The organism is Brevundimonas sp. (genome assembly GCF_041911375.1).
GTDB lineage: Bacteria > Pseudomonadota > Alphaproteobacteria > Caulobacterales > Caulobacteraceae > Brevundimonas.
Genome location: NZ_JAYRPA010000062.1, coordinates 1 through 57,513 on the forward strand (window position 1 = coordinate 1; position 57,513 = coordinate 57,513).

The 57,513-nt window shown below is 68.3% G+C and carries 50 protein-coding genes and 1 pseudogene (1 of these 51 only partly in view); 34 read left to right on the forward strand and 17 right to left on the reverse strand.

What is annotated here, in order from left to right; genetic code table 11:
- Positions 1-261: pseudogene (locus ACE3PU_RS10750) on the forward strand (phage tail tape measure protein); the annotation flags it as partial.
- A gap of 38 nt (positions 262-299) precedes the next feature.
- On the opposite strand, the gene ACE3PU_RS10755 reads toward ACE3PU_RS10750, so the two are convergent.
- A complete protein-coding gene (locus tag ACE3PU_RS10755; RefSeq protein ID WP_374389562.1) occupies positions 300-1,004 on the reverse strand; it encodes a DUF805 domain-containing protein in 705 nt (234 codons plus the stop codon).
- A gap of 93 nt (positions 1,005-1,097) precedes the next feature.
- Between ACE3PU_RS10755 and ACE3PU_RS10760 the strand changes: the two genes are divergently transcribed.
- The 7 genes from ACE3PU_RS10760 (at position 1,098) to ACE3PU_RS10790 (ending at position 7,330) form a co-directional block, all read left to right on the forward strand.
- Entirely contained in the window at positions 1,098-1,715 is a 618-nt protein-coding gene (locus ACE3PU_RS10760; protein ID WP_374389564.1) for a TIGR02217 family protein, read from the forward strand.
- A 1-nt stretch (position 1,716) separates the two neighbouring features.
- Entirely contained in the window at positions 1,717-2,409 is a 693-nt protein-coding gene (locus tag ACE3PU_RS10765; protein ID WP_374389566.1) for a DUF2163 domain-containing protein, read from the forward strand.
- Between the two features lie 18 nt (positions 2,410-2,427).
- Complete coding sequence (locus ACE3PU_RS10770; protein WP_374389568.1) at positions 2,428-2,742, forward strand: hypothetical protein; 315 nt, start codon at positions 2,428-2,430, stop codon at positions 2,740-2,742.
- Between the two features lie 82 nt (positions 2,743-2,824).
- Positions 2,825-3,757: a DnaJ C-terminal domain-containing protein gene (locus ACE3PU_RS10775; protein ID WP_374389569.1), complete on the forward strand. Its 933-nt coding sequence runs from the start codon at positions 2,825-2,827 to the stop codon at positions 3,755-3,757.
- Between the two features lie 45 nt (positions 3,758-3,802).
- On the forward strand, positions 3,803-4,966 hold the full coding sequence (locus ACE3PU_RS10780) for a phosphoserine transaminase (protein ID WP_374389570.1): 1,164 nt from the start codon (positions 3,803-3,805) through the stop codon (positions 4,964-4,966).
- 190 nt (positions 4,967-5,156) lie between these two features.
- Complete coding sequence (locus ACE3PU_RS10785) at positions 5,157-6,452, forward strand: adenylosuccinate synthase (RefSeq protein WP_374389667.1); 1,296 nt, start codon at positions 5,157-5,159, stop codon at positions 6,450-6,452.
- Positions 6,453-6,550: 98 nt separating this feature from the next.
- A complete protein-coding gene (locus ACE3PU_RS10790; RefSeq protein WP_374389571.1) occupies positions 6,551-7,330 on the forward strand; it encodes a two-component system response regulator in 780 nt (259 codons plus the stop codon).
- A 19-nt stretch (positions 7,331-7,349) separates the two neighbouring features.
- On the opposite strand, the gene rpoH is transcribed toward ACE3PU_RS10790, so the two are convergent.
- From rpoH to ACE3PU_RS10810, 4 genes are all read right to left on the reverse strand, one after another.
- Positions 7,350-8,237 (reverse strand): RNA polymerase sigma factor RpoH, encoded by an 888-nt coding sequence (rpoH, locus tag ACE3PU_RS10795; RefSeq protein WP_374389573.1) that lies wholly within the window; start codon positions 8,235-8,237, stop codon positions 7,350-7,352.
- Between the two features lie 248 nt (positions 8,238-8,485).
- Positions 8,486-9,490 carry a ThuA domain-containing protein gene (locus ACE3PU_RS10800; protein WP_374389575.1) on the reverse strand — a complete coding sequence of 335 codons (1,005 nt, stop codon included), beginning with the start codon at positions 9,488-9,490 and terminating at the stop codon, positions 8,486-8,488.
- Positions 9,491-9,494: 4 nt separating this feature from the next.
- On the reverse strand, positions 9,495-9,815 hold the full coding sequence (locus ACE3PU_RS10805; protein ID WP_374389577.1) for a GNAT family N-acetyltransferase: 321 nt from the start codon (positions 9,813-9,815) through the stop codon (positions 9,495-9,497).
- A 10-nt stretch (positions 9,816-9,825) separates the two neighbouring features.
- A complete protein-coding gene (locus ACE3PU_RS10810) occupies positions 9,826-10,833 on the reverse strand; it encodes an RluA family pseudouridine synthase (protein WP_374389579.1) in 1,008 nt (335 codons plus the stop codon).
- 87 nt (positions 10,834-10,920) lie between these two features.
- Here ACE3PU_RS10810 and ACE3PU_RS10815 point away from each other — a divergent pair, with 87 nt between their 5' ends.
- The gene (locus ACE3PU_RS10815; protein WP_374389581.1) at positions 10,921-11,556 is read left to right on the forward strand and encodes a DUF2799 domain-containing protein; all 636 of its coding nucleotides are present in this window, start codon (positions 10,921-10,923) and stop codon (positions 11,554-11,556) included.
- A 7-nt stretch (positions 11,557-11,563) separates the two neighbouring features.
- Here the strand turns inward: ACE3PU_RS10815 and fba are convergent, their stop codons facing one another.
- From fba to gap, 3 genes are all read right to left on the reverse strand, one after another.
- Positions 11,564-12,649 (reverse strand): class II fructose-bisphosphate aldolase, encoded by a 1,086-nt coding sequence (fba, locus tag ACE3PU_RS10820; protein WP_374389583.1) that lies wholly within the window; start codon positions 12,647-12,649, stop codon positions 11,564-11,566.
- Positions 12,650-12,806: 157 nt separating this feature from the next.
- On the reverse strand, positions 12,807-14,003 hold the full coding sequence (pgk, locus tag ACE3PU_RS10825; RefSeq protein WP_374389585.1) for a phosphoglycerate kinase: 1,197 nt from the start codon (positions 14,001-14,003) through the stop codon (positions 12,807-12,809).
- A gap of 153 nt (positions 14,004-14,156) precedes the next feature.
- Positions 14,157-15,164: a type I glyceraldehyde-3-phosphate dehydrogenase gene (gene gap / locus ACE3PU_RS10830; protein ID WP_374389588.1), complete on the reverse strand. Its 1,008-nt coding sequence runs from the start codon at positions 15,162-15,164 to the stop codon at positions 14,157-14,159.
- Positions 15,165-15,398: 234 nt separating this feature from the next.
- Between gap and ACE3PU_RS10835 the strand changes: the two genes are divergently transcribed.
- The 12 genes from ACE3PU_RS10835 to ACE3PU_RS10890 all read left to right on the forward strand — a co-directional run bounded on the left by ACE3PU_RS10835 (position 15,399) and on the right by ACE3PU_RS10890 (position 28,004).
- Positions 15,399-15,548, forward strand: coding sequence for a hypothetical protein (locus ACE3PU_RS10835; protein ID WP_374389590.1), 150 nt, complete (start codon positions 15,399-15,401; stop codon positions 15,546-15,548).
- Between the two features lie 90 nt (positions 15,549-15,638).
- Positions 15,639-17,390: a dihydroxy-acid dehydratase gene (locus ACE3PU_RS10840; protein ID WP_374389592.1), complete on the forward strand. Its 1,752-nt coding sequence runs from the start codon at positions 15,639-15,641 to the stop codon at positions 17,388-17,390.
- Between the two features lie 3 nt (positions 17,391-17,393).
- Positions 17,394-18,407, forward strand: a complete 1,014-nt coding sequence (gene ilvC, locus ACE3PU_RS10845) for a ketol-acid reductoisomerase (protein WP_374389594.1) — start codon at positions 17,394-17,396, stop codon at positions 18,405-18,407.
- Between the two features lie 17 nt (positions 18,408-18,424).
- Positions 18,425-20,137 carry an acetolactate synthase 2 catalytic subunit gene (gene ilvG, locus ACE3PU_RS10850; protein ID WP_374389596.1) on the forward strand — a complete coding sequence of 571 codons (1,713 nt, stop codon included), beginning with the start codon at positions 18,425-18,427 and terminating at the stop codon, positions 20,135-20,137.
- A 1-nt stretch (position 20,138) separates the two neighbouring features.
- Positions 20,139-20,390 carry an ACT domain-containing protein gene (locus tag ACE3PU_RS10855; protein ID WP_374389598.1) on the forward strand — a complete coding sequence of 84 codons (252 nt, stop codon included), beginning with the start codon at positions 20,139-20,141 and terminating at the stop codon, positions 20,388-20,390.
- Positions 20,390-21,649, forward strand: coding sequence for a 2-isopropylmalate synthase (locus tag ACE3PU_RS10860; protein ID WP_374389600.1), 1,260 nt, complete (start codon positions 20,390-20,392; stop codon positions 21,647-21,649). The genes ACE3PU_RS10855 and ACE3PU_RS10860 overlap by 1 nt, the downstream gene beginning before the upstream one ends.
- Entirely contained in the window at positions 21,633-22,592 is a 960-nt protein-coding gene (locus tag ACE3PU_RS10865; protein WP_374389602.1) for a branched-chain amino acid transaminase, read from the forward strand. The genes ACE3PU_RS10860 and ACE3PU_RS10865 overlap by 17 nt, the downstream gene beginning before the upstream one ends.
- Positions 22,585-23,991 carry a 3-isopropylmalate dehydratase large subunit gene (leuC, locus tag ACE3PU_RS10870; RefSeq protein ID WP_374389604.1) on the forward strand — a complete coding sequence of 469 codons (1,407 nt, stop codon included), beginning with the start codon at positions 22,585-22,587 and terminating at the stop codon, positions 23,989-23,991. Before ACE3PU_RS10865 ends, leuC begins: the two co-directional genes overlap by 8 nt.
- A complete protein-coding gene (gene leuD / locus ACE3PU_RS10875; RefSeq protein ID WP_374389606.1) occupies positions 23,984-24,568 on the forward strand; it encodes a 3-isopropylmalate dehydratase small subunit in 585 nt (194 codons plus the stop codon). The genes leuC and leuD overlap by 8 nt, the downstream gene beginning before the upstream one ends.
- Entirely contained in the window at positions 24,568-25,674 is a 1,107-nt protein-coding gene (gene leuB / locus ACE3PU_RS10880; protein ID WP_374389609.1) for a 3-isopropylmalate dehydrogenase, read from the forward strand. Before leuD ends, leuB begins: the two co-directional genes overlap by 1 nt.
- 208 nt (positions 25,675-25,882) lie before the next feature.
- Positions 25,883-27,229: an ammonium transporter gene (locus ACE3PU_RS10885; protein WP_374389611.1), complete on the forward strand. Its 1,347-nt coding sequence runs from the start codon at positions 25,883-25,885 to the stop codon at positions 27,227-27,229.
- An 88-nt stretch (positions 27,230-27,317) separates the two neighbouring features.
- Positions 27,318-28,004 carry a TorF family putative porin gene (locus tag ACE3PU_RS10890; protein ID WP_374389613.1) on the forward strand — a complete coding sequence of 229 codons (687 nt, stop codon included), beginning with the start codon at positions 27,318-27,320 and terminating at the stop codon, positions 28,002-28,004.
- Positions 28,005-28,065: 61 nt separating this feature from the next.
- Here the strand turns inward: ACE3PU_RS10890 and ACE3PU_RS10895 are convergent, their stop codons facing one another.
- Genes ACE3PU_RS10895 through ACE3PU_RS10910 form a run of 4 tightly spaced genes read right to left on the reverse strand, consistent with a single transcriptional unit; the run spans position 28,066 to position 34,986 of the window.
- The gene (locus ACE3PU_RS10895; protein WP_374389616.1) at positions 28,066-30,453 is read right to left on the reverse strand and encodes a glucan 1,4-alpha-glucosidase; all 2,388 of its coding nucleotides are present in this window, start codon (positions 30,451-30,453) and stop codon (positions 28,066-28,068) included.
- 8 nt (positions 30,454-30,461) lie between these two features.
- Positions 30,462-31,400, reverse strand: coding sequence for an alpha/beta hydrolase (locus ACE3PU_RS10900; protein WP_374389618.1), 939 nt, complete (start codon positions 31,398-31,400; stop codon positions 30,462-30,464).
- On the reverse strand, positions 31,397-32,929 hold the full coding sequence (locus ACE3PU_RS10905) for an MFS transporter (RefSeq protein ID WP_374389620.1): 1,533 nt from the start codon (positions 32,927-32,929) through the stop codon (positions 31,397-31,399). The genes ACE3PU_RS10900 and ACE3PU_RS10905 overlap by 4 nt, the downstream gene beginning before the upstream one ends.
- Positions 32,926-34,986 (reverse strand): glycoside hydrolase family 97 protein, encoded by a 2,061-nt coding sequence (locus ACE3PU_RS10910; protein ID WP_374389623.1) that lies wholly within the window; start codon positions 34,984-34,986, stop codon positions 32,926-32,928. The genes ACE3PU_RS10905 and ACE3PU_RS10910 overlap by 4 nt, the downstream gene beginning before the upstream one ends.
- A gap of 106 nt (positions 34,987-35,092) precedes the next feature.
- Here ACE3PU_RS10910 and ACE3PU_RS10915 point away from each other — a divergent pair, with 106 nt between their 5' ends.
- Positions 35,093-36,106, forward strand: a complete 1,014-nt coding sequence (locus ACE3PU_RS10915) for a LacI family DNA-binding transcriptional regulator (protein WP_374389625.1) — start codon at positions 35,093-35,095, stop codon at positions 36,104-36,106.
- 8 nt (positions 36,107-36,114) lie between these two features.
- On the opposite strand, the gene ACE3PU_RS10920 is transcribed toward ACE3PU_RS10915, so the two are convergent.
- Together ACE3PU_RS10920 and ACE3PU_RS10925 are read right to left on the reverse strand one after the other, a co-directional pair.
- Entirely contained in the window at positions 36,115-37,755 is a 1,641-nt protein-coding gene (locus tag ACE3PU_RS10920; RefSeq protein WP_374389628.1) for an alpha-amylase family glycosyl hydrolase, read from the reverse strand.
- Positions 37,752-39,551, reverse strand: a complete 1,800-nt coding sequence (locus ACE3PU_RS10925) for an alpha-amylase family glycosyl hydrolase (RefSeq protein ID WP_374389630.1) — start codon at positions 39,549-39,551, stop codon at positions 37,752-37,754. Before ACE3PU_RS10925 ends, ACE3PU_RS10920 begins: the two co-directional genes overlap by 4 nt.
- A 285-nt stretch (positions 39,552-39,836) precedes the next feature.
- Here ACE3PU_RS10925 and ACE3PU_RS10930 point away from each other — a divergent pair, with 285 nt between their 5' ends.
- Complete coding sequence (locus tag ACE3PU_RS10930) at positions 39,837-42,647, forward strand: TonB-dependent receptor (RefSeq protein WP_374389632.1); 2,811 nt, start codon at positions 39,837-39,839, stop codon at positions 42,645-42,647.
- 185 nt (positions 42,648-42,832) lie between these two features.
- Positions 42,833-44,113: a sugar MFS transporter gene (locus ACE3PU_RS10935; RefSeq protein ID WP_374389634.1), complete on the forward strand. Its 1,281-nt coding sequence runs from the start codon at positions 42,833-42,835 to the stop codon at positions 44,111-44,113.
- A gap of 70 nt (positions 44,114-44,183) precedes the next feature.
- Here the strand turns inward: ACE3PU_RS10935 and ACE3PU_RS10940 are convergent, their stop codons facing one another.
- Positions 44,184-44,753, reverse strand: a complete 570-nt coding sequence (locus ACE3PU_RS10940; protein WP_374389636.1) for a TetR family transcriptional regulator — start codon at positions 44,751-44,753, stop codon at positions 44,184-44,186.
- 170 nt (positions 44,754-44,923) lie between these two features.
- Here ACE3PU_RS10940 and ACE3PU_RS10945 point away from each other — a divergent pair, with 170 nt between their 5' ends.
- From ACE3PU_RS10945 to ACE3PU_RS10955, 3 genes are read left to right on the forward strand one after another with little or no spacing between them, the layout of a single operon-like run.
- Positions 44,924-46,132 carry an efflux RND transporter periplasmic adaptor subunit gene (locus tag ACE3PU_RS10945; protein WP_374389638.1) on the forward strand — a complete coding sequence of 403 codons (1,209 nt, stop codon included), beginning with the start codon at positions 44,924-44,926 and terminating at the stop codon, positions 46,130-46,132.
- Positions 46,133-46,135: 3 nt separating this feature from the next.
- Positions 46,136-49,399 carry an efflux RND transporter permease subunit gene (locus ACE3PU_RS10950; RefSeq protein ID WP_374389640.1) on the forward strand — a complete coding sequence of 1,088 codons (3,264 nt, stop codon included), beginning with the start codon at positions 46,136-46,138 and terminating at the stop codon, positions 49,397-49,399.
- The gene (locus tag ACE3PU_RS10955) at positions 49,396-50,829 is read left to right on the forward strand and encodes an efflux transporter outer membrane subunit (RefSeq protein ID WP_374389642.1); all 1,434 of its coding nucleotides are present in this window, start codon (positions 49,396-49,398) and stop codon (positions 50,827-50,829) included. The genes ACE3PU_RS10950 and ACE3PU_RS10955 overlap by 4 nt, the downstream gene beginning before the upstream one ends.
- A 16-nt stretch (positions 50,830-50,845) precedes the next feature.
- Here ACE3PU_RS10955 and ACE3PU_RS10960 read toward each other — a convergent pair whose 3' ends face one another.
- Positions 50,846-51,619, reverse strand: coding sequence for an enoyl-CoA hydratase (locus tag ACE3PU_RS10960; RefSeq protein ID WP_374389644.1), 774 nt, complete (start codon positions 51,617-51,619; stop codon positions 50,846-50,848).
- Positions 51,616-52,662 (reverse strand): MBL fold metallo-hydrolase, encoded by a 1,047-nt coding sequence (locus ACE3PU_RS10965; protein WP_374389646.1) that lies wholly within the window; start codon positions 52,660-52,662, stop codon positions 51,616-51,618. Before ACE3PU_RS10965 ends, ACE3PU_RS10960 begins: the two co-directional genes overlap by 4 nt.
- 90 nt (positions 52,663-52,752) lie before the next feature.
- Here ACE3PU_RS10965 and ACE3PU_RS10970 point away from each other — a divergent pair, with 90 nt between their 5' ends.
- From ACE3PU_RS10970 to ACE3PU_RS11000, 7 genes are all read left to right on the forward strand, one after another.
- On the forward strand, positions 52,753-53,724 hold the full coding sequence (locus tag ACE3PU_RS10970; RefSeq protein WP_374389649.1) for a hypothetical protein: 972 nt from the start codon (positions 52,753-52,755) through the stop codon (positions 53,722-53,724).
- A 99-nt stretch (positions 53,725-53,823) separates the two neighbouring features.
- Positions 53,824-54,609, forward strand: coding sequence for an exodeoxyribonuclease III (gene xth / locus ACE3PU_RS10975; protein ID WP_374389651.1), 786 nt, complete (start codon positions 53,824-53,826; stop codon positions 54,607-54,609).
- A 4-nt stretch (positions 54,610-54,613) separates the two neighbouring features.
- A complete protein-coding gene (locus tag ACE3PU_RS10980) occupies positions 54,614-55,129 on the forward strand; it encodes a hypothetical protein (RefSeq protein ID WP_374389653.1) in 516 nt (171 codons plus the stop codon).
- A gap of 86 nt (positions 55,130-55,215) precedes the next feature.
- Positions 55,216-56,118 carry a cobalamin biosynthesis protein CbiG gene (locus ACE3PU_RS10985; RefSeq protein ID WP_374389655.1) on the forward strand — a complete coding sequence of 301 codons (903 nt, stop codon included), beginning with the start codon at positions 55,216-55,218 and terminating at the stop codon, positions 56,116-56,118.
- A gap of 68 nt (positions 56,119-56,186) precedes the next feature.
- Complete coding sequence (locus ACE3PU_RS10990; RefSeq protein WP_374389657.1) at positions 56,187-56,681, forward strand: GNAT family N-acetyltransferase; 495 nt, start codon at positions 56,187-56,189, stop codon at positions 56,679-56,681.
- A gap of 51 nt (positions 56,682-56,732) precedes the next feature.
- The gene (locus tag ACE3PU_RS10995) at positions 56,733-57,278 is read left to right on the forward strand and encodes a DUF1285 domain-containing protein (RefSeq protein WP_374389669.1); all 546 of its coding nucleotides are present in this window, start codon (positions 56,733-56,735) and stop codon (positions 57,276-57,278) included.
- A protein-coding gene (locus tag ACE3PU_RS11000; protein ID WP_374389659.1) for a CoA pyrophosphatase crosses the window boundary here: on the forward strand, positions 57,275-57,513 show its start. 424 nt of this gene lie beyond the right edge of the window; the window shows 239 of its 663 coding nt (coding positions 1-239); it begins with the start codon at positions 57,275-57,277; its stop codon lies off the right edge, out of view. Before ACE3PU_RS10995 ends, ACE3PU_RS11000 begins: the two co-directional genes overlap by 4 nt.

The following is a 57,513-nucleotide window of genomic DNA, read 5'->3' on the forward strand; positions in this document are numbered from 1 at the left end:
GCGGTGCAGGCCGCGCTGGGCGCGTTCGGCGGGGCGCGGGCGGATGGCGGGCCGGTGCTGGCTGGCGGCGCCTACCTGGTCGGCGAGCGCGGGCCCGAGGTGTTCCGGCCGGCGACAGGCGGATCGGTCGAGCCGGCGGTCGGCGGCGGGGTGACGGTGAACGTCACCGTGGACGGCGGGGCGCCGGCGCTGCTGCGGTCCGAAGCGCAGATCGCCCAGATGCTGGCGCGGGCGGTCAGCCTGGGCGCGCGACGGATATGATGGATCCTCTCCCGCGATGCGGGAGAGGATCCGGTCGGTCAGACGCCCTTCGGGTTCGGGCCGAAGCGGTTGTCGCCGGGCTGGCTGTCGGTCAGGCCCATCCAGAGCAGGAAGGCCAGCGGCAGCAGCGCGGCCAGGGCGAAGGCGCCGAAGCCGGGCGCCAGCATGGCGAAGACGGCGGCGGGATTGGACTCGGCGTATTCGGCCGTCATGCCGCCGGCGATCGCGCCGCCCGCGACCATGAAGAAGCCGATCATCAGCAGGACGAAGGACCCCACCCAGGGAATGGCCACCAGCCAGCCGGTGTGGCCCATGTCATGCAGACGCTTCACCGAAATGGCCAGGTTCGGCCAGATCAGCAGGAAGCCGAGCAGATTGATGAGCGGGATCCAGCCGATGACGACATTGACGCCGAGCAGGATCAGCCAGGCGATCCAGAAATGCGAACGGCGGGTGCGGCCTTCGAACGACAGCATCAGCTTCTGCCAGTCGAAGCCGGCGATCTGGGCGTTGTCGTAGGGCGCGTTGACGCCGCCGGCGACGCCGACGGTCGAGGCGGCGCCGGCCAGCACCAGGATCTGGGTCGCCTGGTCGCCTTCGGGCACGAAGTCGACGCGGACGCCGGGCGCGGGGGTGACCGGCGACTGGAGCGCCGTGCTGGAGAAGCCGTAGCGGGCGCCGTCGTCGCCGCTGATCAGGCCGGTTCCGGCCGTGTTGTCGTAGCTGAGAACTTCACCGCGCACTGAGTTCGCCCCTGTTGAACGGCCCCTCCGGCCGTGCGGCGAGCATGGACGAGCGCGGATCGGCGAACAAGTGAAACAGGGGAAAGGTTGGGCATGGCCTTCCATGAGGTGCGGCTGCCGGCGCGGCTGGCGTTCGGCTCGACCGGCGGGGTCGAGCGACGGACGGAGATTGCGACCCTGGCGTCGGGATACGAGCGCCGCTCGACGCCGTGGGCGATGGGGCGCAGGCGCTATCTGATCGGCGCGAACCTGAGGTCGCTGGACGACATGGCCGAACTGACCGCCTTCTTCGAGGCGCGGCGAGGGCGGCTGTACGGGTTCCGGTTCAAGGACTTCGCCGACCACAAGTCGTGTGCGCCCGGCGGAGCCGTGGACGCCCTGGACCAGGTGCTGGGCGTCGGCACGGGCGTGCGACGGACCTTCCCGCTGATCAAGCTGTATGGCGATGTCGCCCGGCCGATCGCCAAGCCGGTCGAAGGGACGGTGCGGGTGGCGGTGGCGGGCGTGGAACTGGGCCCCGAGGCCTTTGCGGTGGAGACGACAACCGGGGTGGTGACGCTGGAGACGGCGCCGGCGTCGGGCCAAGCGGTGACGGCGGGGTTTCAGTTCGACACGCCGGTGCGGTTCGACAGCGACCGGATCGAGGCGACGCTGGAGACCTTCGAGGCGGGGCGGATGGCGGCCATTCCGCTGATCGAGGTTCGGGTCTGAGATGCGCGACATTCCAGACGAACTGGTCGCCCGCATCGAGAGCGGGGCGGCGACGCTGTGCCATGTGTGGCGGCTGACGCGGGCGGACGGGGTGGTGACGGGATTCACCGACCATGACCGCGACCTGACGGTGGAAGGCCTGACGTGCCGGGCGGCGAGCGGCTGGACGGCGGGGGCCGAGGAGGCCTCCGTCGGGCTGGCGGCGGGGTCGATGACGGCGGCCGGAGTGCTGGACGACGCGGTCCTGAGCGAGGCGGACATCGCGGCGGGTCTTTACGACCAGGCGTCGGTCGAACTGTGGCGGGTGGACTGGAGCCAACCGGAGCTGAGGGTGCGGCTGTGGGCCGGGCGGCTGGCGCGGATTCAGCGCGAGGCTTTCTCGTCGCGCTATGGCCCTTCGGGTTGCTTGAGCGCAGGGCGGTTCACGGCCGACCTGGAAGGGCCGCTGGCGCAGTTGGAGCGGGTGGTCGGGCGCACCTACGGGCGGATGTGCGACGCGCGGCTGGGCGACGGGCGCTGTGGCGTGAACCGGGCGCTGTTTCCGGGCGCGGCCTGCGACAAGCGGTGGGAGACCTGCGTGGGGACGTTCGGAAACGGGGCGAACTTTCGAGGCTTTCCGGACGTGCCGGGCGACGACTTTCTGACCGCCTATCCGGCGACGGGCGGGCGGAACGACGGCGGGAGCCGGCGATGAGGGGGGAGGGAGAGGGCCATGTGGTGGTCGCCGCGGCCCGTGAGTGGCTGGGGACGCCCTATCGGCATCAGGCGCGCGCGGCGGTTCGGCGACAGCTGGGAAAGCGAGGCGGTCGGCGATGCGGCGCGCTGGCGCATCGACATCCTGCGCGCCGGCGTCGTGGTCCGGTCGTTGGAGACGACGCAGCTGTGGGCGGCCTATCCGGCGGCGATGCGCGCGGAGGACTTCGGCGAAGGACCGGGGAGCGACGCGCCGGGCGCCGGCCGTATGCGGGTGGCGCAGTGGGGCGAGGCGTTCGGCTGGGGCGTTGCGGCGGAAATCGCCCTGCCGTGAAGATTATGCCGGCGCCCGCCCTTTGCGGGGCGCGGCGCATGGATTAACTGAAGCTGCGGATTTTCATGGAGCAGCAGACGACGTGGCGAGCGATCCCTACAAGGAACTGGGCGTTTCGAGAGGGGCGAGCGCGGACGAGATCAAGAAGGCTTTCCGCAAGCTGGCCAAGGAGCTCCATCCCGACAAGAACCCCGGCGACAAGATCACCGAGGACAAGTTCAAGCGGGTCACCGCCGCATTCGACATCCTGGGCGACGCCGAGAAGAAGGCCAAGTACGACGCCGGCCAGATCGACGCCGACGGCAACGAACAGTTCCGCGGCGGTTTCGGCGGCGGCCGGCCCGGCGGCAATCCCTTTGGTCAGGGCGGCCCGGGCGGGGGCTTCAGCCATACCGGCGGACCCGGCGGGCGGGCCAACTTCGAAGGCATCGATCTGGACGACCTGTTCGGCATGTTCGGCGGGACCGGTCGCCAGCGCGGCGCGCGGGACTTCACCGCGCGCGGACAGGATGTGAAGGCCACGCTGGAGATCAGTCTGGAGGACGCGATCGCGGGCGCGACACGGCGCATCCAGTTCTCGGACGGGCGCACGCTGGACGTGACCATCCCCAAGGGCGCCGCCGACGGACAGGTGATCCGCCTGCGCGGCCAGGGCGCGCCGGGACGCGGGGCGGAGAACGGCGACGCGCTGATCGAGCTGAAGATCGAGCCGCACCCCATCTATCGCCGCGAGGGCGCGGATTTGACGATGGACCTGCCGGTGTCGGTTCCCGACGCGGTGCTGGGCGGCAAGGTGCGCGTGCCGACGCCCGAGGGCGTGGTGCAGATGACGGTGCCGAAGGGGTCGAACTCGGGCCAGGTGCTGCGGCTGAAGGGGCGGGGGGCGTTCGCGGGCGGCAAGCGCGGCGACCTGCTGGCCAAGCTGGTCGTCACGCTGCCGGATGCGCATGACGACACGCTGGTGAAGTTCGCCGAGGACTGGCGGGCCAAGCGGCCCTATGCGCCGGGGCGGTGACCGCGCTGAAGCCGCGCGAAGCGCGATAGCGCCAGGAGGAATGCAGTGACGCAGAAGCCGGATGTGAAGCCTGAGCGGCCTTGGTTTTCGGCAGGCCCGACGGCCAAGCGGCCGGGCTACAGCCTGGCGGGTCTGCCGCATGATCTGCTCGGCCGAGGCATCCGCGCCCCCGAGGTGGTGGAGCGGTTCGCGCACGGGCTGCGGCTGACGCGGGCGGTGCTGGAAGTCCCCGACAGCCATGTGATGCTCTATACGCCGGGGTCCGACACCGGCGCGGTCGAGGCGGCGCTGTGGGGGATGCTGGGGCAGCGGCCGGTGCAGGTGGTCGCCTATGAGAACTTCGGCCTGACGTGGCTGGCGGATGTGAAGGAGCACCTGGGGCTGGAGCCCGAGGCCCTGACCGCGCCTTGGGGCGCGCTGCCCGACCTGACCAAGGCGGACTGGTCCAAGGACGTGGTGTTTCCCTGGAACGGCACGACCTCGGGCGTGCGCATGCCGGACGCCGACTGGATCGCCGACGACCGCGAGGGGCTGGCGATCTGCGACGCCACCTCGGCGGCTTTCGCCATGCCGCTGCCGTTCGACAAGCTGGATGTGGTGACCTTCAGCTTCCAGAAGGCGCTGGGCGGCGAGGCGGGGATCGGCGTGATGGTGCTGTCGCCGCGCGCGGTGGAGCGGCTGGACAGCTATCGGCCCGAGCGGGCCGTGCCGAAGGTGCTGCGGCTGACCGACGGCAAGGGCCGGTTCGACCGGGCGCTGGCCGACGGCGTAGCGATCAACACCTTCTCGATCCTGACCATCGAGGACTGGATCGACGCGCTGGGCTGGGCGCGGGACGTAGGCGGGTTGGCGGAGCTGATCCGGCGGACGGACGCCAACTATGCGGCGCTGGCCGAATGGGTTGAGCGCACCGACTGGATCGACTTCCTGCCCGAGCGGCCGGAGATTCGGTCGACGACCTCGGTGTGCCTGAAGTTCGTCGATCCGCGGGTGACGGGCCTGGAAGAGAAGGCGCAGAAGGCCTTCGTGACGCGGTTCAAGGCCCTGCTGGAAGGCGAGGCGGCGGTGTTCGATATGGAGCCGCATCGCAACGCGCCGCCCGGCCTGAGGCTGTGGTGCGGCTGCACCGTGGAGACGGCCGACGTCGTGGCCGCCACGCCGTGGCTGGAGTGGGCGTTCGAGGCGGCGCTTCAATCCTCCCCCGCGTAGCGCAGCGGAAGGGGGCGCCCCAAGGGGGAGGGGGCGGAACCCGGTCCGGCTTGTCGGACAGGTTCCGTGGATTCCGTTGCAGCGGCGGAGTCGCGGGCCCCTCCCTCGCGTTCCGGGGTGAGGATTAGAGGGACGACACCGGACGATTCCCCGGCTATAGGCTGCGCCCGCATTCAGCGGAGACATGGCTTTGGCGAACGTGGCGGTGGTCGGCGCCCAGTGGGGCGACGAGGGCAAGGGCAAGATCGTGGACTGGCTGTCCAACCGCGCCGACATGGTCGTGCGGTTCCAGGGCGGTCACAACGCGGGCCATACGCTGGTCGTGGACGGCAAGGTCTACAAGCTGGCGCTGCTGCCGTCGGGCGTGGTGCAGGGCAAGCCTTCGATCATCGGCAACGGCGTGGTGGTCGATCCGTGGCACCTGGTCGGGGAGATCGAGAAGATCCAGGCCCAGGGCGTCGAGATCAGCCCCGAAATCCTGACCATCGCGGACAACGCCTGTCTGATCCTGCCGATCCATCCGGCGCTGGACGTGGCGCGGGAAGCCGCCGCCAGCGCGCCGGGCGCCAAGATCGGCACGACCGGCCGGGGCATCGGCCCGGCCTATGAGGACAAGGTGGGGCGCCGGGCGATCCGCGTCTGCGACCTGGCCAACGAAGACGATCTGAAGGTCAAGATCGACCGGCTGCGTTCGCACCACGATCCGCTGCGCGCGGGCCTGGGCCTGGAGCCGATCGACCCGGAGGCGCTGCTGGCGTCGCTGATGGAGATCGCGCCGAAAATCCTGCCCTATGTGAAGCCGGCGTGGCGCGTGCTGGACCAGGCGCAGAAGGACGGCAAGCGCGTGCTGTTCGAGGGGGCGCAGGGCGCGTTTCTGGACGTGGATCACGGCACCTATCCCTATGTGACCAGCTCTAACACCGTGGCCGGGCAGGCGGCGGCGGGGTCGGGCATCGGGCCGCGCGGCGTCGGCTATGTGCTGGGCATCGTGAAGGCCTATACGACCCGGGTGGGCGAGGGCCCGTTCGCGTGCGAACTGAACGACGCCGTGGGCGAGCATCTGGCCACGGTCGGACGCGAGGTCGGCGTGAACACGGGGCGCGCGCGCCGTTGCGGCTGGTTCGATGCGGTGCTGGTGCGCCAGTCGGTGGCGATCAACGGGATCGACGGCATCGCCCTGACCAAGCTGGACGTGCTGGACGGGCTGGAGACGCTGAAGATCTGCGTCGGCTATCGGGTGAACGGCGAGGTGCTGGACTATCTGCCGAGCAGCCTGAAGGATCAGGCGGCGGCCGAGCCGGTGTTCGAGGAGCTGGAAGGCTGGAGCGAGAGCACCGGCGGCGTGCGCAGCTTCAAGGACATCAACGCCAACGCCATCAAATACGTGCGGCGGATCGAGGAGCTGATCGGGGCGCCCGTGGCCCTGCTGTCGACCAGCCCGGAGCGGGACGACACCATCCTGATGCGGGACCCCTTCCAGGGCTGACGTTCGGCGGCGGCGTTCAACCGGCTTTAACGGTGTCGCGGTTAAGGATAACGCCCTAGCCAGGGAGCCTGACCGTGTTCACCGCCGACTCCAGAACCTTGAGTCGTATCGCGCCCGTCGTGCGGCGCGTCGTGATCGTCGATCCGAACCCCTCGGCGGCGCGCCTGCTGACGGACATCGTCAAGGGGTTCGGCGCGCGCGAGGTCTATGTCGAAGCCGGCGAGGACCTGGCCATGGAGCTGATCCGCGACGTCGAGCCGGGCCTGATCTTCACCGAGCAGTCGGGACAGGCGCTGAGCGGCGAAAGCCTGGCGCGCAAGGTGCGGCGATCGCACATGAGCTGCCGCACGGCGCCGATCATCATGGTGACCGCCGAAGCCACGGCCGCCACCATTCGCGGCGCACGGGACGCGGGCGTCCACGAGTTTCTGAGGAAGCCGTTCACGACCGGGGACCTGTTCAAGCGGGTCGAGAACGTGGCCCTGAAGCCGCGGCCCTGGGTCGAGGCCGTGGGCTATGTCGGGCCGGACCGGCGGCGCTTCAACTCGGGCGAATACAGCGGCGCGCGCAAGCGCCGCGGCGATGCGAACGCGGGCAGCGTGGTGGACGTACGCGATCAGGCGACGCGCATCCTGGTCGCGGCCATGGCCCAGTTCGATCAGGATCCGATGCAGGCCGTCCGCGCCATCCGCCAGCAGGCCGAAACGCTGAAGGGACTGGCTGTCCGGACCGCGGACGCCAAGCTGGCGATCGCGGCGGCGGCGCTGGAGGGGTATCTGGCGTCGGGCGCGCCCAGCAAGGCGGGCCTGGCCCAGCCGATCGGCGCGATCCTTTCGCTGAATCCGCAGGCCCAGGCGCCGCAGGCCCGCACGGGGTGACCCGCGCGGGCGGAGGCCGTCAGGCGTTGACCAGGTTCCGCTCTTCGGCGGCGGCGCGCATGGCCTTCTGAAGCTTCTCGAAGGCGCGGACCTCGATCTGGCGCACGCGCTCGCGCGAGACGCCGTACTGACCCGCAAGCTCTTCGAGCGTCACCGGATCATCCTTGAGGCGGCGTTCCGTGAGAATGTGCTTCTCGCGATCCGTCAGCTCCTGCATGGCTTCCTGAAGCAGGCCCATGCGCAGCGACTTCTCTTCGGAATCGGCCAGAGCCGTTTCCTGCGACACGGCGGTGTCGTCGGCCAGCCAGTCCTGCCATTCGCTTTCGCCGTCGGCGCGCAGCGGCGCGTTCAGCGAGGCGTCGCCGCCCAGGCGGCGGTTCATGTCGGTGACCTCCTGTTCCGACACGCCCAGCTTGGTGGCGATGGCGGAGAGGTGCTCGGGATGCAGGTCGCCTTCCTCGAAGGCCGAGATCTGGCTCTTGGCCTTGCGCAGGTTGAAGAACAGCTTCTTCTGCGCCGCCGTGGTGCCCATCTTCACGAGCGACCAGCTGCGCAGGATGTATTCCTGGATCGAGGCGCGGATCCACCACATGGCGTAGGTCGCCAGGCGGAAGCCCTTGTCCGGATCGAACTTCTTGACGGCCTGCATGAGGCCGACGTTGCCTTCGGAAATCACTTCGCCGATCGGCAGGCCGTAGCCGCGATAGCCCATGGCGATCTTGGCCACCAAACGCAGGTGGGAGGTGACGAGACGGTGGGCGGCCTCGGGATCCTGATGCTCGGACCAGCGCTTGGCGAGCATGAACTCCTCGTCCTTGGTCAGCATCGGAAACTTGCGGATTTCCGTCAGGTAGCGCGACAGGCCCTGTTCGGGCGACATGATCGCGAGCGTGTTGTTGGCAGCCATATACAGGTCCCTCCGACCGTCTTGAACGAGCGGGCTCTTCGTCATCGGCCACGATCGTGCGCCGACGTCTCACCCCTCAACCGGTCAAGTAGCGATGGGTTGCCGCCGTTTTTAGAGGCGGATCGTCACACGAAAGCGTGACCGTTGCCCGGGCGCCACTCGCGCCGATCGACATCTGATATAGAACAAAGTCAGTTGCTATTCAAGACCCGGGCGCAGGACCGCCGGGGGATGAAGGCCGATTGAGCCTAACGGAAGGCGGCGCGGAGGCGCGAGACGGCCTGGTCCCAGGCGGCCGGGTCGCCGTCGTGTTTTTCCGGATGAAGCCGCTGAAGGTTGCGGATGGCGGCGGCCGTCGCCGCCGGATCGGCCGGCGAGACCTCAGACGAAAGCCCTTCGACGGCGGCGAAGGCGGCCAGGGCGGCGGCGTCCTGCACCGTGGGGTTCGGCGCGGCGGGCGCTTCCGTCCGGCCGCCCGTCCAGCGGATGGCCTCGACGATCTGGCGACGGAAGCGTGGGTCGTTCCAGGTCGAGGGCGTGTGGCCCAGGTTGGTGTAGAACAGCCGGCCCTGGCCCACCTGGCGCACCCAGGTCACCGGAACCGGGTAGGGCCGGCGCAGAGGACCGGCGGCCATGTCGAGCGCCTGAAGGACGCGGACCCGCCCAGGTTCGAAGCCCGAGTACTGGTAGATTTCCTCGGCGTAGTCGGTCTCGTCCGGCCACATGGCGGCGAGGGGGTGGGCGGGCTCCAGGTTGGCCAGACGGATCGGCGTCCCTTGGGTCCAGGGATGGCCGTCGAACAGCCCGCCGACCAGATCGACATAGGCCTGCTGTCCGCCTTCGAAGTCGAGGGCGGTGTCCGCGGCGCTGTGAACGCCGACGAAGCCGCCGCGACCGCTTTCGATCCAGTCGACGACCGCCGCCCAGGTCTGGCGGTCGATCGGCAGGGCGCCGGTGGTCGAGAAGACCAGGACATCCAGCTCGGCGAGGCGGGCCGGCGTGATGTCGCGGGCGTCCTGGGTCAGTTCGACGGTGAAGGCGCCGCTGTCGCGGGCCATGGCCTGCAGCGCCAGTTCCGACGGCGCCAGACCGGAGCCGGCGGGTGCGCCGGTCGGCCGTCGCACCGTTTCATGGACGAAGCCGACCGACTGGCTGAGGTAGAGGACGCGCAGGGGGCGATCCTGCGCCTGCGCCTGCGCCGCGCCCGCGATCAGTCCGAAGGCGAGCAGAAGGCCGAGCAGCCGACAGAGCATGAATCTAGAGTCCCAGGATGCCGCGATAGGTCGGATGAACCACGTCGGCGTGCTCCGGATGCTTCTGAAAATAGGCGGCGAAGAAGGGGCAGACGGGCAGGATCAGGAGGTCGCGCCCCCGGGCGTCCGCGATGACGTGCTTGGCCAGGCGGCTGGCGATGCCGCGTCCCTCGAGCCGCTGGGGCACCAGGGTCTCGGTGATCATCAGGTTCGGCGGAGACAGGTTGTAGGTGACGACGGCGAGATCGCCCTCGACCGGCAGTTCGTACTGATGCCGGTCGGCGTTGTCGCAGATGTCCGGCTCGCGGCTTTCGGGATCGGTCATCGACAGCTCCTCAGAGGTCGGCCAGAAGTCGTTCCAGACGCATCATATCAGGGGGCTGCGCGGTTTCGAAGCGCAGCGGCCGGCCGGTCACCGGATGGACGAAGCCGAGGACGGCGGCGTGTAGGGCCTGGCGCGTCAGGCCCGCTTCGACGATGGCCGCGCGGACCGGGGCGGCGGGACTGCCGGAGCCATAGGTCGCGTCGCCGAGGATGGGCGACCCCCTGGACGACAGATGCACGCGGATCTGGTGGGTGCGGCCAGTGTGAAGCGTGCAGGCGACGCGGGCGGCCAGGGGGGCGGCGCGGGCCCGGGCGGGTTCGCCATAGGTCGCCTGGACCACATAGTCGGTGACGGCCTCACGCCCGCCCGCACGCAGGACGGCCATTTTCTTGCGATCGCCTGAGGAGCGTCCGATACGGGTCTCGATCCGGCCCTTCGAGGGCGTCGGCGCGCCGCGTGTCAGGGCGATATAGGTGCGTTCTATGTCGTGGGTGGCGAACAGGGCCGACAGGCCCGCGTGAGCGCGGTCCGTCTTGGCGGCGACCATGACGCCGGACGTGTCCTTGTCCAGGCGATGGACGATGCCGGGGCGGGCGACGCCGCCGATGCCCGACAGCGATGCGCCGCAATGGGCCAGCAAAGCGTTGACCAGGGTGCCGGTCTCCGACCCCGGCGCCGGGTGGGCGGCCATGCCGGCGGGCTTGTCGATGACGATGAGGTCGGCGTCCTCATGGAGGACGGTCAGGGGTATGGCCTCGGGCTGGGGATCGGCTGGAGCGACGGGGGGCAAGGCGACGGCGTAGAGGCCGGGCTGGGCCTTGGCCGACCCGCCGCTCAGGACGACGCCGTCGCGACTGACGGCGCCGTCGGCCAGCAGGGCCTGGAGGCGGGCGCGCGACAGGGCGGGGAAGGCGTCGGCCAGAGCCTTGTCGAGCCGAACGCCGGATGCGTCGATGCGGGCTTCCAGCACCTCGGCGGGCGCGTCTTCGTCGTCTTCGATGGGATCAGGGGCGGGCACGGGCCTTCCCTAGCACGACACGCGGCTTGCGCGAGGCCAACACGCCGTTCGATAGTGGGCGAGGGGCTTGGGGCGCGGGGAAGTCGCATGAAACGCATGATGATCGCGGGCGGGGTCGCCATCGCGGCGGCCCTGCTGGGCGGTTGCAGCACCATGACCAAGGACCAGTGCCTGGCCGGGGCGTGGGGTGAAAAGGGCTATGCCGACGGGACGGCGGGCTATCCGATGACGCGGCTGGACGACCACGCCCGCGCCTGCGCCAGATACCAGGTCACGCCCAATCCGGCCGCCTATGGGTCGGCGCGCGAGGACGGGCTGAGGCGCTACTGCACGCTTGAGCGCGGCTGGTCCGAGGGGCGGGCGGGCAATACCTACTATGGCGTGTGCCGGGTTGAGGAAGAGGCGGTCTTCCTGCCCGCCTATCGCGACGGGCTGCGTCTAAATGCGGCGGAGACGGCGGTCGCCGCCGCGGAGAGCGCGCTGAACGGCGCCCGGTCCCGCATCGACGACCGAGAGGACAAGCTGGAGGCCAAGGAAAGCGAACTGCGGAGCGAGGGCCTGAGCGACGCAGACAGGCAGCGAATCCGCGATCGCATCCAGGAGGTGCGGGGCGAAATCCGCGACGCGCGTCGGGCCGCCCGCGAGGCGCGCGACGCCTTGGATCGGGCCGAATGGGACCTTTACCGGGTGCGGCGCGAGATGATCGGCCGCTACCCGGTCTGAGGCCGGATCAGGCCGCCTTGACGGCCGCGCCGCGGAAGGACGGATCCAGATCGCCCGAGGCGTAGCGCTTGGCCATCTGGGCGGTGGAGAGCGGACGGATCTTGGACGCCTGGCCCTCGCAGCCGAACTGCTGATAGCGCTCCATGCAGAGCTTCTTCATGGCCTCCTTGGCCGGCTTCAGATAGGCGCGGGGATCGAACTCGCCCGGCTTCTCGGCCAGGACCTTCCGGATGGCGCCGGTGATGGCCATGCGGTTGTCGGTGTCGATGTTGACCTTGCGCACGCCGTGCTTGATGCCGCGCTGGATTTCCTCGACCGGCACGCCCCAGGTCTGGGGCATCTGGCCGCCGTACTGGTTGATGATGTCCTGAAGGTCCTGCGGCACGGACGAGCTGCCGTGCATCACCAGGTGGGTGTTGGGCAGGCGGCGGTGGATCTCCTCGATCACGTTCATGGCCAGGATTTCGCCGTCCGGCTTCTTGGTGAACTTGTAGGCGCCGTGGCTGGTGCCCATGGCGATGGCCAGGGCGTCGACCTTGGTGGCGGCGACGAACTCGACCGCCTGATCCGGGTCGGTCAGCAGCTGCGAGTGATCCAGCTTGCCCTCGAAGCCGTGGCCGTCCTCGGCCTCGCCCATGCCGGTCTCCAGCGAGCCCAGCACGCCCAGTTCGCCCTCGACCGAGACGCCGCAGGCGTGGGCCATCTCGACCACGCGGCGCGTGACATCGAGGTTGTATTCGTAAGAGGCGGGGGTCTTGGCGTCCTCTTCCAGCGAGCCGTCCATCATCACCGAGGTGAAGCCGTACTGGATGGCGGTGGCGCAGGTCGCCGGGCCGTTGCCGTGGTCCTGGTGCATGCACACCGGGATGTGCGGATAGAGCTCGGCCAGGGCGTCGATCAGCTTGGCCAGGACGATGTCGTTGGCGTAGTTGCGGGCCCCCCGCGAGGCCTGGATGATGACCGGGGCGTTGACCTCGTGGGCCGCCTCCATGATCGCCAGGCCCTGCTCCATGTTGTTGATGTTGTAGGCCGGCAGGCCGTAGTCGTTCTCCGCCGCATGGTCGAGCAGCTGTCGCAGCGTGATGCGCGCCATTGGGTAATCTCCTGAGCCGAATAGTCTTTTTTGTTGGCCGAATCTTAGCGCCGACCACGCCCCAAGTCACGCAGTGTTACAGCCTGACCGGGACGCGATCCTTATTGGCCGGCAGGGCGGCTCGAGTTGCGCGGGGATGCGAAAATCCCTGGCTGCGTCAGGCGCGCAACGCCTCGACGCCGGGCAGGGGCTTGCCCTCCATCCATTCCAGGAAGGCGCCGCCGGCGGTGGAGACGAAGGTCATGTCGTCCGAGACGCCGGCGTGGTTCAGGGCCGAAACCGTGTCGCCGCCGCCGGCGACGGCGATCAGGGCGCCCGACTTGGCCAGGTCGGCGGCGGCCCGGGCGGCCTTGACGGTGGCGGCGTCAAAAGGCGGGACCTCGAACACGCCCAGCGGGCCGTTCCAGATCAGGGTCTTGGAAAGGGCCATGGCCTTGATCAGCTTTTCGACGGTGAGCGGGCCGGCGTCGAGAATCTTCTCCTCGTCGCCGATCGGCTCTCGCGCCAGGACGGTGCGGGTTTCGGCGCCAGGCTTGACCTCGGTCGCCACCACCACGTCGATCGGCAACAGGATTTCGCAGCCCTTGGCCTCGGCTTCCGCCAGGATGTCGCGGGCCGTGTCAGCCATGTCCTTCTCGGCCAGCGAGCCGCCGATATCGACGCCCTGGGCATAGAGGAAGGTGTTGGCCATGCCGCCGCCGATGGCCAGGCGGTCCAGCTGGCCGACCAGGTTCTTCAGCAGGTCCAGCTTGGTCGAAACCTTGGAGCCGCCGACGATGCCCAGCACGGGCTTCTGCGGATTGCCCAGGGCGGCGTCGAGCGCGTCGAGCTCGCGCCGCATGGATTCGCCCGCGTAGGCGGGGATGTTGCGGGCGATCCCTTCCGTCGAGGCGTGGGCGCGGTGGGCGGCCGAGAAGGCGTCGTTGACATAGAGGTCGCCGAGATCGGCCAGCTTTATGGCGAAGACCGGGTCGTTGGCCTCTTCCGCGGCGTGGAAGCGCACGTTCTCAAGCAGGACCACGCCGCCGGCGTCCAGGTCGCGGATGGCGTCGACGGCGTCCGGGCCGATGCAGTCGTCGGCGAAACGGACGGGCGCGCCCAGCAGGTCTTCCAGCGGCTGGACCACGGGCTTCAGGCTCATCGACGGGACGCGCTGGCCCTTGGGACGGTCGAAATGGGCCAGCAGGGCGACCTTGGCGCCGGCGTCGCGCAGACGCTGGATCGTCGGCAGCGCGACCCGCAGGCGGGTGTCGTCGGTGACCTTGCCGCCCTCCATCGGGACGTTGAAGTCCACGCGGACCAGGGCCGTCTTGCCGGCGAGGTCTTTGGCGTCGTCGAGGGTGCGGAAGGTCATGGTCATTCTCCTGCCGCTCATCCCGGCGAAAGCCGGGACCCAGTCCTTTCGCGAGGCGAGACGACTGGGATCATGAGCGGTGCGTAACGGGCAGATCGGCGCGCCCAAAGCGCTGCGTCCCGACTTTCGCCGGGACGAGCGGAAATGAGCGCCTTACAGGAACTTCGCCATCACCAGGGCCGTGTCGGCCATGCGGGTCGCGAAGCCCCATTCGTTGTCGTACCAGCTCAGCACGCGGGCCAGCTTGCCGTCGACGACCTGGGTCTGGGGCAGGGCGGCCGTGGACGAGGCGGCGATGTGGTTCATGTCGTGCGACACGACGGGATCGGTGGTGGTGAACAGGACGCCCTTCATCGGACCGTCGGCGGCGGCCTGGAGCGCGGCGTTGATCTCCTCCGCCGTCGTTTCGCGGCTGCTGACCACCTTCAGGTCGATGACCGAGACGTTCGGGGTCGGGACGCGGATCGACGAGCCGTCCAGCTTGCCCTTCAGTTCCGGCAGGACCAGGCCCAGGGCCTTGGCGGCGCCGGTCGAGGTCGGGATCATCGACAGGGCGGCGGCGCGGGCGCGGTACAGATCCTTGTGCATCGTATCCAGCGTCGGCTGGTCGCCGGTGTAGGAGTGGATGGTGGTCATGTAGCCGCGCTCGATGCCGAGCAGGTCGTTCAGCACCTTGGCCACCGGCGCCAGGGCGTTGGTGGTGCACGAGCCGTTGGACACGACGATGTCGTCGGCGGTCAGGGTCTCGTGATTGACCTTGTAGACGATGGTCTTGTCGGCGCCGTCGGCGGGGGCCGAGACCAGGACGCGCTTGGCGCCGGCCTTCAGGTGGGCGCTGGCCTTGTCCTTGGCGGTGAAGATGCCGGTGCACTCCAGCGCGATGTCGACGTTCAGATCCTTGTGCGGCAGGTTCGCGGGATCACGCTCGGCCGTGACCTTGATCTTGCCCAGGCCCACGTCGATCCAGTCGTCGCCGCTCTCGACCGTGCCGGGGAAGCGGCCGTGAACCGAATCGTAGCGCAGCAGGTGGGCGTTGGTGGCGACCGGCCCCAGGTCGTTGATCGCCACCACCTCGATGTCGCGACGGCCGTGCTCGACAATGGAGCGAAGGACGAGGCGGCCGATGCGGCCGAAACCATTGATGGCGACGCGAACGGTCATGGGTGGGGCTCCTCTGAACGGTTTGTTGTTTGGGCGTTTCAATGAGCCGGGGCGCGGCGCGTTTCAACCCCGGCGCCGCAAGATCGCTCGTTCGACTGTTACGCCCTCGCCTCGTCAGGCAAGAAACACCCTTTCTGCGGCTGCAAAATCGCTGTCGCGCAAAATTCTTGCGATGGCGGGTTGCTTCACACGGGGGGCTATGGTTTCTTGCCCTTCGAACAAGGGAGCCAGCCAGTGGCCACGATGATGCGCGACATGAAGGGACGCACCGCTGAAGCGGTCGCGGTCGCTCGCGCGCCGATCGGCTGGGAAGCCCCGGTTTTCCTCATTACGCTCGTACTTCTTGGCCTGCTTACGCAAGCGGCGTGGATGCACGCGACCTGACCTAGACACACCCAGGATCGCCTCGCACCACCCCGCTCCCGAAAGGAAGCGGGGTTTTTCGTGCTTGGCGGTTCGAAACGAACCGGACCGATGACGCAAGATTCTACCTCTCAGCCCCCCAGGCCGAACGCGCGCAGCGCGGCGGTGACGGCGGGTCCGAACCGGGCCGCCGCCCGGTCGTACCTGCGCGCCGCCGGCATGCAGGACGCCGACTTCGACAAGCCGATGATCGGCATCGTCAACACCTGGTCGACGGTCACGCCGTGCAACATGCACCTGGACCGGCTGGCCAGGGACGTGCGCGCCGGGATCGTGGCGGCCGGGGGCTATCCGGTCGATTTCAACACCATCGTCGTGACCGACGGCATCTCCATGGGCACCGAGGGCATGAAGGCCTCGCTGATCAGCCGCGAGGTCGTCGCCGACTCGATCGAGCTGGCGATCGAGGGGCACCAACTGGACGGGGTGGTCTGCATCGTCGGCTGCGACAAGACGATCCCGGCGGCGGCCATGGCCCTGGCGCGAATGGATATTCCGGGCCTGGTCTACTACGGCGGCACCATCATGCCGGGCGTCATGCCCGTTTCTGGGGGGACCAAGGAGGTCTCGGTCCAGGAAGTGTTCGAGGCGATCGGCGCACACTCGGCCGGAACGCTGGACGATGCGGGGCTGAAGGCGGTCGAGAGCGCCGTCTGTCCCGGCGCCGGCGCCTGCGGCGGCCAGTTCACCGCCAACACCATGGCCATGGCCCTGTCGGTCATGGGGATCAGCCCGATGGGCGCCAATGACGTGCCCGCCGTCGATCCGAATAAGGCCGCCGAGGGCGAGCGCTGCGGCCGGCTGATCGTCGAGCGGGTCTTCGCCGGCGACACGGCGCGCAAGTACATCACCCGCGCCAGCCTGAAGAACGCGGCCGTCGCCGTTTCGGCCTCGGGCGGATCGACGAATGCGGTCATGCACCTGACGGCCATCGCGGCCGAGGCCGGGATCGAGTTCGGGGTCGAGGACTGCCACCAGGCCTGCGTCGAGGCGCCGGTCATCTGCGACCTGAAGCCGGGCGGGCGGTTCCTGGCCTCGCACCTGTTCGCCGCCGGCGGCACGCGTCTGGTCACCCAGCGGATGGCCCAGGCCGGCAAGATCGTGAACACCCCGACCGTCAGCGGTCGCAGCCTGTTCGCCGAGGCGGCAGAGGCCGAGGAGACGCCGGGTCAGGTGGTGGTGACGACCTTCGACGCCCCGGTCATGGCGCGCGGCAGCTTCGCCGTCATCTATGGCGACGTGGCTCCCGAGGGCGCGGTGATCAAGCTGACCGGTCACAAGGTCGACAAGTTCGAGGGACCGGCCTGCGTCTTCGACAGCGAGGAAGACGCCTTCCACGCCGTGCAGGACGGCTCGGTCGGCGAGGGCGACGTCATCATCATCCGCTACGAAGGGCCCAAGGGCGGCCCCGGCATGCGCGAGATGCTGCAGGTCACCGCCGCCCTGAAGGGCCGCAAGGTCGAGAACGTCGCCCTGATCACGGACGGCCGGTTCTCGGGCGCCAGCTATGGCTTCGTCGCCGGCCACGTCTCGCCGGAAGCCGCCGTCGGCGGCCCGATCGCCCTCATTCGCGATGGTGACCGCATCACCATCGACGTCACCAACCGCCGCATCGACGTCAACGTCGATCTGGCGACGCGCCGGGCGGGCTTTACGCCCCACGTAGTCCGTCCGGCGCGAGGTGTCTTCGCCAAGTACCGCGCCTCGGTCGCCTCGGCCGCCCAGGGCGCCGTCACCATTCCCAACCCGCCGCCGGCCCAGGTTCCGGCGTCTCACAAATCCGCTGCTGCTCAGGACGCCTGACCCATGGCCATCACCATCTACACCAACGAAGACATCCGCCCGGGCGCCATCGCGGGCCAGCGCATCGCCATCATCGGCTATGGCTCGCAGGGCCGCGCCCATGCGCAGAACCTGAAGGACAGCGGTCATGACGTCGTCGTCGGCGTTCGCCACGGCGGCACGGGCTGGAAACACGCCACCTCCGACGGCGTGCCGACCGCCGAGCCGGCCGAGGCGGTGAAGGGCGCCGACATCATCGCCATCCTGACCCCGGACATGATCCAGGGCGAAGTCTATCGGGAGGTCATAGAACCCAACGCCAAGTCCGGCTCGGCCCTGCTGTTCGCCCACGGCTTCTCGATCATCTATGGGCGCATCACCCCGCGCGACGACATGGACGTGATCCTGGTTGCGCCCAAGGGGCCGGGCGACCTGGTCCGTCGCGAGTTTCAGCGCGGCCGCGGCGTGCCCAGCCTGTTCGCCATTGAGAAGGACGCCACCGGCAAGGCGCGCGACCGGGCCATGGGCTACGCCAAGGGCAATGGCGGCGCGACCGGCGGCCTGCTGGAAACCACCTTCCGCGAAGAGACCGAGACGGATCTGTTCGGCGAACAGGCGGTGCTGTGCGGCGGGGCCAAGGAACTGGTCATGCAGGGTTTCAACACCCTGGTCGAGGCCGGCTACCAGCCCGAGATCGCCTATTTCGAATGCCTGCACGAGCTGAAGCTGATCGTGGACCTGTTCTACGAAGGCGGCATCTCGAAGATGCACCACTTCATCTCGGAAACGGCCAAATACGGCGCCGTCGCCAGCGGACCCCGCGTGGTCAACGAAGAGACCAAGGCCCGCATGAAGACCGTCCTGGACGAGATCCAGGACGGCACCTTTGCCCGCAACTGGATCGCCGAGAACGACGCCGGCAAGCCGCAGTACGAGGCCTGGCTGAAGGCGGACCGCGAGAGCCAGATCGAACAGGTCGGCGCCCGCCTGCGCGAGCGGATGGCGTGGCTGAACACGCCCAAATCCGAAGCGGCCTGAGCCCAAGCGAACGACGGATGACCCCGATGACCGCCGCCGCCTTCAAATCCTCAGCCGAGGCCGCCCCCCAGTCGGGGGCGCAGCTGCTGGTCTCCACCCTGGAGCGGCTGGGCGTGGAGGTGGTGTTCGGCTATCCGGGCGGGGCCATCATGCCGGTCTATGACGCCCTGGCCGGGTCGAAGCTGAGGCACATCCTGGTTCGCCACGAACAGGGCGCCGCCTTCGCGGCCGACGCCTATGCGCGGATGAGCGGCCGGGTGGCCGTGTGCCTGGCGACGTCGGGGCCCGGCGCCACCAACCTGATCACCGGCATCGCCAATGCGATGATGGATTCGGTGCCGATGGTCTGCATCACCGGCAACGTCCCGCAGGGCGTGATGGGCACCGACGCCTTTCAGGAGATCGACATCCTGGGCGTCACCCTGCCGATCGTGAAGCATTCGATCCTGGTGCGGGATGCGGCGGACGTCCCGGCCGCGGTCGAGGAAGCCTTTCACATCGCCGCCTCGGGCCGGCCGGGCCCGGTGCTGGTCGATCTGCCCAAGGACGTGCAGTTCGCCACGACCACCGCCGACTACGGCTTCCCCATCCCCAATGAGACGACCCCGGTCGATCACGACGCGATCGCGGCGGCCGAGGCGGCGATCCGTCAGGCCAGAAAGCCGCTGGTCTATATCGGCGGCGGGGTGAAGATCGGCGGCGCGACCCAGGCCGTGCGGGACTTCGTGCGCGCCACCAACATTCCGCAGGTCTCGACCCTGAACGCCCTGGGCACGGTCCCGACCGACGCGCCGGGCATGCTGGGCATGCTGGGCATGCACGGCACGCGGGCCGCCAACGAGGCGGTGCAGGACAGCGACCTGCTGATCGTCGTCGGCGCGCGGTTCGACGACCGCGCGACCGGCAAGCTGGCCGAATTCGCGCCGAACGCCCGCATCGTCCACTTCGACATCGACGCCTCCGAGGTCGGCAAGCTGCGCGCCGCCAATGTGGCCGTCGTCGGCGAGCTGAAGGCGGGGGTCGAGGCGTTGACCCAGCGCCTGCGCGCGGGTCCGGCGTTGAACATCCAGCCCTGGACGGTCGACTGCGCCCGCGCCGCGGCGGCCGGCGCCCATCGCTACGACGCGCCGGGCGAGGGGGTCTATGCGCCGGCCCTGCTGAAGGAGATTTCCGAGGCGGCCGGCGACGCCTTCGTGGCGGCCTGCGACGTGGGCCAGCACCAGATGTGGGCCGCCCAGCACTGCCGCTTCGCACGACCGGAGGCGCACATCACCTCGGGCGGACTGGGGGCCATGGGCTTCGGCCTGCCGGCCGGCATCGGCGCCAAGATGGCCCGTCCCGAGGCGACCGTCGTCACCATCGCCGGCGACGGCGGCTTCATGATGAACATCCAGGAGCTGGCGACGCTGAAGCGTTACGGCATCCCGCTGAAGATCGTGCTGATCGACAACTCCTCCCTGGGCCTGGTGCGCCAGTGGCAGGAGCTGTTCTTCGCCGAGAACTATTCCGAGATCGACCTGTCCGACAATCCGGACTTCGTGAAGGTGGCCGAAGCCTTCGGCGTCGAGGCCTTCCGCATCGATCGCCGCGACCAGGTGTCGGACGGCGTCCAGCGCCTGCTCGCCGCCGACGGCCCCTGCCTGGCCCATGTGGTCATCGATCCCCGAGACAATGTCTGGCCGCTGGTTCCGCCGGGCAAGAGCAACGCTGAAATGATGGAGGGCTCCTGAGATGAGCGACACGATCCACATCCAGATCGACCGTGCGGACGGCTCGCTTCAGCGTCTCATCGGCCTGGTCGAGCGCCGCGGCTTTCACATCGACGGGATCAACATGGCCGACGAGGGGGCGTTCCGTCGCATCGCCCTGACCGTGCGCGGCCGCGACGCGGGCCGCTGCATGGACAATCTGGGCCGCCAGATCGACCGGCTGTTCGGGATGCGCCGCATCAGCAACGACATTATTCAGTCCGAGGCCGCGTGATGAGCCCCGAAACCATTCGAGTACCTGGCGTATCGCGCACCGAACAGATCGCCGCCGATCCGAACCGAGTCATCATCTTCGACACGACGATGCGGGATGGAGAGCAGGCGCCTGGCTTTTCCATGTCCGCCCAGGCCAAGGTGAAGATGGCCCAGGTCCTGCGGGACCTGGGCGTCGACGTCATCGAGGCCGGCTTCGCCGCCGCCTCGCCGGGGGATGAGGACTGCATCCGCCGGGTCGCGGGCGAGGTCGAGGGGCCGGTCTTCTGCTCCCTGTCGCGCGCCAACGAAAAGGACATCGACGCCAGCTTCCGCGCCCTGTCGCCGGCGCCGAAGTCGCATCGTCGCTGCCACACCTTCATCGGCACCAGCCCGATCCACCGCACCGCCAAGCTGAAGATGTCGACCAACGAGGTTCTGGCCACGGCCGTCCGCTCGGTCGAATACGCGCGCACCCTGTTCGACGACGTCGAGTTCTCGGCCGAGGACGCCTTCCGCACCGAGCCGGAGTTCCTGGCCGATGTGCTGGAAGCCGCCGCCGAAGCGGGTGCCCGAACGCTGAACGTGCCCGACACGGTCGGCTATGCGACGCCGGAAGAGGTGCGCGAGCGCTATCGCTATCTGGCGGCGCGCATTCACAAGCGCCATCCGCACGTGATCTTCTCGGCCCACTGCCACGACGATCTGGGCATGGCGGTCGCCAACTCCCTGGCCGCGATCGAAGGCGGGGCGCGCCAGGTCGAGGGGGCGGTCAACGGCATCGGCGAACGGGCGGGCAACGCCTCGATCGAAGAGGTCGTCATGGCCCTGAAAGTCCGCCAGGACCGCTATGGCGTCACCACCGGCGCCGACAGCCGCCACCTGGTCCGCGCCTCCAAGATTCTGTGCGAGATCACCGAGACGGTCATCGCCCGCAACAAGTCGGTGGTCGGGATCAACGCCTTCGCCCACGAGGCCGGCATCCACCAGCACGGCATGCTGGCCGACAGCCGCACCTACGAGATCATGCGGCCCCAGGACGTAGGGTTCGAGGGCAGCTGGTTCGTGCTGGGCAAGCATTCCGGCCGTCACGCCATCGCCAAGCGCGCCGAGACCATCGGCCGACCGGTGGAGGGCGAGCGCTTGGCCGCGGTGGTGGCCGGCTTCAAGCAACGCGCCGACCAGATCGGCGAGATCAACGATGCGGAACTGATCGCCATCATCGACCGGGTCGACGGCGTCCCCGTGCAACAGGAAGAAGTCTATGCAGCCGCTGGCTGAGAATATCTGGATCAATGGCGAAATGACGCCGTGGGCCGACGCGAAGATCCACGTCATGAGCCACGCGCTCCACTACGGCACCTCGGTGTTCGAAGGGATCCGCGTCTATGACACGCCGAACGGCCCGTGCGGCTTCCGCCTGCGCGAACATGTGCGCCGCCTGTTCGACAGCGCCCGCATTTATCATATCCAGCTGCCCTACACCGAGGACGAGCTGGTCGACGCCTGCCACGCGGTGGTGCGGTCTGAAGGCCTGCGTTCAGCCTATATCCGGCCCATCGCCTTTCTGGGCCAGTGCGGCATGGGCGTGACCCCGGCGCCCCAGAACATGAACGTCGACATCGCCATCGCCGCCTTCCCGTGGGGAGCGTATCTGGGCGAGGAGGCGCTGGAGAAGGGCGTGGACGCCTGCGTGTCCAGCTGGAATCGCACGGCGCCGAACACCACGCCGTCGGCGGCCAAGGCGGGCGGCAACTATCTGTCGTCCTATCTGATCGGGCGCGAGGCGCGCGTGGGAGGCTTCGGCGAGGGCATCGCCCTGGGCGTCGACGGCCGTCTGTCGGAAGGCGCGGGCGAGAACCTGTTCGTGGTCAAGGACGGCAAGGTGATGACCCCGCCGGCCGCCAACTCCATCCTGATGGGCATCACCCGCGACAGCGTCATCAAGCTGGCCAAGGCGCAGGGCTATGAAGTCGTCGAGCAGGCCATGCCGCGCGAGGCGCTGTATCTGGCCGACGAGATCTTCATGACCGGAACCGCCGCCGAAATCACGCCGGTGCGCTCGGTGGATGGGATCACGACCCGCGCCGCAGGACCGGGGCCGGTGACCAAGGCGGTCAATGCGGCCTTCCGCGGCCTGTTCACCGGCGAGACGCCGGATGCGTTCGGCTGGCTGGAGCCGATCGGCGCGGCGGTGGAGAAACGGGCGCCTGAGTATGCCTAAGACCCTGTTCGACAAGGTTTGGGACGCCCACGTCGTTCGGCCGGAGACGGCAGACACGCCGGGGGTGCTGTATATCGACCTGCACCTGGTCCACGAGGTCACCAGCCCGCAGGCCTTCAGCGAGATCGAGGCGCGCGGGCTGAAAGTCCGCCGTCCCGACCGCACCTACGCCACCCTGGACCATTCCACCCCGACCCTGCCGGCCGGGCCGGACGGGACCAAACCCTATGTCACCGCCCAGGCCGAGGCCCAGGTGCATACGCTGGAGCGCAACTGCGCCGCCCACGGCGTGCCGCTGGCGGGCTGGGGCTCCGACGACCGGGGCGTGGTCCATGTCATGGGGCCGGAACTGGGTCTGACCCAGCCGGGCATGACGGTGGTGTGCGGCGACAGCCATACGGCGACGCATGGGGCCTTCGGGGCCCTGGCCTTCGGCATCGGCACCTCCGAGGTCGGTCATGTGCTGGCGACCCAGTGCCTGTTGCAGCGCAAGGCCAAGGCCATGCGGGTGACGGTGAACGGGCGGCTGCAGCCGGGCGTGTCCGGCAAGGACGTCGCCCTGGCGGTCATCGCCGCCATCGGCTTCGGCGGCGGCACCGGATACGTCATCGAATACGCCGGCGAGGCGGTGCGGTCGCTGGACATGGAAGGGCGGATGACCCTGTGCAACATGTCCATCGAGGCGGGCGCGCGCGCGGGCATGATCGCGCCGGACCAGACCACCATAGACTGGCTGCGCGGGCGCAAGCACGCCCCGGCCGACTATGAGGCGGCGGCGGCCGAATGGCTGAAGCTGCGCAGCGATCCAGGCGCCGTCTTCGACAAGGAGGTCGTGCTGGAGGGCGCCGACATTCGTCCCATGGCGACCTGGGGCACGACCCCGGACGCCGGGGCGCCGATCGGTTCGCCCGTGCCGCAGCCCCAGTCCGAATCCGATCGCAAGGCCATCGCGTATATGGGCTTCACCGCAGGCGAGGCGACGACGACCCAGCCGGTGGACGTGGTCTTCATCGGCTCCTGCACCAACGGACGCCTGCCCGATCTGCGCGCGGCCGCCGAGGTGCTGCGCGGGCGCAAGATCAAGCCGGGCCTGCGGATGCTGGTCGTGCCGGGTTCCGAGGCCGTGCGGCGCGACGCCGAGGCGGAAGGCCTGGATCAGGTCTTCATCGCCGCCGGGGCCGAGTGGCGCATCCCGGGCTGTTCCATGTGCATCGCCATGAACGGGGATGTCGTCGCGCCGGGGCAACTGGCCGTCTCTACGTCGAACCGCAACTTCGAGGGACGCCAGGGCAAGGACGCCCGCACCATCCTGGCCAGCCCGGCCACGGCGGCGGCGACGGCGGTGGCGGGCGTGCTGACCGATCCGCGCATCTATCTGGGCGAGGTGGAGCATGCCTGAACCGTTCCAGGTCCTGACCTCGAAGACGGTCACGCTGAGCCAGGCCAACATCGACACCGACCAGATCATCCCGGCGCGCTTCCTGACGACGACGACGCGCGAAGGGCTGGGCAGGGCCGCCTTCTATGACTGGCGTTACGAGGCGGACGGTTCGGAAAAGCCCGAGGCGATCCTGAACCGCATCGATCCCACCGAGCACCGCATCCTGCTGGCGGGCAAGAACTTCGCCTGCGGTTCGTCGCGCGAGCATGCGCCCTGGGCGCTGTACGACTATGGCTTCCGGGCGGTCATCTCGACCGAGATCGCTGACATTTTTACATCGAACGCGCTGAAAAACGGCCTGCTGCCCATCGTCGTCAGCCAGGACGTTTGGGACGATCTGGCGTCACAGCCGGACCAGCCGGTTACGATCGACCTCCAGGCCAACGAGATCCGGCGGGGCAATGCCCACCCCGTGCCGTTCGGGGTCGAATCCTTCGCCCGACAATGCCTGCTGGACGGGGTGGACACCCTGGGCTGGCTGCAATCAAACATCCCCGAGATCGAAGCCTACGAGCGATCGAGAGAGACCGCCTGATGACCCACGTCGCCCCCAAGACCTACAACATCGTCCTGCTGCCCGGCGACGGGGTCGGGCCGGAGGTGACGCGCGCGGCGCGCGACGTCCTGTCGGTCATCGGCGACTTCTATGGCCACACCTTCAGCTTCACCGAGCACCTGATCGGCGGGGCGGCCATCGACGAGACGGGCGATCCCCTGCCGGAAGCGACGCGCGCGGCCTGCATCGCGGCCGACGCCGTACTGCTGGGCGCGGTTGGCGGACCCAAGTGGGACGGCGGCAAGGCGCGGCCTGAGCAGGGGCTGCTGGCGATCCGCAAGGCCATGGGCCTGTTCGCCAATCTGCGCCCGTTGCAGGTGTCGCCCGTGCTGGCGCACCGTTCGCCGCTCAAGAAGGAGATCGTCGAGGGCGTCGACCTGATCGTCTTCCGCGAACTGACCGGCGGCGTCTATTTCGGCGAGAAGACCCGCACCGCCGACCGCGCCACCGACCTGTGCGAATACACCGTGCCCGAGATCGAGCGCGTGACCCGCGCCGCCTTCCAGACCGCCCGACAGCGCCGCGGCAAGGTCACCTCGGTCGACAAGGCGAACGTCATGGAGACGAGCCGTCTGTGGCGCGAAGTCGTGACCCGCATCCACGCCGAGGAGTTCCCGGAGATCGCGCTGGAGCACGCGCTGGTCGACTCCATGGCCATGCACCTGATCAGGAAGCCGCGCGACTATGACGTCATCCTGACCGAAAACATGTTCGGCGACATCCTGTCGGACGAGATCTCGGTGCTGGGCGGATCGATCGGCCTCTTGCCATCGGCCTCGCTGGGCACGGAAGGACCGGGCCTGTTCGAGCCGATCCATGGCTCGGCGCCGGACATCGCGGGTCAGGACCTGGCCAATCCGGTGGGGACCATCCTTTCGGCGGCCCTGCTGTTGCGTCACAGCCTGAAGCTGGAGGACGAGGCCGATTCCATCGAGGCCGCTGTCGCCGCCGTCCTGGCCGCCGGCGCCGTTACGGCGGACCTTGGCGGGGCGCTGGGCACGCGCGCCGCGACCGAAGCCGTCATCGATGCGATCCGCGCCATCCACTGGGCCGCGGCGCATCGGGTGCAGATGCACTGGGCCTGAACGGCGCCCGAATTTCCTGTCAGGGAACAGCGTTCCTTGTAGTAGAAATGAAGCGCCTGCCCGCCTCTTAGGCAATGATCGTGCGTCGACTTCCTTTTGATCTGTGACCGTTGCAAGAAAGTTGCACCGTTAACGGCCAAGCCTCTTGCGCGTTTCGCAAATGCGGTAAAAGTTCGCGTCTGCGAGATTGCATAGGGGGTACTAGCTTATGTCGCAGGTCGGAAACCGACTCCTTGGGGCCGCGGGGCTCCTTCTTCCCACGCTCTGTCTCTTCGGCGCGGGCGCCGCTGCGGCGCAGGACGCCGCGCCGGCCCTGCTGGCGCATCAGGCGGCGCTTGAATTGGACGGCGCCGGTACGGCCTGGCTCGGCACTTCGACCGCGCTCGTGCTGCTGATGACCCTGCCTGGCCTGGCGCTGTTCTACGGCGGCATGGTGCGCCGCAAGAACGTCATCGCCACCATCACCCAGTCGGTCGGCGTCTTCGCCGTGGTGTCGCTGGTGTGGTTCATCGCTGGCTACAGCCTGGCGTTCGGGGCCAATCCGTCAGAGGGCCTTCAGCCCTTCGTCGGCAGCCTGGACATGCTGTTCCTGAACAATGTGTCGCTGCAGACGGCCAACGGCCTGCTGCCGGGGATCCCGGAGTTCCTGTTCATCGCGTTCCAGATGACCTTCGCCATCATCACCCCGGCGCTGGTCACCGGCGCCTTCGCCGAGCGGATGAAGTATTCGGCGCTGCTGCTTTTCACCGCGCTTTGGTCGCTGCTGGTCTATGCGCCGATCTGCCACTGGGTGTGGGGCGGCGGATTCCTGGGTTCGGCCGGTGTGCTGGACTTCGCCGGCGGCGCGGTCGTGCACGTCAACTCGGGCGTCGCGGGTCTGGTCTGCGCCATCTTCCTGGGCCGTCGCAAGGGTTATGGCGTCGAGCCGATCCTGGCGCACAACCCGGTCCTGACCATGATCGGCGCCAGCCTGCTGCTGGTGGGCTGGATCGGGTTCAACGCGGGTTCCGCCGGGGCCGCCAACGACCTGATGGGCGTGGCGCTGCTGAACACCGTCCTGGCCGCCGCCGCGGGCGCCCTGACCTGGAAGATCGTCGAATACATCGAGAAGAAGAAGGTCTCGCTGATCGGCATGCTGTCGGGCGTGGTGGCCGGCCTGGTCGCCATCACCCCGGCCGCCGGCTTCGTCGATCCCAAGGGGGCGGTGATCATCGGCCTGATCGCCGGGCCGGTCTGCTACGCCGCCTCGGTGTGGATCAAGAAGCTGCTCCGCTACGACGACTCGCTGGACGCCTTCGGCATCCACGGGGCGGGCGGTCTGATCGGCGCCCTGCTGACCGGCGTGTTCGCCACGACCGCGATCAACAGCCTGTCGGAAGGCGCCAACGTCGGCGCCCAGGCGCTCGGCCTGGTCTGGACCATCGTCTACAGCGCCGTCGGCACCCTGGTGATCCTGTTCATCTGCAAGTTCACCACCGGACTGCGGGTCAGCGAGGCGGAGGAGACCGCCGGCCTCGACACCTCGCTGCACGGCGAGGCGCTGGAAACCGTCTGACCGAATGGTCCGATCGGGACGCGGCTCTCCCCGCGTCCCGGTCGCCGGGGCTCTCTTTCGAAATCAAACATAACAAGGGGATGCTGTAATGAGAGTGTTTCAAATGGCCGCTCTGGCGGTCGCCGCGAGCCTGGTCGCCCTGGCCGCGCCGGCTTCGGCCCAAACCGATGTGGATGTCGCCTTCAACGTCGGCGTTGTGAGCGACTATGTGTTCCGGGGCGTCAGCCAGACCGACGAGGAGCCGGCCATCCAGGGCGGAATCGACATCACCGCCGGCAGCTTCTACGCGGGCGTCTGGGGTTCGAACGTGGACTTCTTCGACGACACCGACGCCGAGGTCGACTTCTACGGCGGCTTCCGGGGCGAGGCGGTAGGTTTCGCCCTGGACGCCGGGGTGATCTTCTACGCCTACGTCAACGAACCGAACTTCGCCGACTACAACTATACCGAGTTCAAGCTGGCGGCGTCACGCGCCGTGGGCCCGGCCAGCATCGGGGCGGCCGTCTATTACTCGCCGGACTTCTTCGGCGTCGACGAGGCCGCGACCTATTACGAAGTCAACGGCAGCTTCGCCCCGATGGACAAGCTGACGGTCTCGGGCGCCGTGGGCCAGCAGACGCTGGACGTGTCGGACGACTACGTGACCTGGAACATCGGCGCGACCTACGCCCTGCTGGACAATGTCGCGATCGACGTCCGCTATCACGACACCGACGTGGACGGCTTTGCGGCCTATGAAGACCGCATCGTCGGCGGCCTCAAGTTCGTCTTCTGACGCCGCCTCTTCCAATCCAAAAGGGAAAGGCCCCGGAGATCGCTCTCCGGGGCCTTTTTGGTCAGCGGGCGTAGCGGCTTTCGACCGGATCGTACCGGTCCCACACCTTGCCGTCGGCCAGCGAGCGCAACAGCTTCAGATACTCCGCATGGGTCCACGCCAGGGGCGTGGCCGAGTCAGTGTTCTGGCCCAGGGCGTAGTCGTTTTCCGTGGGGTCGCCCACGCCGTCCCACACCTGCTCGGCCAGCATCAGGCCGTCATTCGCGAACCGTTCCATGCCGCGCACATAGGTCTGGCGGATGGCGTCGATATCGGCCGGGGAAGGTGCGCCGTTCACGCTGACGCGGGCCAGTTCATAGTGCCCGCGCTCGCCGGTGAAGAAGGGCCAGACGCGCCCGCGCTGGCCGGGGCTCATTTCGCCGCCGACGCCGTAGTTGGCGCCCGTCTGCCAGTCCTCGCCATAGCCGTCGACGCCGTAGCGACGCCAGCCCGGCGTCTTGTCGCCTTCGGGGCCGAAGTCGTAGCGGACGCGATACAGGTCCTCGAGGCCTTGGTCGTCATAGACAGGCAGGGTGGCGACGATGTGCGGATCGTCGGCCTTCCTGACGCCATAGCGGACCAGTTCCAGGAAGCCGCCGTCGACGACGCGGTCCTCGGGCGGCGCGATCTGGCCGTTGGCGGCGCCGATGGCGGCCTTGTCGTTCGGGTTCTCGTTCTGGGTGATGCGGATGAAATAGCGCCCGTCGTCAAAGTCGCCGTTGGTGGTGAACATCCGCGCTTCGATCTTGCCGGCGTAGTCGTCGGCGGCGGCCTGGTAGCGGTTCGCATCTGCGGCGTCGCCCGCGGCCCGCGCCATCTCGGCCGCGACCGTCAGACCCGCGACCACCGCGGCGGTGGTCGATGGCGAATAGCCCTGCTGTTCTTCCCAGCGCTCCTGCTGGGTGAAGGGCGGCTTGATCTCGGCGTCGTTCCACAACAGGCCGACCTTGCCGCCGTCGACCAGGAAGTCGGCCGCCGGCTTCAGCATCGACCGGAAGTGCTCGGCCATCTCGGCGTCCGTCAGCCAGCCCAGCTTCCACAGGCGATAGCCCAGCATGATCGGCATGGCCGTCTGGTCCAGCTGGACCGCGACCCATTCCAGTTCGCCGTCGACGTGGGTCTTCTGCAGGAACCAGCCGCCGACGCCGGTGTTGCCGGGCGTATTCGCGCCGACCTGCACCTGCGGCAGATAGTTGAAGGCCGCCAGCGGCGTTTCCTTGTCGCCCAGCGCCGCCAGGGCCATGGCCACCTGGTAGAAGTCGCGCGGCCAGACGGCCTTGTAGCCGGTCGAGGACTTGGAGGCGTCGACCGTGTCGCCCCACGGGTTCGACAGGGAGGCGATCAGGGCGCCGGCGTGGGTGCGGTCTTCCTGCACCTTCAGCATCAGCGCCGAGGCGTAGGCCAGCTTGCCGCCGTCCGTCGCCTGCTGCGCGATGCGCGGCAGTTCGGTCAGCGAGGCCATGTAGTCGCGCCAGCCGACGTGGTCGCCCTCGCCGACGAAGCGGGCCAGCACCGCGTCCAGTCCGGTCTGGAATGAACCGTCGGCGGCGGCCTGCGCCGCCTCGGCGGTGTCGCCGAAGCCGATGACGAAGTCGCGGCTCAGGCTTTGACCCATGCGCAGGGTCGGCAGGGCGCCCGTCATCATGGTGTTGCCCGCCGTGTCGCCGGTGGAGGCGTAGGACCAGTCCAGCTTGCCGTCCTTCAGGTCGGTGAGGCCGTCGGAAGCGCCGACGAAGCCGACGCTGGCGGCGGCGAAGGCTTCGCTCGGCTTCAGGACCAGATGGGTGTCGCCCTCCCAGGCGTGGAAGGCTTCGGCCGTCACCTGGCCGCTGTCATCGACGCCGGTGTTGGCGATGTGCGGCTCAAGCAGCAGATAGGGCGTGACTTCGCCGCTGAGCGCCTTGATCTCGACACGCAGGACCAGGGCGTTGCGATCCGGGTCGCTGTAGATGCGCTTGACGATCTCGTAGCGCCCGGACTTGTCGCGGGTGGTGACCTTGTAGGCCGGGGCCAGGGGGCGGCCCTCGGCGTCGGTGTCGATGTATTCGGTGCGGGCCGTGGTGTCGTCGCCTTCAAGCGACACGCCTTCCGGCGTGACCAGGGCGAAGCGCAGGGCCTTGATCTGCGCCTCGTGGATCAGGCCGTACATGGTCTCGGTCAGAACGCCGTCGGCGATCGAGTACCAGACCCTGGACACCGCGCCCGTCGGGCCGCCGTCGCGGTACTGGCCATCGACATAGGCTTCGTAGGACGAGCCGGCGCCGGTCTTGGCGGCGCTGGACCAGGTCGGCAGGTCGCCGGGCGCGCCCGGCGCTACGGCATTGGGAGCGGCGCCGGATTGGGCCGCGGCGGCGGAGGCGAGAGCCAGTCCGGCGGCGCCGGCCAGGCAGAAGGTCTTGAGATTACGCATGCAGGTCCTCACGAGGTTTGCGTGGGGCGGGGGGAAAGAAGAAAGGTCAGCGGCACGTCCAGCCGGCTGTTCCACGAGGCTTCATTGTGCTGGGCGCCCGGGAAGAGCAGGCTCTGGAAGCGGCCGGGGCCGTAGCCGGCGTCGCGGAAGACGCCGTCGATCCGCGTCTGGAACGCGCCGTAGAACTGATCCAGCGTCTCGTCGCCGCGATCGAAGTAGAAGCGGTGCGCGCCGACGGGCGGCAGGCCGGCGGCGATCACATCGCTCCATGCGGTGACCAGCCGCTCGCGCCAGTCGTCCAATCGGGGACCGGGCTCCAGCCCTTCGATCTTCAACGGCCAGTGGGTCGACAGGCAAGCGGCGGCGGAGAAGACGTCGGGGCGCTTCATGACCGCCTGCAACGAGATCAGCCCGCCCATGCTGGAGCCGCTGATCGTCGTGTCCTGCGGGCCGGTCAGGGTGCGATAGGTCCGGTCGACGAAGGGTTTCAACTCTTCGGTCAGGAAGCGCAGATAGCCGTCCGATAGCGGAGGGCCGCCGTAGATGGCTTGGACCTCGTCGCGCATGTCGGCGGGCAGGGCGGCGATCAGGTCGCTGGGCAGGTATTCGCGGCGGCGCAGATCGGTGTTCCAGACGCCGACGACGATGGGGGCGCGAACCTGGCCGCCGGCGATCAGCCGGTCCAGATGCTCGTCCACGCCCCATTCGCCGAAGTTGGCGGTCGAGGCGTCGAACAGGTTCTGGCCATCGTGCATGTAGAGCACGGGATAGCGAGCGTCCGACGTGTCATAGCCGGGCGGCAGCCAGACCGAGACGTTGCGCGGCTTGGCGTATTCGGACGCCATCGCCTCATGGAGCACCAGCCGACCTGCGGTCGGCGTCTCGGCCCGCGCCGCGCCGGCGAAGGGCAGGGCGGCGGTCAGGGCCAGAAGGGTGCGGCGGTTCACGCCCGGTGCTCCTTGACCAGAAGGGCGCTGATCGCGGCCAGCACGAAGGAGGCGGCGCCCAGCACGAGGGCCCAGATGGCCTGGCCGTCGAACAGGCTGCGCAGGATCAGGCCCAGGACGGTGGCGGCCAGCAGCTGGGGCACGACGATGAAGATGTTGAAGACGCCCATGTAGACGCCCATTTTCCGGCCCGGCACCGCCGCCGACAGGATGGCGTAGGGCATGGAGACGATCGACGCCCAGGCGAAGCCGACACCGATCATCGGCAGCCACAGCAGGCCCGGATCGCGAATGGCGAAGACGCCGAACAGGCCCGCCGCGCCCAGCAGCAGCATGACCGCGTGGGTCGCCTTGCGGCCGATCCGCTTCGCCAGCACCGGCAGGGCGAAGGCGGCCACGGCCGCGACGCCGTTATAGACTCCCATCAGCACCCCGACCCAGTCGGCGCCCTCGGCATAGGCGGCCGAGGTGGTGTCGGTCGTGCCGTAGTGAACGCTGGTCACGGCGGCGGTGGCGTAGATCCACAGGGAGAAGAGGGCGAACCAGCTGAAGAACTGAACCACCGCCAGGCCGCGCATCGTCGCGGGCATGCGGAAGATGTCGTTCAGGATCTCGGTGGCCGCGTTGACCATGCCGCGTCGCTGCATCATGCCGACGGCGATCATCAGCAGACCGAAGCCGGCGACGAAGCCCGCCAGGATCAGCAGCTCCTTTTCCAGATCCAGGGCGCCGATCAGGACGAAGCCCAGCAGGCCGACGATGGCGCAGACCAAGCCGGAGCCCAGCCAGCCCTGCACGGACCGGGCGGGCGGTTCGGGCGCGTCATCGACGACGGCGGCCGCGCCCAGCCGGGCGCGTTCGAAGGCGGCGATCTGTTCGGGGGTGTATTCCTTGGTGCTCAGTACGGTCCACAGCACGGCGGTGAACAGGCCGATCGCCCCGACGTAGAAGGCGATCTTGACCGACAGCGGGACGACGCCGGCCTCGGCTGTCGAGGCGACATCGAAGACGTTGGACAGCAGCCACGGCAGGACCGAGGCGAAGACTGCGCCGGCCCCGATGAAGAAGCTCTGCATCGCATAGCCGGCGGTGCGCTGCTCCTCGGGCAGGTTGTCGCCGACGAAGGCGCGGAACGGCTCCATCGTGATGTTGATCGACGCGTCCATGATCCACAGCATGGCCGCGGCGAACCACAGGCTGGGGCTGTTGGGCATGGCGATCAGCGCCAGGGTGGTCAGGATCGCCCCGACCAGGAAATAGGGGCGGCGACGCCCGAACCGCGTCCAGGTGCGGTCGCTGAAATGGCCGATGATCGGCTGGACCAGGAGGCCCGTCAGCGGCGCCGCGATCCACAGGATGGCCAGGCTGTCGACCTCGGCGCCCAGGGTCTGGAAGATACGGCTGGTGTTGGCGTTCTGAAGGCCGAAGCCGATCTGAATGCCGAAGAAGCCGACGCACATGTTCCAGATCGCCAGGCCGGACAGGCGCGGGCGGTGGGCGTGGATCAGTTCAGGGGTCGCGCTGCTCATCTGCGGGCGCGTCCGATCGGCACGAAGCGGATGGCCTGACCGCCGCCTGGCGCGAGCGCCAGGGTCAGGACGTCGGCCGAGGTGACTTCGCGTTGTTCGATGACGATGTCCTCGCGTTTGCCCTTGTAGTCGGCGTCCGGACCGTCACGATAGATTTCGGCCCGGTAGCGACGACCGGCGTCAAGGAAGTTCAGCGGCGCGGACAGGACGCGCGGGTGCTCGTCGGTGACGGCGCCCAGCGCCCAGATGTCGCCGCCTCGTTCCTTGCGGGCGGTGACGACATAGTCGCCCAACTCGGCGGCCAAGGTTCGGCTCTCCTCCCAGTCGACCGGCACGTCCTTGATGAACTGGAACGGGCCGGGATTGGCCTCGTAGTTGACCAGCAGGTCGGCGGCCATCTGGATCGGGCTGTAGATGACGACGTAGTAGGCCAGCTGCTTGGCCCAGGTCGTCTGGATGCCCTGCGGGCTGCGCGTCTCCATGCCGAAGATGCCGGGCGTATAGTCCATCGGCCCGGCCAGCAGGCGGGTGAAGACCAGGTTCGGCACATGATCCGGCGGGTTCGACGGACTGCCCCAGGCCGAATACTCCATGCCGCGCTGCCCCTCGCGGCTGATGATGTTCGGATAGGTGCGGCGCAGGCCCGTGTCCTTGAACGGCTCGTGGGCGTTGATCGCCACCTTGTGACGGGCGCCGGCCTCCACGACCTTCATGTGGTGCTGAGCCATGGCCTGGCTCTCGTGCCAGGCCATCACCATCTGGCCGTCCGGCCCCGCGACGCGGGCGCCTTGCGCGTCCGCGACGTAGCCGGTCTTCACCGAATGGACGCCGAGGCGTTCATACAGCGCCATGGCCGGCTCGAGCTGCTGCTCGTAGTGGAAGGCGTTGCCGCCGGTCTCGTGGTGGCCGATCAGTTGCACGCCCTTGGACCGGGCGTAGCGGGTGACGCGCTCCAGGTCGAAATCGGGATAGGCCTCGGTGAAGCTGAAGTCCGAGCCGTTGGCGAACCACTGGCCGTCCCAGCCCTTGTTCCACCCCTCGACCAGCACGCCGCCGAAGCCGTGTTCGGCCGCGAAGTCGATGTGCTTGAGGGTGTTCTCGGTGGTGGCGCCGTGCTTGGGACCGGAGCCCCAGGTCTTCAGCTCCAGGTGCATCTCCCACCAGACGCCGACGTACTTCATCGGCTTGAACCAGCTGACGTCGCCCAGCTTGTTGGGCTCGTTCAGGTTCAGGATCAGGCTGGAATCGATCAGCCCCGCCGCACTGTCCGAGATCTGCAGCGTGCGCCACGGCGTGTTGAACGGGGCCTGCCGGATCACGGCCGCGTTGGTCAGGCCCGGCGTCAGCTGGGCGCGGAAGTTCGTACCCTCGGAGCGGCGCAGGTTCATGCCGGCGTAGTCGACGCAGGCGGCCTCGTGGATCGAGACGTGCAGGCCGGACCGACCCTTGACCGTCATCGGGGTCTGGGCGCTGCCGACCGCGTCGATCGGCGTGCGGCTGTAGAGGTATTCTTCGCGGTTCCACTCCCAGGCCGGGCACCACAGGGCTTCGCCGTTTTCGGCCAGGTTGAACTCGGTGATCTCCGAGCCGATGCGGACGGTCTTCAGCGCCGGCTGGTCCGGGAACTCGTAGCGGAAGCCCAGGCCGTCGTCATACAGGCGGAAGACCACGTCCACGCGGCGCTGCAGTCCGCCGGTCTCGGCGTAGGCCACGCGCCATTCGTTGTAGTGGTTGCGGATCAGGCGACGCTCGCCCCAGGGCTGTTCCCAGGTCTCGTCGACGGTCACGGGCTGACCCGCCGTGATGGCCAGGCCGCGCTCGATGGCAGGGGCGTCGGTCAGCAGGAAACCCAGCTTTGACGGCGCGACGACCGGCCGGCCCTGACGCGTCACCGAATACATCGGTCGCCCGTCGTTGTCGGTGAAGGCCTCCACCGTCAGCGTCCCGCCAGGGGAGGTGGCGCGGGCATGGGCCGGGGCAGTCTGCGCCCTGCCGTGAGTGGCCCCGAACGCCAGGACGGACGCCCCGCCTAGGGCCAGAAAGGTTCTGCGCTTCATCATCGGAACTCCGTTACGCCGCCTCTTGCCAACCGCCGCGAACGGTGGCTGAAATATTTGCAGAAAAATTTGCAGCGCCGAAACGCTGTCCTAAGGATCCGCGACCTTGAGCCGCAAGACGACCCGCCTGGAAGACATCGCCCGCCTGGCCGGCGTGTCCATCGCCACAGCTTCCAGGGCGCTGAACGACAACCCGGCGGTCAATGACCGCACCAAGCAACTGATCTGGAAGCTGGCGAAGGAGCACGACTACCCTTTCCGCCGCCACATGCCCGCCGGACCGATCGGGGCGCAGGGCACTATCGCCCTGGTCACGCCGCGTCCCCAGGGCCGCGAAGGACGCATATCCGACCCCTTCTTCCTGGAGCTTCTGGCCGGGGTGGGCGAGGCGGCGCGCGAGCGGGGCTGCGACCTGCTGATGAGCCACATCTCGCCCGCCAACTATGAGGATCTGTCGGCGGCGCTGAACACCAGCCGGGCGGACGGGGTGATCTTCCTGGGTCAGTCCAGCCTGCATTCGGCCTTCAACCGGCTGGTGGATGCGGACCATCGCTTCGTCGTCTGGGGCGCCGAACTGCCGGAACAGGACTACTGCTCCATCGGCTCCGACAACATCTCGGGAGGCCGGCGCGCGACGCTGCACCTGGCGCGACTGGGCCGCAAGCGCATCGTCTTTCTGGGCGACCTGGACCCGCCCGAGGCGATGCAACGGCATCGGGGCTATCTGGACGCCATGGGCCAGGCCGGGCTGTCGGTCGACGCCGACCTGATCGCGCCGGCCCACTTCGAAGTTGAGTCCGCCGAGGCATCCGTCGACGCCCTGATCCGGCGCGGCCTCGACTTCGACGGCGTGGTCGCCGCCTCCGACCAGATCGCCCTGGGCGCCGTGCGCGCCCTGCTGCACGCGGGCATCGATGTGCCGGGACAGGTTTCGGTGATCGGCTTCGACAACGTGCCCTTCAGCCGCTACTCGCGCCCGGCCCTTACCACCATCGCCCAGGACACCATGAAGGCCGGCCGGCTGATGGTCTCCAAGCTGCTGGATCACGGGGGCGCGACCGCAGGCCGTTCCGAACGCGTTCCGACCGAGCTGATCGTTCGCGAGACCTGCGGCGGCTGATCCGGTCATCAGACCGCGAACAACAGGCCGGCCAGAGGCTTCAGGCTCGATCCGTCGGCCTCGCTCCAGTTGACCGCCTCGATCCGGCGCGCGTGGCTGGGCGGCGTCCAGTCTATGGGCTCGTGGCTCAGGTTGAACACGCAGAGCAGGCGCTCGCCGTCTGCGCCCCGCTCGAACCGCTTGAACACCAGAAGGTCCTGCGGTCCCTCTATCAGCTCCAGCCCGCCCAGCTGCAACGCCGGATGCGTCTTGCGCAGGCCGATCAGGCGGCGGGCGACGTGCAGGGTGGCCTTGGGATCGGCCTCTTGCGCATCGACGGCCAGCTTCAGGTGGCGCGGGTCGACCGGCAGCCAGGGCTCGACGCTGGAGAAGCCGGCGTTGGGCGCCGAAGCGGTCCAGGGGATCGGCGTGCGCGCGCCGTCGCGGCCCAGGGTCTGGGGCCAGTTGGCGATGGCCTCGGGATCGACCAGCCGTTCGAACGGCACATGGGCCTGGGGCAGGCCCAGCTCCTCGCCCTGATAGACGAAGACGTTGCCGCGCAAGCACATCAGCAGCAGCAGGGCCATCTCGGCGAAGGCCTTTTCGTCGCGGCCCTGGGCCCAGCGCGACACGGCGCGCGGCGCGTCGTGGTTCGAGAAGGTCCAGGACGGCCAACCCTCGCCCTGCTGATCCGGCCACATGTTGTCGCCCACGCCGATCAGTTCGCTGCGAAGCGTGTCGGCGTACAGATAGAGAAAGCCATAGGCGGAATGCAGCCGGTCGCTTCCGGCGGTGTATTCCTTCATCTCGCGGTCGGCGTGATCGCCGCCGACCTCCGCCACGGTGAAGCGGCCTTCATAGCTGTCGGTCAGGGCCCGGATGCGGTTCAGGAAGCCGATGATCTCGGGCTGGCTCTGGTTGTAGATCTTGTCCTGGAAGTCGAAGGGGCGGGTGCGCTTCTTGCCGTCGTTGATCGGCGGATTGTCGGTCAGCTTCGGATCGTGGATGGCGAAGTTGATGGCGTCGAGGCGGAAGCCGTCCACGCCGCGATCCAGCCAGAAGCGGGCGGCGGCGATCAGGGCGTCCTGGACCTCGGGATTGCGCACGTTCAACTGCGGCTGCGAGGCCAGGAAGTTGTGCATGTAGTACTGGCCGCGCCGTGCGTCCCACGTCCAGGCCGGCCCGCCGAAGACCGACTGCCAGTTCGACGGCGGCGAGCCGTCCGGCTTGGCGTCGGCCCACACGTACCAGTCGGCGTGCTTGGCGGTCTTGGACGCGCGGCTGTCGGTGAACCAGGGGTGTTCGTCCGACGTATGCGAGAACACCTGATCAATGACGACCTTCAGGCCCAACGCATGGGCGCGGGCGATCAGGGCGTCGAAATCGGCCAGTGTCCCGAAGATCGGATCGACGTCGCAATAGTCCGAGACGTCATAGCCGAAGTCCTTCATCGGCGACTTGAAGAAGGGCGACAGCCAGACGCCGTCTACGCCCAAGGACGCGACGTGGTCCAGACGGTCGGCGATGCCCCTCAGGTCGCCGACGCCGTCGTCGTTCGAGTCCGCGAAGCTGCGCGGATAGATCTGGTACAGGACCGCGCCGCGCCACCATTCGTGCGCGAGTGCAGGCGCGGCGTCAGCCGTGGATAGGTCGAGGGGCTGGGCGGTCACGGGGCGCTCTTGCAGACGAGATAATCGAGGGGAGGGACGCTGACGGCGACGCTCGCGGGGGCCGACGACTCGGCAGCGCAGTCGCCGCGCAGAGCCTGCCACCGAAGGGAGGTCGGCTCCACCTCTACCTGCGCCGTAACGGGCGCGGTCGAGCTGTTGAACAGGATCAGGATTTCGGAGCCGTCGTCGCCCATTCGCGACATGGCGAACAGACCGGGCTCGTCGCCATAGGCCCGCACGACCTGGCGGCCGCGTCGCAGGGCCGGCTCGGCGGCGCGTATGCGCGCCATCTCGGCGATGGCCTGATACAGCGGCGCCTCGGTGGAATAGGCGGGCTGACGACCGCCGATGGGCGTGGTGTCGCGATAGACCGGCGTCTGGCTGTCCCACATGTCCTGGCGCGAGTTGCCGTATCCGCCGGCGCCGGCGAAGCCCTGTTCGTCGCCGTAATAGAGGGTCGGCACGCCCCGGCTGAACATCATCAGCGCATGGGCCAGTTTGATCCGTTCCAGCAGTTCGGCGTCGTCGGCCTCCGGATGGGCCTGCTTCACGAAGAAGCCGATACGGCCCATGTCGTGGTTGCCCAGGAAGGTCGGCAGGATGGCGGCGGTGTCGGCGCCGTTCGCATAAAGAGCGTCGGCGTCGAACAGCTTGGCCAGGGCGTCGCCGCCCGTCTTCCCGGCGGCGAAGTCGGTCGCCTGCTTCTGGAAGGGGAAGTCCAGTACGGCGGGATAGTCGTCGACCCGCGTGAACCGGGCCGTCACGGCCGGATCGGGATCGTAGACCTCGCCGAAGATGTGGAAGTTCGGAATGCCCTTGGCCTCGGCCCGCTGGATCATGGCGGGGATGAAGGCCTGCCAGAACTCGGGGTTCACGTGGCGGGCGGTGTCGATCCGGAAACCGTCGACGCCATATTTGTCGATCCAGCCGCCGAAGACCTCGATCATGCCCTGAACGACCACGGGGTCCTCGGTCAGCAGATCGTCCAGTCCGGCGAAATCGCCGTCCAGACCGCTCTCGCCCGCAAAGGTGCTCTCGCCCCGGTTATGATAGTGGATCGGATCGTTCAGCCAGGCCGGAACCTTGGCGTTCTCCTCACCGGCCGGAACGTAGGGGGTGTAGGCGTAGTCCGGGCGGGTCAGGCGCGAGAAGTCGCGGCCGTCGAAGCCTTCATTGATCGGCGCCCCGTCCACGCCGCCCCGGCGGGTGTAGGGATAGTCGGCGCGGCTGCGATAGGCGCAGCGGCCTTCGGGGCACTCGCGATACTGGATGACGTCGGCCGTGTGGTTGGCGACGATGTCGAGATAGACCTTCATGCCGCGCGCATGGGCCGCGTCGACCAGGGCGCGCATCGTGGCCTCGTCGCCGAAATGCGGATCGACCGCGGTGAAGTCGGTGATCCAGTAGCCGTGGTGCGCCGCGCCGGTGTAGTCACCGTGGCTCTGAACCGGCTTGTTCTTGAACACCGGCGCCAGCCAGACGGCGGTCGCGCCCAGGCCCTGGATATAGTCCAGCCGCTGGGTCAGGCCGGCCAGATCGCCTCCGTGGTAGAAGTCAGTGTGCGAAGGGTCGAAGCCGCTGGTCAGGCGCTCGGGCGCATAGCCGCCGTGGTCGTTGGAGGGATCGCCGTTGGCGAAACGGTCGGGCAGCAGGAAGTAGATCACCTCGTCCTGCGGCGGACGCTGGCGCAGGGCCGCGACAGGGTCGCCAGCCGGCTGGGCCTGGGTCGCGGTCGCGCCGCAGACGGTCGCCAGAGCCGCAAGCGCACATAGCCCGGTGTTCAGTCGATTGAGCATCGTTTCCTCATTGCCTGGTCAGTGCAAAGCCTTCCAAGTCGATTTGCAAGATTTTGCAGTCCTGCCGCCGCCTGTCAACGCGCGCAAAAAATGCTGCATTGCACGCGTCGCGTGGCAATGCGTCGCAACATCCGACCAAAGCTGGGCATGAGCGCCCTTGCGATCGTGCCGAATTTGCACTGACAAGATTACCAGCTTGCAATCTGTCATCGGATTTGCATATTTTTGCGACGGCTTCCGGTCGCGACATTCAGAATCGCGACCAGCCCTCAGGGAGGATGATCCATGTCTCAACGTCTCAACCGGCGTGCGCGCCTGCTGTCGGGCGCCGCTTTCGGCGCCGTGGCCCTGATGGCCGTCAGCAGCGCCCAGGCCCAAACCGCCGACGCCGCCGTCCAGGCCGCCGAAGCCCAGCCTGCTGACGCGCAACCCACCGAAGTCGGTGAAATCGTCGTCACCGGCATCCGTCGCGCCATCGAGGCGTCGATCTCGGCCAAGGCCAACAACACCTCGATCGTCGAGGTGATCTCCGCGGAAGACATCGGCAAGCTGCCGGACGTCTCCATCGCCGAATCCCTGGCCCGCCTGCCGGGCGTGACCTCGCAGCGCCTCGACGGCCGCAGCCAGGCCATCTCGATCCGCGGCCTGGGTCCGGACTTCACCACCGCCCTGCTGAACGGCCGCGAACTGGTCACCACCGGCGACAACCGCGGCGTCGAGTTCGACCAGTTCCCGTCGGAACTGCTGGGCAGCGTCGTCGTCTACAAGACCCCGGACGCGGCGCTGGTCGGCCAGGGCCTGGCCGGCACCGTCGATCTGCGCACCGTTCGGCCGCTGGCCTACGGCCGTCAGGCGATGGCGGTGAACTATCGTCACGAGTGGAACGACATCGGCGCCCTGAACTCGGGCACGACCGACAGCGGCGACCGCTACACCCTGTCCTACATCGACCAGTTCGCGGACGACACCATCGGCGTCGCCCTGGGCTACGCCCACATGAGCTCGCCCTACCAGTCCGAGCGCTTCAACAGCTGGGGCTATCCGACCTACAGCGACGGCAACCTGATCACCGGCGGCGTCAAGCCGTACGTCATGTCGTCGGAACTGGAGCGCGACGGCTACATGGGCGTGCTGGAATGGCGTCCGAACGACCGCTTCCACTCGACGATCGACGCCTTCTACTCGGAGTTCAAGAACACCCAGGTCCTGCGCGGCATCGAATTCCCGCTGGCGTGGGGCGGATCGGCTGGCGACTGCACCATCAACGTGCCTTCCGCCGTTTGCCGTCCGGCGCCGTCGCTGCGCCCCGGCTATACCGTCGAGGACGGCCTGATCGTCGCCGGCACCTGGGACAACATCAAGGGCGTGGTCCGCAACGACCTGAACAAGCGCGACAGCAACATCACGGCCATCGGCTGGAACACCGAGTTCGTCGCCAATGACGACTGGACCCTGGGTCTGGACGTCAACTACTCCAAGGTCGAACGCGAAGACCTGATCCTCGAGACCAACGCCGGCACCGGCCGCAACATCAACGGCGCCCTGGACACCCTGGGCTTCGAGCTGACCGACGACGGCGTGACGCGCTTCACCAGCCAGCTGAACTACGCCGATCCGAACCTGATCTTCCTGACCAGCCCGCAGGGCTGGGGCGGCGACGTGATCCCGGAAGGCCAGGCCGGTTACATGAACACCCCGTCCATCGAGGACGAGATCAAGGCGGTTCGCCTGACCGCGCGCCGCGAGCTGCACCAGAGCCCGTTCGGCTCGATCGACTTCGGCATCAACTATTCGGAGCGCACCAAGAGCTTCGTCAACGACCAGTACTACCTGGGCGTCCCCGGCGGCGGCGACCTGGCCGTGCCGGCGGAGTTCCTGCTGGAGCCGACCGACCTGGGCTATCTCGGCATTTCCCAAGTGCTGAGCTACGACGCCCTGGCGCTGGCCAACAGCGGCGCGCTGAACCTGATCCGCAACCCGAACGCCGACGTTGCGGCCGGCAACTGGGACGTGACCGAGAAGGTTTCGACCGCCTACATCCGCGCCAACATCGACCACACCCTGTTTGGCCTGCCGCTGACCGGCAACGTCGGCATGCAGTTCGTCTACACCGACCAGCAGGGCCGCGGCTTCGAGGCCCAGCAGATCAGCGCCGGCGTCGCTGCGATCGAAGAGATCACGGGCGGCAAGGAGTACCTGGAAATCCTGCCCAGCTCGAACTTCATCCTGGAAGTCGGCGACGACATGTTCGCGCGCTTCGCGCTGTCGCGCACCCTGGCGCGTCCGCGGATGGACGACATGCGCGCCGGCCGGAACTTCTCGTTCAATCCCGGCAACAACAACGAGAACGCCACGCCCGAGCAGAACTCGCCCTGGGGTGGCGGCGGCGGCAATCCCGAGCTGATGCCGTACATCGCCAATGTGGCCGACCTGTCGTTCGAGAAGTATTTCGCCAACCGTCGCGGCTATGTCTCGCTGGCGGGCTTCTATCGCGACCTGGAAAGCTACGTTTACACGTACAACCGCATCTTCGACTTCAGCGGCTATCCGACCGGCGGCGTGACGCCCGTGATCAACCAGGGCATCATCTCGACCCCTGAGAACGGCAACGGCGGCTGGATCCGCGGCGTCGAATTCTCGCTGTCGGCGCCCTTCGAGATGTTCCATCCCGCTCTGGAAGGTTTCGGCGGCTTCTTCAGCGCGTCGCAGACGGAAAGCGAGGTCCAGCCGGATCCCGCCAACCCGCCCACGCCCATGCCGGGCCTGTCGGAAACCGTCGTCAACGGCACGCTCTATTACGAGCGCTTCGGCTTCCAGTCGCGGATTTCGGCCCGCTATCGCTCGGACTACCTGGGCGAAGTGGCCGGCTTCGGCAACGGCCGCACCCTGCGCTCGGTCGCGGCGGAAACCGTCGTCGACGCCCAGATCGGCTACGAGTTCCAGTCGGGTCCGCTGGAAGGCCTGTCGGTTCTGGCCCAGGTCAACAACCTGACGGACGAGCCTTTCAAGACCTTCGAGAACGGCGATGAGCGCCGGACCATCGACTACCAGTCCTACGGCCGCACCTTCGCGGTCGGCGTGAACTACCGGTTCTGATCCTCCCATCTGAGCCAACTGGGCCGCTCCGGAAACGGAGCGGCCTTTTTTCTTGTTCGCAAAAAGTTTGGTTACAGCGACAGGATTTCGGCTGGACGCCTTCGCCGCGATGTCGGAACCAGTCTTTCGCAGAACCGCGCACGCCAGCGCGGCGCAAATCCATTCTCACTGGGGGAGCCATATACATGACCGCATCCGACGCCGACCGCCCGAAGGGGGCAGGTCTGGCCTTCGCCTATGTCACCACCCTGTTCTTCGCGTGGGGTTTCGCCACTTCGCTGATCGACCCGCTGATCGCGGCGGTGAAGCGGGTGTTCGACCTGAACAACGCCGAGGCGTTCCTGACCACCTTCGCCTGGTTCATCGCCTATGGCCTGATGTCGCTGCCGGCGGCCTCGGTGCTGGGCAAGCTGGGCTACAGCCGGTCGATCATCGGCGCCTTGATCGTGATGGTGGCCGGCTGCCTGATCGTGCCGGCGGCGACGGCGGCGGACTGGTATCCCGGCGTGCTGGTGGCCCTGTTCGTGATCGCCTCGGGCGTCACCCTGCTGCAGGTCGCGGCCAATCCGCTGGTGGCGGAACTGGGCACGCGCAAGGGTTCGCACACGCGGCTGAACCTGTCCCAGGCCTTCAACTCGCTGGGCACGACGATCGGGCCGTGGCTTGGATCTCACGTCCTGCTGACCGGCGGCGTCTTCGCGGCGGGCGCGGTGGTGACGGCGGCGACCCGCACCCAGTCGCTGCGCAGCATCGACATGGCCTTCCTGGGCATGGGCGCCTTCTTCGCCCTGATCGCCGTCTTCATCTTCACCGCACGCAAGAAGATCAACGCCGCGGCCCCGGCGGCCACCCAGGCGGTGTCCCCGCTGAAGGCGCTGTCGTCGCCGTGGGCCGTGTTCGGCGCCCTGGCCATCTTCCTCTACGTCGGGTCGGAAGTGGCCATCGGCGGCATGCTGACCAACTTCCTGGAAAGCCCTGACGTCCTGAACGCCCCGATCGAGACGGCCGGCAAGATGGTGGCCCTGTACTGGGGCGGGGCCATGGTCGGCCGCTTCATCGGCTCGGCCGTGCTGACGCGAGTGCCGGCGGGGATCGTTCTGGCGGTCTGCACCGTGGCTGCGGCGCTGCTGTGCCTGGTGGTCAGCCAGGTCGGCGGACCGACGGCGGCTTATGCCGCCCTGTCGATCGGCCTGTTCAACTCGATCATGTTCCCGACCATCTTCACCCTGACGCTGGAGCGTTCGACCGCGCCGACCTCGGCGACCTCGGGCCTGCTGGTGTTCGGCATCATCGGCGGCGCCCTGCTGCCGCAGGTGGCCGCGCGGATCGCCGATGCGGCGGGCGCGTTGCAGCCGGCCTTCATCGTGCCGCTGCTGGGCTACGTCGGCCTGACGGTCTTCGCCATCGCCGCCGCCCGCACCAAGGTGCGCGACGCCGACGTGGTCAAGGCGCCGTCGCCGCACTGACGTCCACCGTCAGGAAAGCACAAGGGGCGCGGCTCGAAAGCCGCGCCCCTTTTCTAGTTGCGTCACCGTTTCAGTTGTCGATCAGGGCCTGAAGGATCCCCGCCAGGCGGTCGCGCATCCGCTCGCATTCCGCGGGCTCGAGATCGAAACTGCCGCCGCCCAGTTCGCGGCTGATCGACATGCCCATGATGAACCCCGCCAGCAGGCGGGCGCGAACGGTGGCGTCCGGGCCGCCCAGCCAATCCTGAAGCGGACCGAAGAATTGCGCGGAACAGATGGTCTGCACCATCTCCGAGGCGCGGTTCGAGCCGATGGAGCGCAGCATGATCGACATGCCCTTCAGCTTCTCGGCCTTCTTGGGCTCGAACACGACCTCGTGCGCCACCCGTTTGCCGAACTCGGCCTTGTCGCCCTGCATCAGGGCGCTGCCGTCGCCGCAGCTTTCGAGCGCCGCGAGGAACAGATCGTCCTTGGAGCCGAAATAGCGGCTGATCAGGGCGGCGTCGACGCCGACATCCCGGGCGATGTCGCGCATGCCGACATCGTCATAGCTCTCCGCAGCGAACCGTTCGCGCGCGGCGTCGAGAATGGCCGTGCGTGTCGCTGCGGCGTTTCTCGGGCGGGGACCGGGGCACAACAAGGGGGCGAAACTCCTGGGAACAATAACCGTAAATCACATATGGCTTTGTCAACGCCTGTTGACAAGCGTCGCGGCCCTGACCATTAAGTCACCACGCGTTGACACGGCCGACTCCCCATCGGCCGGTGTCCGCACGACAGGGATTTGCCTCCGACAGGGAGAATGCGCCGATGCGCGGGCTTAAGATCGCCGCCGTGTCCGTCTTGGTGACGGGCGCGCTATATGGATGTTCCCCCAAGGCCGAAGGACAGGCGCCCAGCGCGCCGCCGGTGACGGTGGCCACTCCGCTGAAGCAGCAGGTCGTGGACTGGGACGAATTCACCGGCCGTTTCGAGGCGGTCGAGGCCGTGGACGTTCGCGCCCGCGTCGGCGGCTATGTCCAGGCTGTCCACTTCCGCGACGGCCAGACGGTCCAGCGCGGCCAGCTGCTGTTCACGCTGGACCCGCGTCCGGCCCAGGCCGCCCTGGCCCAGGCCCGCGCCCAGGTCGCCCAGGCCCAGTCGCAACTCAGCCTAGCGCGCGCCAACCTGGCGCGCAGCGAGTCCTTGCTGGCCTCGCAGGCCGTGTCCCAGGCCGAGTACGACTCCAACAAGGCCGCGGTCGAGGCCGCCCAGGCCAATCTTGCGGCGGCGAATGCGGCGACGCGCACGGCGCAGCTGAACCTGGAATACACCCGCGTCACCGCGCCGGTGTCGGGCCGCGTGTCCGACCGTCGCGTCGATCCGGGCAATCTGATCGCCGGCGGATCGTCGGCGGGCGACGTGCTGACCACCATCGTTTCGGGCGGTCCGATCCACTTCGTCTTCGACGGCTCCGAAGCGGTCGCCCTGAAGTACATGCGTGACGCCGGCGCGAACCAGAACGCCCCGGTCCGCATCCGCCTGCAGGACGAGACCGCCTACAACCGCACCGGTCGGCTGGACTTCTCGGACAACGCGATCGACACCGCCTCGGGCGTGATCCGTCTGCGGGCCATCGTGCCGAACGCCGACGGCTTCCTGCGTCCGGGCATGTTCGGCCGCGCCCAGGTCGCCGGCGCCGGCGCCTATGAGGCCCTTCTGGTCCCCGACACGGCCATCAACACCGACCAGTCGCGCCGCACCGTCTATGTCGTGGCCAACGACGGCTCGGTCACGCCCAAGCCGGTCGAACTCGGACCCGTGGTCCAGGGGCTGCGCGTGATCAAGTCGGGCCTGGCCCCGACCGACCGCGTCATCATCGCGGGCCTGCAGCGCGCCGCCCAGCCGGGCGCGAAGGTCACCCCGCAGAACGGTCGCATCCAGCCGGTCCAGCAGCAGCAGGGCGCCGAGGGTCCCGTGACCCAGGCCGCGCCCGCCTCCAGCGCCTCCTTCGCCAACAGCCTGTCCACCGGCGACTGATCCATGAACATCTCACGTTTCTTCATCGACCGGCCCATCTTCGCGATGGTCCTGTCGGTGGTGATCACCATCATCGGCGTCTTCGCCTATCCACTGCTGCCGCTGTCGCAGTATCCGGAGATCGCGCCGCCGACGATCACCATCAACGCCGCCTATCCCGGCGCTTCGGCCGAGACCCTGGCCGAGACCGTCGCCGCGCCCATCGAGCAGGAGGTGAACGGCGTCGAGAACATGCTCTACATCACCTCGTCCTCGACGTCGGACGGGGTGGTGGCGATCACCGTGACATTCAACCCGGGCACGGATCTGGATGACGCCCAGGTGCTGGTGCAGAACCGGGTCGCCCTGGCGGAGCCCCGGCTGCCCGAAGCGGTCCGCCAGACCGGCATCACGGTCAACAAGGCCGAGAGCGGCTTCCTGATGATCCTGGGCCTGACCTCGCCTGGAGAGGCGCTGAGCAACGACTATGTCGGCAACTACGCCAACTCGACGCTGCGCGACCGTCTGCTGCGGATCGAGGGCGTCGGCACGGTTCAGGTGTTCGGCGGCGGCAACTATTCGATGCGGGTCTGGATCGACCCGGCCAAGGCGGCCGAGCGCGGTCTGACGGGCCCCGACATCGTCGCCGCCCTGCGCGCCCAGAACGTCCAGGCCGCCGCCGGCTCCATCGGCCAGCCGCCGTTCGCGAACAACGCCTCGGCCTTCCAGCTGCCGGTGCAGGTTCAGGGTCGCCTGACCGATCCGAACGAGTTCGCCAATGTCGTCCTGAAGACCGACCCCGAAGGGCGCGTCACCTATCTGCGCGACGTAGCGCGGATCGAACTGGGCGCTCAGGACTACGGCATCCGCGGCTTCTTTGACGGTGAACGCGGCGTCGGCCTGGCCATCGTGCAGCAGCCGGGCGCCAACGCGCTGGGCACCGCCGAACGCGTGCTGGCCGAAGTCGAGGCCGTGAAGGCCGAGCTGCCCCAGGGCATGGCCATCTCGGTGCCTTACAATCCGACGGAGTTCGTGGCGGCCTCGGTGGAGTCGGTCGAACACACCCTGTTTGAAGCCGTGATCCTGGTCGTGATCGTGGTCCTGGTCTTCCTGCAGACCTGGCGCGCGGCCATCATCCCCATCATCGCCATCCCGATCGCCCTGGTCGGCACCTTCGCGGTGCAGCTGGCGCTGGGCTATTCCATCAACTCCCTGTCCCTGTTCGCCCTGGTGCTGGCGGTGGGCATCGTCGTGGACGACGCCATCGTCGTCGTCGAGAACGTGGAGCGGGCCATCAGCGAAGGTCTGTCGCCGAAGGAGGCCGCCTACCGCTCCATGCAGGAGGTCTCCGGCGCCCTGATCGCCATCGGCCTGGTGCTGGTTTCGGTGTTCGTGCCGACCATGTTCGTGCCCGGCATCCCCGGCATCTTCTACCGCCAGTTCGCCGTGGTCATCGCCTCGGCGTCCGTGATCTCGCTGTTCGTGTCGCTGACGCTGTCGCCGGCCATGGCCGCGCTGCTGCTGAAGCCGCACAAGGATCACGCCACGCATGGCCGCAAGCCCGGCCTTTGGGGTTCGGTCGTCTATTACGTCGGCTGGGGCGGCCGGAAGTTCAACGAGGGCTTCGACTGGCTTTCGGACCGCTATGGTCGCCTGACCGCGCGTCTGGTCCGCACCGTCACCATCGTGCTGATCGTCTATGTCGGCCTTCTGGGCGTCACCGCCTGGCGGCTGCTGGACACGCCCACCGGCTTCATCCCGGAGCAGGACCAGGGCTTCCTGATCGGCGTCATCCAGCTGCCGGCCGGCGCCTCGCTGGATCGCACGGAGGCGGTGATGAGCCGCGCCCGCGAGATCATCCAGGGCACCGAGGGCGTGGACGGCACCGTGGCCTTCGCCGGCCTGGACGGCTCCAGCTTCAGCTTCGGCTCCAACGCGGCGACCATCTTCGTCCGCCTGAAGCCGCACGAGGAGCGGTCCAAGGAACAGGCCGCCGTCGCGCTCGGCAACGCCATCACCATGGCGACGGGCTCGATCGAGGACGCCAACATCTTCGTCATCGCCCCGCCGGCGGTCCAGGGTCTGGGCAACGGCAACGGCTTCAAGATGATGATTCAGGACACCTCCGGCGCCGGTTATCGACCGCTGGAGGGGGCGACCTTCGCCATGATGGGCGCGGCCGCTCAGGCCCCGACCGAGGTCAGCCAGGTCTTCTCGACCTACAACACCGGCTCTCCGCGCGTCGAGGCGGACGTCGATCGCGACAAGGCCCTGATGCTGGGCGTCCAGCCGTCGGCCGTGTTCGACACCCTGGGCGTCTACCTCGGTTCGTCCTACGTCAACGACTTCAACTTCCTGGGCCGCACCTTCCGGGTGACCGCGCAGGCGGAGCCGACGGCGCGCGACGACATCGCCGATATCGCCAACCTGAAGACCCGCTCGGAATCCGGAGCGATGGTGCCGATCGGTTCGGTGGCCAACCTGAGGGACGACTCCGGTCCGTCACGGATCGTGCGCTACAACCTTTTCCCGGCGGCCGAACTCCAGGGCCAGCCCGCAGGGGGCGTGTCGTCCGGCCAGGCGCTGGAAGTCATGGAGCAGATGGCCGAGCAGACGCTGCCGCAGGGCTTCTCGTACGAGTGGACCGAACTGGCGCTGCAGCAGAAGGCGGCGGGCTCGGGCGCGACCCTGATCTTCCTGATGGCGGTGGTGTTCGTCTTCCTGGTGCTGGCCGCGCAATATGAGGCCTTCACCCTGCCGATGGCGGTCATTCTGATCGTGCCGATGTGCCTTCTGGCGGCGATGGTCGGGGTCAACATCCGCGGCCTGGACAACAACATCCTCGTCCAGATCGGCCTGGTGGTCCTGATCGCTCTGGCGGCCAAGAACGCCATCCTGATCGTGGAGTTCGCCAAACAGGCCGAAGAGGAGGGCATGAACCGCTTCGACGCGGCCGTGACCGCCGCCAAGACCCGCCTGCGGCCGATCCTGATGACCTCCTTCGCCTTCATTCTGGGCGTCGTGCCCCTGATGCTGGCGTCGGGTCCGGGCGCGGAGATGCGTCAGGCGCTGGGCACGTCGGTCTTCTCCGGCATGCTCGGGGTCACCTTCTTCGGGCTGCTGTTCACGCCTGTCTTCTACGTCGTCATGCGCTGGGTGTCGGGCAAGCTGCCGACCTCGCACAAGCCTGCGCCGAAGACCCAGGCCATCCGTTACGACCAACCTTCCGACCTGACCGATCCCGACGCGCCGGCGCCCGCGACCGGCCGGGGAGGGGACATCCGATGACCCGATCCAAGACCCTGACCTTCCTGACCGCCGCAGCCGCAAGCGCTCTGCTCGCCGCCTGTGCGGTCGGGCCGAGGGCGCCCGCCGCCGACCTTCCCCCCGCGGGGACGGGCGCCTTCGTCGGCTCGACCAGCCCGACCGTCTCGAGCGCCGCGGCGCGCGACGACTGGTGGCGGCTGTACGCCGATCCGACGCTGGACGGCCTGATCCAGCAGGCCTTCGCCGAGAACAACCAGCTGGAAGCGGCCTTCGCCAACCTGCGCGCCGTGCGGGCCTCCTTGTCAGAGGCGCGCACCGGCCGCCTGCCGACCACCTCGACCAGCGCCGCCTATCAGCGCAGCCAGGCGTCGTCGGCGACGGTGCAGGGCCTTCCTGCCGGTCAGGACGCGCCCGAGATCGACACCTATGACGTCGGCCTGGACGCGTCGTACGAGATCGACCTGTTCGGCCGGGTGGCGTCCGCCATCCGGGCCGCGCGGGCGGACGTGCGCTCCGCCGAAGCCGCCTTCGCCACGGTGCAGGTCACGGTCGCGGCCGAGACGGCGCGGGCCTATGCCGACACCTGTTCGGCCAACGCCCAGATCGCGGTCGCCGAGCGGACGCTGGGCCTGCAGCGCGACACGCTTCGCCTGACCGAGCGGCTGCTGGACGGCGGGGCCGGCACCGGCCTGGACGTGGCCAGCGCCCGCGCGGCGGTGGCGCAGACCGCCGCCACCCTGCCGACGCTGCGCGCCGGCCGCAACGAAGCCTTGTTCCGCCTGGCCACACTGACCGGCGTGACGCCCGCCGAAGCCAGCCAGGCCGCCGCCGCCTGTGTTCGCCCGCCGCAACTCGACCAGCCGATCCCGGTCGGCGACGGCGCCCAGCTGCTGGCGCGCCGCCCGGACGTCCGTCAAGCCGAGGCCGATCTGGCGGCGGCGGCGGCGCGGGTGAACGTGGCCACCGCTGACCTGTTTCCCTCCATCAGCCTGGGCGGATCGATCGGCTCCACGGCGCTGGACGCGGACGGGCTGGGCGACAGCGAGAACTTCCGCTTCAGCTTCGGCCCCCTGATCAGCTGGTCGTTCCCGAACGTCTTCGCCGCGCGGGCCCGCATCCAACAGGCCGGCGCCCTGTCCGACGCCGCCCTGGCCAACTTCGATCAGACGGTTCTGGGCGCCCTGCAGGAGACCGAAACCGCGCTGTCCAACTACGCCAACGAGCTGGACCGGCGCGCGGCCCTGACCGAGGCGCGCGACCAGGCCGCCCGCGCGGCGGACCTGTCGCGTCAGCGCTTCGACGCGGGCGCCGACAGCTTCCTGCTGGTGCTGGACGCCCAACGCACCCAGGCTGCGGCCGAGGCAGCGCTGGCGCAGTCCGACGCCCTGGTCTCGACGTACCAGATCGCCCTGTTCAAGGCGCTGGCGGGCGGGTGGGGCCCCGAAGCGTAGCGGGCGAAGGGCGGGCTCAGCCCGCCTTTGAGAAGTCCGGCGCGCGCTTCTGTGTGAAGGCCATGAAGGCCTCCATCGCCTCGGGGCTCTTCATCTGCGAACCGAACGCCTCGCCTTCGCGCTGCATCAGGGCCCACAGGGCCTCGGCGTCGCGCATCAGCCGCTTGGTCTTGCGGATCGAGTTCGGCGCCCGGGCGGCGATCCGGGACGCCAGCTCGGCGGCCGTCGTCTCGACCTGATCGGTCGGGACGGCGCGATTGGCCAGGCCCCAGGCCAGGGCGGTCCGACCGTCGATCGCTTCGCCCAGGGCGAACAGCTCGAACGCCCGCTGGTGACCGATGGCCGCCGGCAGCAGCAGGCTGGACGCCGCCTCCGGCGCCAGGGCCAGGTTGACGAACGGAACCGACAGCAAGGCGTCGTCGGCCACAACCACGAGGTCGCAGTGCAGCAGCATGGTCAGGCCGATGCCGACCGCGCGGCCTTTGACGGCCGCGATCAGCGGCTTATCCAGTTCGGCCAGCGCCTTCAGATAGCGGAAAACCGCCATGTCGAACGGTTGTTCGGTCTGGGAGCCGATGGCGATGAAGTCGCCGATGTCGTTGCCGGCCGAGAAGCTGTCGCCTTCGGCGCGCAGCAGCACCGCGCGGACCGCATCGTCCGCGCGCGCCCGCTCCATCGCTTCGGACAGGGCGGCGTACATCGCCTGGGTGATGGCGTTCTTCTTGTCGGGCCGGTCCAGCGTGACCGTCAGCACGCCGCCTTCCAGGGTGGTGCGGATATTATCGCTCATGTCGTTTCCCCTTGTTGCTGGACGGCCGACCACCAGTCGACGCCCTGTTCGTCCCGCTTGCGTCGCGCGCGGCCGCGCCGTTCCAGATAGTTCAGATGCGCCTGCGCCTCGCCCGTAGCCATACCCAGCATCGCATCCCCGACCGCCCGGCCGAACACGGCCGGGAAGGCGTCGAGCACCCTAATCGGTTTCCGCAACGTCCGTTCAAGCCGTTTCAACGCCGTCTCGTGCCCCCGCCGCAGGGCGTCCAGTCGGGCGTGCACGCCGGTGAACGGTTCGCCGTGGCCGGGCAGGATCAAGGCCCGCTCCGGCAAGAGGCGACGCAGCTTGGCCAAAGAGTCCATCCAGTCGCCCAGGGGATCCGCGTCAGGCTCTGTCGGCCAGACCGATACGTTCGACGAAATTCGGGGCAGGATCTGGTCGCCGGCGATGAAGACGTCGTCGGACCTACGCCACAGGCACACGTGCTCCGGGCTGTGGCCGGCGCCGACCACGATCGTCCATTCATCGCCGCCAATCGTCAGGACGTCGCCGTCCTCCAGCCGCGTGAAGGCGCGAGGCAATGGGGCCACCAGCCTGCCGAAGCCACCGTACTCGTCTCGCCACCGCTCGATCTGAACTGGATTCCAGCCGGCCGCCCGGTAGAAAACTTCCCCCTCGACCGGCGCCTGCGCCGCCTCTTCGGCAGCCAGCATCCGTCCCGTCAGATATTCGGAACGCGACATCAACAGCGGCGCATTCCCTGACGCGCACAGCCAACCCGCAAGGCCGATGTGATCGGGGTGCATATGGGTGCAGATCACCTGCTTCAAGCCGGAAATCGGCAAGAACTCCGAAAGGACCCGATGCCAGGCGCTGAGACCGTCGGGCGTGTTCAGTCCCGTATCCACAACGCTCCAGGCATCCCCTTCCTCCTGAAGAACGAAGAGGTTAACGTGATCAAGTTGGAAGGGGAGCGGCGCCTTCAGTCGCCATACGCCCCGTCCGACGGCCGTTAATGCGCTCCCTTCGGACCTGCTTGGAATTTCCATCAACTGGGTCACGATCTGCTCGAACTTCGCAAAAGCGCAGCTTGACCGGCTGCTGGCATGGCGACAAGGGTACCTCACCATTCGTCCAGGAGGCCTCAGGCGTTGCTGAAGACCATTATCGCCCTTGCCGGCGCCACGCTCATCTCGATGACACTGGCCGCACCGGCCTCCGCTCAGGATCCCAACGACAAGGGTTCCGGTTTTGGAGCGGGACAGTCCGGGCCGGCCATTACTGCGCCGACGCAGCGGGTGACGCCGTCGCGGACCGAGCGTTCGAGAGAGCGTCAGGCACGCCGCCAAACGCCGCCCCCTGCTCCGTCGCCTGAAGAGGTCTTGGCCACCGCGCAACAGCTCGCTACCCTCGCCAATACCGGTTGTCAGGCGACGGAAGCCAAGCTGCTTGGGGTCACGCCCGCCAGCACATCGCTTTACGAGGTCGCGTGCGCAACCGGCCCTGGCTATATCATCGAGACGAAGACGCCGCCCACTGCGGTCGATTGCGTGATTCTTGCGCATTCGGCCCAGGTCGCCAAGGCCGCCAATGCCGAAGCGGATGTCGGCGCCCAATGCAGCCTTCCGGCCAATGCCGACACGGACAGGGTTCTGCGGCAGTATGCGCAGGACGCGGGCGTGCCCTGCCCAGTGGAGAACGTCAAAGTTCTGGGCCAGTCGGACGGCGCGACCATCTATGAGGTCGGCTGCACGGACATCGCCGGCTACTGGATTCGAAAGAGCGCCGATGGATGGACCAAGACTGACTGCCTGCAGGTCGTCGCCGAAGGCGGAACCTGCAGCATGACCACGGCCGCTGAGAACGCCGCCCTGCTTAAGAGCTGGTTGTCAGGGTCGCCGGCTTCGGACTGTCAGGTGACTGAGGCCCGCCTGATGGGCCGCAACGACAACGGCATGTTCTATGAAGCGAAGTGTGCGGGCGCTGACGGCGTCATCGCGCGGCTGAACGCCGACCGTGTGGTGCAACAAATCTATCCCTGCGCGACGGCGCAACGGGTTGGCGGCGGCTGCACCTTGACACCCGCGCCTGCGGCAGCGCCGGCCGCTGCGACCGAGCAGTAGGTCTTTCAGCCGTCACGTCCTGGGCCGTCGGAGCGATCCGGCGGCCCTTTTGCATTCCGGCTCTTTTCGGAACGCGAGACGCAGCCTAGCGTCGCGGTCATGCGCATCGCCACCTGGAACGTGAACTCCGTCAACGCCCGCCTGCCCACCGTGTTGGCGTGGCTGGAACAGGCCGCACCCGACGTCGCCTGTTTCCAGGAGATCAAGTGCGTCGACGAGAAGTTTCCGCGCGAGGCCTTCGAGAGCCTGGGCTACAATGTCGAGACCCACGGCCAGAAATCCTACAACGGCGTGGCCCTGCTTTCGAAGTTTCCTCTTTCCGATATCCGGCGCGGCCTGCCGGGCGATGAGACGGACGAACAGGCGCGGTATCTCGAGGCTCTGGTCGAGGCGCCGACGCCCGTCCGCGTCGGGGCGATCTACCTGCCCAACGGCAACCCGATCGGCGGCGAGAAGTTCGCCTACAAGCTGGCGTGGTTCGAGCGGCTGCAGGCGCATGCCCGGGCGTTGATGGCCTATGAGGAGCCGTTGGCGCTCTGCGGCGACTACAACGTCATCCCCGAGGCCGAAGACGCGAAGAACCCCGCCGCCTGGGTCGACGACGCCCTGTTCCAGCCCGAGAGCCGCCGCGCCTTGCGGGCGCTGAAGAACCTGGGCCTCGCCGACGCCCACGAGCTGGGCCAGGAGCCGGCGGGAACCTACACCTTCTGGGACTATCAGGCCGGCGCCTGGCAGAGGGACCACGGCATCCGCATCGACTTCGCCCTGCTGTCGCCCCAGGCCGCCGATCGCTTCCGGGGGATCGAGACTCATCGCGACGCGCGCGACATGGAAAAACCGAGCGACCACGTGCCGGTGGTCGTCGATCTGGACCTGGAGGGCTGACATCATGGCCGAGGCCTTCAGGGTGATCCTGCTGGTCGCCCTTGCGGCCGCTCTGCTGACGACGCTGGCGCTGGCGTTCGCATGGTGGATGGAGCCGCCCCGCCGGATGCGCCGCGCCCTGCTGAAGGCGCTGGCGGCGCCGCCGGAGGTCGAGGCCATGTCGGTCGGGGAAGGCAAGGCCTGCGCCCTCAACTTCGACATGGAACAGGTCGTCGTGCTGTGGGCCAGCGGGGGGCACGGCCTGGCCTATGCGTTCGAGGAGGTCGACGGCGGCGAGATCATCGTCGACGGTCATGTCGTCGCGCGCGTCCGGCGCGGCGAGTCCCGCAAGGCCCTGGACGTGCTTGCGCCCGACGCCGAACAGGTCGTGCTGCGGCTGATGTTCGCCGACGCCCGCAATCCCGAGTTCGAACTGGCGCTGTGGGACGCCACCTCGCCGGCCCAGACCGGGTCGCCCGGCGAGGCCCTGCGGCTGGGCCGACGCTGGTTGTCGCATCTTGAGGCGCTGGTGAGGGCCTGACGGCGCGATCGGGGGTTCCGGTCCGAACGCGGGAGCGTTAGAAGCGGCGGCTCGTCCCCCTTTCCCGCATGCCCGAGGAGCCCGCCGTGGCCCGCCTTTTCGACGCCTATATCGTCGCCGACTGGACCGCCGCCGAGACGAAGAAGCTCGGCGATAATTCGCTGTGGATCGGCGTGGCCAAGCGCGACGTGCGCTTTCGTCTCTATACTGAAACCCACAATGTCGCGACGCGGGCGGAGGGCGAGGCGCTGCTGAACAGCCTCCTGGCGGACCACAGGCGGCGGGGCGACCGGGTGCTGGTCGGCTTCGACTTCAATCTGGGCTATCCCGTCGGCACGGCGCAGCGGCTGAAGCTGGAGGGAACGCCGTGGCAGGCGATGTGGAAGTTCATCGCCGCCAACGTCGTCGACAAGCCGGACAACACCAACAATCGCTACCAGGTCGCGGCCAAGATGAACCGGCTGATGACCGACGAGGCCTGGCCGCTGTGGGGCGCGCCGGCCAAGCAGGCGCAACGCTGGCTGACCACGACCAAGCCTGCGCAGGGCGCCGGCGACATCCCCGAGTTCCGCGCCGCCGAGAACGCTGCCCGAAAGGGTCGGCTGCAGCCCAAGAGCGTGTGGCAGATGCACGGCGCCGGCGCCGTCGGCGGCCAGACCCTGACCGGCGTTCCTGTCGTTCGCCGCCTGCTGGAGAAGCTGGGCCCCTCGGCGGCCGTATGGCCGTTCGGCACGGGGTGGCGCGCGCTGGCGCCGGACGATGTGGAGCCGTTGTCGGCGCTGGTGGTCGAGGTCTGGCCCTCGATGTTCGAAACCAAGCCCGTCGACGGCGAATACAAGGACCAGGCCCAGGTCCGCACCACGGCGGAGGCCCTGGCCCGGATGGATGACGCAGGCGATCTGGCCGGCGCCTTCGCGCCGCCGAAGACCGCGACGTCAGAACTGATCGCGCAGGTCGAGCAGGAAGAAGGCTGGATTCTGGGCGTCTGACCCGGGTCCCCCCGCCTTGACGCGGGGGCGCTTTGGTCCTAGGTGCGCGCGCCGCTTTCGGAGCCCGCATGTCGCACGCCCTCGCCCTGTCTGCGGCCCCCCGCCGTATCGAAGCGGAAACGCCGGCCGACGCGCAGAGCGTCGAGGCTCTGATCATGGCCGCCTTCGGCCCGGGCCGCTTCGCCAAGACGGCGGAGCGTTTGCGTGAAGGATCCCGTCCCGTCGCGGGCTTCGTCGCGCGGCAGGACGGACGGGTGATCAGCTCGGTGCGGCTGTGGCCGGTGACGGTCGGCGTGACGCACGCGCTGTTCCTGGGGCCGATCGCGGTCGACAAGGCCGTGCGCAGCGAAGGCCTCGGCGCTGAACTGGTTCAGGCCTGCGTCCGGCTTGCGCGGGAGACGGGCGTGGGCGGGGTGCTTCTGGTCGGCGATCGCCCCTACTTCGAACGGTTCGGCTTCCTGCCCGCACCTGAGGCGGTGCTGCCCGGGCCGGCCGATCCGAAGCGCGTCCTGTGGCTGGCGACCGGCGTGGAGACGGTGTCGGGACCCGTCCGTATCGGCTGAGCCTTTTCCGAACCGGTCGGGCGGCCTAAGTCATGTCCGGACATGACGAAGATGGACGACGCCAAGAACGGACTGAATGCTGTCGCGGAAGCGGTGAAACAGGCGCCGGGCCACGGCCTGCCGCCGGTGCACCTGTGGAATCCCACGCATTGCGGCGAGATCGACATCGTGATCCGGGCGGACGGCGTGTGGACGCACGAAGGTTCGCCGATCGGGCGCGAGGCCCTGGTGCGGCTGTTCTCGACGGTGCTGAGGAAGGATCCGGACGGATATCACTTGGTGACGCCAGTCGAGAAGATGCGGATCAGGGTCGAGGATCTGCCGTTTCGGGCCGTGGCCATGACCCAGGAGGGCGACGCGCTGACCTTCAGCACGGACGTCGGCGATCAGGTTCGGGCGAGCGCGGAAGATCCCATCGTGGTCGAGACGGATGCGGCGACGGGCGAGCCCCGGCCAAGGGTCCATGTGCGGCGTGATCTGTGGGCGCGGATCGCGCGGCCGGTCTTCTACGAACTGGTCGAGATGGCGGAGGCGAAGGACGGCCGACTGGTCGTTCGGTCGGGGGGCGGGACGTTCGATCTGGGAGCCCTGTCGTGAGCCTGGAGTCGCTGAAGAGGCGGCTGGCGGATCGTCTGGCGCCGGCCGACAGCTGGCGCCCCGAAATCCGGGCGGCCCGGTCGGACTTCGACCTGAACCCGACGATGACCCGCTCGGCCGCGACCCTGCGGCCGGCGGCCGTGCTGATCCCAGTGGTGGCGCGACCGGAAGGAGCCAGCGTGCTGCTGACGCGGCGGGCCGACACCCTGGCCAGCCATACCGGGCAGATCGCCTT

Coding starts and splice junctions, on each gene's coding strand:
- ACE3PU_RS10760 (WP_374389564.1), top strand. CDS start 1,098: ATGGCCTTCCATGAGGTGCGGCTGCCGGCGCGGCTGGCGTTCGGCTCG.
- ACE3PU_RS10950 (WP_374389640.1), top strand. CDS start 46,136: ATGAACATCTCACGTTTCTTCATCGACCGGCCCATCTTCGCGATGGTC.
- ACE3PU_RS10905 (WP_374389620.1), bottom strand. CDS start 32,929: ATGAGCAGCGCGACCCCTGAACTGATCCACGCCCACCGCCCGCGCCTG.
- ACE3PU_RS10910 (WP_374389623.1), bottom strand. CDS start 34,986: ATGAAGCGCAGAACCTTTCTGGCCCTAGGCGGGGCGTCCGTCCTGGCG.
- fba (WP_374389583.1), bottom strand. CDS start 12,649: ATGGCGCGCATCACGCTGCGACAGCTGCTCGACCATGCGGCGGAGAAC.
- ACE3PU_RS10885 (WP_374389611.1), top strand. CDS start 25,883: ATGTCGCAGGTCGGAAACCGACTCCTTGGGGCCGCGGGGCTCCTTCTT.
- ACE3PU_RS10765 (WP_374389566.1), top strand. CDS start 1,717: ATGCGCGACATTCCAGACGAACTGGTCGCCCGCATCGAGAGCGGGGCG.
- ilvG (WP_374389596.1), top strand. CDS start 18,425: ATGACCCCGATGACCGCCGCCGCCTTCAAATCCTCAGCCGAGGCCGCC.
- ACE3PU_RS10865 (WP_374389602.1), top strand. CDS start 21,633: ATGCAGCCGCTGGCTGAGAATATCTGGATCAATGGCGAAATGACGCCG.
- ilvC (WP_374389594.1), top strand. CDS start 17,394: ATGGCCATCACCATCTACACCAACGAAGACATCCGCCCGGGCGCCATC.
- ACE3PU_RS10990 (WP_374389657.1), top strand. CDS start 56,187: ATGTCGCACGCCCTCGCCCTGTCTGCGGCCCCCCGCCGTATCGAAGCG.
- gap (WP_374389588.1), bottom strand. CDS start 15,164: ATGACCGTTCGCGTCGCCATCAATGGTTTCGGCCGCATCGGCCGCCTC.
- ACE3PU_RS10800 (WP_374389575.1), bottom strand. CDS start 9,490: ATGCTCTGTCGGCTGCTCGGCCTTCTGCTCGCCTTCGGACTGATCGCG.
- ACE3PU_RS10855 (WP_374389598.1), top strand. CDS start 20,139: ATGAGCGACACGATCCACATCCAGATCGACCGTGCGGACGGCTCGCTT.
- ACE3PU_RS10805 (WP_374389577.1), bottom strand. CDS start 9,815: ATGACCGATCCCGAAAGCCGCGAGCCGGACATCTGCGACAACGCCGAC.
- ACE3PU_RS10770 (WP_374389568.1), top strand. CDS start 2,428: ATGTGGTGGTCGCCGCGGCCCGTGAGTGGCTGGGGACGCCCTATCGGC.
- leuB (WP_374389609.1), top strand. CDS start 24,568: ATGACCCACGTCGCCCCCAAGACCTACAACATCGTCCTGCTGCCCGGC.
- ACE3PU_RS10925 (WP_374389630.1), bottom strand. CDS start 39,551: ATGCTCAATCGACTGAACACCGGGCTATGTGCGCTTGCGGCTCTGGCG.
- ACE3PU_RS10980 (WP_374389653.1), top strand. CDS start 54,614: ATGGCCGAGGCCTTCAGGGTGATCCTGCTGGTCGCCCTTGCGGCCGCT.
- leuD (WP_374389606.1), top strand. CDS start 23,984: ATGCCTGAACCGTTCCAGGTCCTGACCTCGAAGACGGTCACGCTGAGC.
- ACE3PU_RS10895 (WP_374389616.1), bottom strand. CDS start 30,453: ATGCGTAATCTCAAGACCTTCTGCCTGGCCGGCGCCGCCGGACTGGCT.
- ACE3PU_RS10815 (WP_374389581.1), top strand. CDS start 10,921: ATGAAACGCATGATGATCGCGGGCGGGGTCGCCATCGCGGCGGCCCTG.
- ACE3PU_RS10945 (WP_374389638.1), top strand. CDS start 44,924: ATGCGCGGGCTTAAGATCGCCGCCGTGTCCGTCTTGGTGACGGGCGCG.
- rpoH (WP_374389573.1), bottom strand. CDS start 8,237: ATGGCTGCCAACAACACGCTCGCGATCATGTCGCCCGAACAGGGCCTG.
- ACE3PU_RS10840 (WP_374389592.1), top strand. CDS start 15,639: ATGACGCAAGATTCTACCTCTCAGCCCCCCAGGCCGAACGCGCGCAGC.
- ACE3PU_RS10935 (WP_374389634.1), top strand. CDS start 42,833: ATGACCGCATCCGACGCCGACCGCCCGAAGGGGGCAGGTCTGGCCTTC.
- pgk (WP_374389585.1), bottom strand. CDS start 14,003: ATGACCTTCCGCACCCTCGACGACGCCAAAGACCTCGCCGGCAAGACG.
- ACE3PU_RS10995 (WP_374389669.1), top strand. CDS start 56,733: ATGGACGACGCCAAGAACGGACTGAATGCTGTCGCGGAAGCGGTGAAA.
- leuC (WP_374389604.1), top strand. CDS start 22,585: ATGCCTAAGACCCTGTTCGACAAGGTTTGGGACGCCCACGTCGTTCGG.
- ACE3PU_RS10890 (WP_374389613.1), top strand. CDS start 27,318: ATGAGAGTGTTTCAAATGGCCGCTCTGGCGGTCGCCGCGAGCCTGGTC.
- ACE3PU_RS10960 (WP_374389644.1), bottom strand. CDS start 51,619: ATGAGCGATAATATCCGCACCACCCTGGAAGGCGGCGTGCTGACGGTC.
- ACE3PU_RS10955 (WP_374389642.1), top strand. CDS start 49,396: ATGACCCGATCCAAGACCCTGACCTTCCTGACCGCCGCAGCCGCAAGC.
- ACE3PU_RS10930 (WP_374389632.1), top strand. CDS start 39,837: ATGTCTCAACGTCTCAACCGGCGTGCGCGCCTGCTGTCGGGCGCCGCT.
- xth (WP_374389651.1), top strand. CDS start 53,824: ATGCGCATCGCCACCTGGAACGTGAACTCCGTCAACGCCCGCCTGCCC.
- ACE3PU_RS10860 (WP_374389600.1), top strand. CDS start 20,390: ATGAGCCCCGAAACCATTCGAGTACCTGGCGTATCGCGCACCGAACAG.